Annotated in this window: 57 protein-coding genes (2 of these 57 cut by a window edge); 26 read left to right on the plus strand and 31 right to left on the minus strand. The window is 62.9% G+C overall.

Annotation, left to right across the window (positions count from 1 at the left end; genetic code table 11):
- Both FJ957_RS16965 and FJ957_RS16970 read right to left on the minus strand, forming a co-directional pair.
- A protein-coding gene (locus FJ957_RS16965) for a hypothetical protein (protein WP_140833220.1) crosses the window boundary here: on the minus strand, positions 1-70 show its 5' end (the start). Its footprint begins 257 nt before the window's first position; the window shows 70 of its 327 coding nt (coding positions 1-70); it begins with the start codon at positions 68-70; its stop codon lies beyond the left edge, outside the window.
- A gap of 49 nt (positions 71-119) precedes the next feature.
- Positions 120-998, minus strand: a complete 879-nt coding sequence (locus FJ957_RS16970) for an alpha/beta hydrolase (protein WP_181180597.1) — start codon at positions 996-998, stop codon at positions 120-122.
- A gap of 407 nt (positions 999-1,405) precedes the next feature.
- On the opposite strand from FJ957_RS16970, the gene FJ957_RS16975 reads away from it, so the two are divergent.
- From FJ957_RS16975 to FJ957_RS32455, 5 genes are all read left to right on the plus strand, one after another.
- Complete coding sequence (locus tag FJ957_RS16975) at positions 1,406-2,182, plus strand: hypothetical protein (RefSeq protein WP_181180598.1); 777 nt, start codon at positions 1,406-1,408, stop codon at positions 2,180-2,182.
- An 80-nt stretch (positions 2,183-2,262) separates the two neighbouring features.
- Positions 2,263-2,904 (plus strand): TIGR00730 family Rossman fold protein, encoded by a 642-nt coding sequence (locus FJ957_RS16980; protein WP_181180599.1) that lies wholly within the window; start codon positions 2,263-2,265, stop codon positions 2,902-2,904.
- Between the two features lie 36 nt (positions 2,905-2,940).
- Complete coding sequence (locus tag FJ957_RS16985; protein WP_140833224.1) at positions 2,941-3,450, plus strand: gamma-glutamylcyclotransferase; 510 nt, start codon at positions 2,941-2,943, stop codon at positions 3,448-3,450.
- 64 nt (positions 3,451-3,514) lie between these two features.
- Positions 3,515-5,044: a winged helix-turn-helix domain-containing protein gene (locus tag FJ957_RS16990; protein WP_181180600.1), complete on the plus strand. Its 1,530-nt coding sequence runs from the start codon at positions 3,515-3,517 to the stop codon at positions 5,042-5,044.
- A gap of 567 nt (positions 5,045-5,611) precedes the next feature.
- A complete protein-coding gene (locus FJ957_RS32455; RefSeq protein ID WP_281407683.1) occupies positions 5,612-5,686 on the plus strand; it encodes a hypothetical protein in 75 nt (24 codons plus the stop codon).
- 33 nt (positions 5,687-5,719) lie between these two features.
- Here the strand turns inward: FJ957_RS32455 and FJ957_RS17005 are convergent, their stop codons facing one another.
- The 16 genes from FJ957_RS17005 to FJ957_RS17080 form a co-directional block, all read right to left on the minus strand.
- Positions 5,720-5,926, minus strand: a complete 207-nt coding sequence (locus tag FJ957_RS17005; protein ID WP_140833230.1) for a hypothetical protein — start codon at positions 5,924-5,926, stop codon at positions 5,720-5,722.
- A gap of 467 nt (positions 5,927-6,393) precedes the next feature.
- On the minus strand, positions 6,394-7,281 hold the full coding sequence (locus FJ957_RS17010; protein WP_140833232.1) for an AraC family transcriptional regulator: 888 nt from the start codon (positions 7,279-7,281) through the stop codon (positions 6,394-6,396).
- A 218-nt stretch (positions 7,282-7,499) separates the two neighbouring features.
- Positions 7,500-8,360 carry a patatin-like phospholipase family protein gene (locus FJ957_RS17015; RefSeq protein ID WP_181180601.1) on the minus strand — a complete coding sequence of 287 codons (861 nt, stop codon included), beginning with the start codon at positions 8,358-8,360 and terminating at the stop codon, positions 7,500-7,502.
- A 199-nt stretch (positions 8,361-8,559) separates the two neighbouring features.
- Entirely contained in the window at positions 8,560-9,309 is a 750-nt protein-coding gene (locus tag FJ957_RS17020; RefSeq protein WP_140833235.1) for an SDR family oxidoreductase, read from the minus strand.
- Positions 9,310-9,351: 42 nt separating this feature from the next.
- Complete coding sequence (locus tag FJ957_RS17025; RefSeq protein ID WP_140833237.1) at positions 9,352-9,804, minus strand: SRPBCC domain-containing protein; 453 nt, start codon at positions 9,802-9,804, stop codon at positions 9,352-9,354.
- Positions 9,804-10,772 carry a sigma-70 family RNA polymerase sigma factor gene (locus tag FJ957_RS17030; RefSeq protein ID WP_140833239.1) on the minus strand — a complete coding sequence of 323 codons (969 nt, stop codon included), beginning with the start codon at positions 10,770-10,772 and terminating at the stop codon, positions 9,804-9,806. The genes FJ957_RS17025 and FJ957_RS17030 overlap by 1 nt, the downstream gene beginning before the upstream one ends.
- Before the next feature lie 197 nt (positions 10,773-10,969).
- On the minus strand, positions 10,970-11,746 hold the full coding sequence (locus FJ957_RS17035) for an SDR family oxidoreductase (protein ID WP_140833686.1): 777 nt from the start codon (positions 11,744-11,746) through the stop codon (positions 10,970-10,972).
- Between the two features lie 13 nt (positions 11,747-11,759).
- Positions 11,760-12,080 (minus strand): antibiotic biosynthesis monooxygenase, encoded by a 321-nt coding sequence (locus FJ957_RS17040; RefSeq protein ID WP_140833241.1) that lies wholly within the window; start codon positions 12,078-12,080, stop codon positions 11,760-11,762.
- Between the two features lie 359 nt (positions 12,081-12,439).
- On the minus strand, positions 12,440-13,519 hold the full coding sequence (locus FJ957_RS17045; protein ID WP_140833242.1) for an ABC transporter ATP-binding protein: 1,080 nt from the start codon (positions 13,517-13,519) through the stop codon (positions 12,440-12,442).
- A complete protein-coding gene (locus FJ957_RS17050; protein WP_140833244.1) occupies positions 13,516-14,316 on the minus strand; it encodes an ABC transporter permease in 801 nt (266 codons plus the stop codon). Before FJ957_RS17050 ends, FJ957_RS17045 begins: the two co-directional genes overlap by 4 nt.
- A 1-nt stretch (position 14,317) precedes the next feature.
- On the minus strand, positions 14,318-15,154 hold the full coding sequence (locus tag FJ957_RS17055; protein ID WP_246685863.1) for an ABC transporter permease: 837 nt from the start codon (positions 15,152-15,154) through the stop codon (positions 14,318-14,320).
- A 92-nt stretch (positions 15,155-15,246) separates the two neighbouring features.
- Positions 15,247-16,251, minus strand: coding sequence for an ABC transporter substrate-binding protein (locus tag FJ957_RS17060; protein WP_140833248.1), 1,005 nt, complete (start codon positions 16,249-16,251; stop codon positions 15,247-15,249).
- Positions 16,252-16,313: 62 nt separating this feature from the next.
- The gene (locus tag FJ957_RS17065) at positions 16,314-17,789 is read right to left on the minus strand and encodes an aldehyde dehydrogenase (RefSeq protein ID WP_140833250.1); all 1,476 of its coding nucleotides are present in this window, start codon (positions 17,787-17,789) and stop codon (positions 16,314-16,316) included.
- The gene (locus FJ957_RS17070) at positions 17,786-18,838 is read right to left on the minus strand and encodes an LLM class flavin-dependent oxidoreductase (protein WP_140833252.1); all 1,053 of its coding nucleotides are present in this window, start codon (positions 18,836-18,838) and stop codon (positions 17,786-17,788) included. Before FJ957_RS17070 ends, FJ957_RS17065 begins: the two co-directional genes overlap by 4 nt.
- 5 nt (positions 18,839-18,843) lie before the next feature.
- A complete protein-coding gene (locus FJ957_RS17075) occupies positions 18,844-20,658 on the minus strand; it encodes an alpha/beta fold hydrolase (protein WP_140833254.1) in 1,815 nt (604 codons plus the stop codon).
- Positions 20,651-21,238 (minus strand): amino acid synthesis family protein, encoded by a 588-nt coding sequence (locus FJ957_RS17080; protein WP_140833256.1) that lies wholly within the window; start codon positions 21,236-21,238, stop codon positions 20,651-20,653. Before FJ957_RS17080 ends, FJ957_RS17075 begins: the two co-directional genes overlap by 8 nt.
- Positions 21,239-21,377: 139 nt before the next feature.
- On the opposite strand from FJ957_RS17080, the gene FJ957_RS17085 reads away from it, so the two are divergent.
- The 6 genes from FJ957_RS17085 (at position 21,378) to FJ957_RS17110 (ending at position 28,972) form a co-directional block, all read left to right on the plus strand.
- A complete protein-coding gene (locus FJ957_RS17085; RefSeq protein WP_140833258.1) occupies positions 21,378-22,079 on the plus strand; it encodes a GntR family transcriptional regulator in 702 nt (233 codons plus the stop codon).
- Between the two features lie 712 nt (positions 22,080-22,791).
- Positions 22,792-24,279 (plus strand): aldehyde dehydrogenase, encoded by a 1,488-nt coding sequence (locus tag FJ957_RS17090; RefSeq protein WP_140833260.1) that lies wholly within the window; start codon positions 22,792-22,794, stop codon positions 24,277-24,279.
- A 48-nt stretch (positions 24,280-24,327) separates the two neighbouring features.
- Entirely contained in the window at positions 24,328-26,016 is a 1,689-nt protein-coding gene (locus FJ957_RS17095; protein ID WP_140833688.1) for a thiamine pyrophosphate-binding protein, read from the plus strand.
- 134 nt (positions 26,017-26,150) lie between these two features.
- Positions 26,151-27,062 carry an ABC transporter substrate-binding protein gene (locus FJ957_RS17100; RefSeq protein WP_140833262.1) on the plus strand — a complete coding sequence of 304 codons (912 nt, stop codon included), beginning with the start codon at positions 26,151-26,153 and terminating at the stop codon, positions 27,060-27,062.
- Between the two features lie 177 nt (positions 27,063-27,239).
- Positions 27,240-28,211 carry an amino acid ABC transporter permease gene (locus FJ957_RS17105; protein ID WP_140833689.1) on the plus strand — a complete coding sequence of 324 codons (972 nt, stop codon included), beginning with the start codon at positions 27,240-27,242 and terminating at the stop codon, positions 28,209-28,211.
- Positions 28,208-28,972 carry an amino acid ABC transporter ATP-binding protein gene (locus tag FJ957_RS17110; protein WP_140833264.1) on the plus strand — a complete coding sequence of 255 codons (765 nt, stop codon included), beginning with the start codon at positions 28,208-28,210 and terminating at the stop codon, positions 28,970-28,972. The genes FJ957_RS17105 and FJ957_RS17110 overlap by 4 nt, the downstream gene beginning before the upstream one ends.
- Before the next feature lie 299 nt (positions 28,973-29,271).
- Here FJ957_RS17110 and FJ957_RS17115 read toward each other — a convergent pair whose 3' ends face one another.
- Both FJ957_RS17115 and FJ957_RS17120 read right to left on the minus strand, forming a co-directional pair.
- Positions 29,272-30,888: an FAD-dependent oxidoreductase gene (locus tag FJ957_RS17115; protein ID WP_140833265.1), complete on the minus strand. Its 1,617-nt coding sequence runs from the start codon at positions 30,886-30,888 to the stop codon at positions 29,272-29,274.
- Positions 30,889-31,038: 150 nt separating this feature from the next.
- Positions 31,039-31,410, minus strand: coding sequence for a DoxX family membrane protein (locus tag FJ957_RS17120; RefSeq protein ID WP_181177585.1), 372 nt, complete (start codon positions 31,408-31,410; stop codon positions 31,039-31,041).
- Between the two features lie 319 nt (positions 31,411-31,729).
- Between FJ957_RS17120 and FJ957_RS17125 the strand changes: the two genes are divergently transcribed.
- Positions 31,730-32,167 carry a VOC family protein gene (locus FJ957_RS17125; protein ID WP_140833269.1) on the plus strand — a complete coding sequence of 146 codons (438 nt, stop codon included), beginning with the start codon at positions 31,730-31,732 and terminating at the stop codon, positions 32,165-32,167.
- A gap of 92 nt (positions 32,168-32,259) precedes the next feature.
- A complete protein-coding gene (locus FJ957_RS17130) occupies positions 32,260-32,691 on the plus strand; it encodes a Rid family hydrolase (RefSeq protein WP_246685864.1) in 432 nt (143 codons plus the stop codon).
- Positions 32,692-32,916: 225 nt separating this feature from the next.
- Here FJ957_RS17130 and FJ957_RS17135 read toward each other — a convergent pair whose 3' ends face one another.
- Entirely contained in the window at positions 32,917-34,209 is a 1,293-nt protein-coding gene (locus tag FJ957_RS17135) for an FAD-binding oxidoreductase (protein ID WP_140833271.1), read from the minus strand.
- Positions 34,210-34,329: 120 nt separating this feature from the next.
- Positions 34,330-34,686 carry a RidA family protein gene (locus FJ957_RS17140; protein WP_246685865.1) on the minus strand — a complete coding sequence of 119 codons (357 nt, stop codon included), beginning with the start codon at positions 34,684-34,686 and terminating at the stop codon, positions 34,330-34,332.
- A 285-nt stretch (positions 34,687-34,971) separates the two neighbouring features.
- Between FJ957_RS17140 and hutC the strand changes: the two genes are divergently transcribed.
- From hutC to FJ957_RS17185, 9 genes are all read left to right on the plus strand, one after another.
- Complete coding sequence (gene hutC / locus FJ957_RS17145) at positions 34,972-35,748, plus strand: histidine utilization repressor (RefSeq protein ID WP_140833273.1); 777 nt, start codon at positions 34,972-34,974, stop codon at positions 35,746-35,748.
- Positions 35,745-37,067 (plus strand): UbiD family decarboxylase, encoded by a 1,323-nt coding sequence (locus tag FJ957_RS17150; protein WP_140833275.1) that lies wholly within the window; start codon positions 35,745-35,747, stop codon positions 37,065-37,067. The genes hutC and FJ957_RS17150 overlap by 4 nt, the downstream gene beginning before the upstream one ends.
- Positions 37,064-37,717, plus strand: a complete 654-nt coding sequence (locus tag FJ957_RS17155; RefSeq protein WP_140833277.1) for a UbiX family flavin prenyltransferase — start codon at positions 37,064-37,066, stop codon at positions 37,715-37,717. The genes FJ957_RS17150 and FJ957_RS17155 overlap by 4 nt, the downstream gene beginning before the upstream one ends.
- Positions 37,707-38,489 (plus strand): aspartate/glutamate racemase family protein, encoded by a 783-nt coding sequence (locus FJ957_RS17160; RefSeq protein ID WP_246674308.1) that lies wholly within the window; start codon positions 37,707-37,709, stop codon positions 38,487-38,489. Before FJ957_RS17155 ends, FJ957_RS17160 begins: the two co-directional genes overlap by 11 nt.
- Before the next feature lie 11 nt (positions 38,490-38,500).
- Complete coding sequence (locus tag FJ957_RS17165; protein WP_140833696.1) at positions 38,501-39,607, plus strand: FAD-dependent oxidoreductase; 1,107 nt, start codon at positions 38,501-38,503, stop codon at positions 39,605-39,607.
- A complete protein-coding gene (locus FJ957_RS17170) occupies positions 39,591-39,893 on the plus strand; it encodes a (2Fe-2S)-binding protein (protein WP_140833279.1) in 303 nt (100 codons plus the stop codon). Before FJ957_RS17165 ends, FJ957_RS17170 begins: the two co-directional genes overlap by 17 nt.
- Positions 39,890-41,287, plus strand: a complete 1,398-nt coding sequence (locus FJ957_RS17175; protein WP_140833281.1) for an FAD/NAD(P)-binding oxidoreductase — start codon at positions 39,890-39,892, stop codon at positions 41,285-41,287. Before FJ957_RS17170 ends, FJ957_RS17175 begins: the two co-directional genes overlap by 4 nt.
- 1 nt (position 41,288) lies before the next feature.
- Positions 41,289-41,819 (plus strand): TIGR02444 family protein, encoded by a 531-nt coding sequence (locus tag FJ957_RS17180; protein ID WP_140833283.1) that lies wholly within the window; start codon positions 41,289-41,291, stop codon positions 41,817-41,819.
- A 108-nt stretch (positions 41,820-41,927) separates the two neighbouring features.
- Positions 41,928-43,322, plus strand: a complete 1,395-nt coding sequence (locus FJ957_RS17185; protein ID WP_140833285.1) for an amidase — start codon at positions 41,928-41,930, stop codon at positions 43,320-43,322.
- A gap of 139 nt (positions 43,323-43,461) precedes the next feature.
- On the opposite strand, the gene FJ957_RS17190 is transcribed toward FJ957_RS17185, so the two are convergent.
- Genes FJ957_RS17190 through FJ957_RS17230 form a run of 9 tightly spaced genes read right to left on the minus strand, consistent with a single transcriptional unit; the run spans position 43,462 to position 53,545 of the window.
- Positions 43,462-44,487 (minus strand): 2-dehydropantoate 2-reductase, encoded by a 1,026-nt coding sequence (locus FJ957_RS17190; protein ID WP_140833287.1) that lies wholly within the window; start codon positions 44,485-44,487, stop codon positions 43,462-43,464.
- 3 nt (positions 44,488-44,490) lie between these two features.
- On the minus strand, positions 44,491-46,014 hold the full coding sequence (locus tag FJ957_RS17195) for an acyl--CoA ligase (protein ID WP_140833289.1): 1,524 nt from the start codon (positions 46,012-46,014) through the stop codon (positions 44,491-44,493).
- A 35-nt stretch (positions 46,015-46,049) separates the two neighbouring features.
- On the minus strand, positions 46,050-47,828 hold the full coding sequence (locus tag FJ957_RS17200) for a gamma-glutamyltransferase (RefSeq protein WP_181180602.1): 1,779 nt from the start codon (positions 47,826-47,828) through the stop codon (positions 46,050-46,052).
- 10 nt (positions 47,829-47,838) lie between these two features.
- Positions 47,839-48,618: an SDR family oxidoreductase gene (locus FJ957_RS17205; RefSeq protein ID WP_181177583.1), complete on the minus strand. Its 780-nt coding sequence runs from the start codon at positions 48,616-48,618 to the stop codon at positions 47,839-47,841.
- A 13-nt stretch (positions 48,619-48,631) separates the two neighbouring features.
- Positions 48,632-49,642: a transketolase C-terminal domain-containing protein gene (locus FJ957_RS17210; RefSeq protein WP_140833295.1), complete on the minus strand. Its 1,011-nt coding sequence runs from the start codon at positions 49,640-49,642 to the stop codon at positions 48,632-48,634.
- Complete coding sequence (locus tag FJ957_RS17215) at positions 49,642-50,601, minus strand: thiamine pyrophosphate-dependent dehydrogenase E1 component subunit alpha (protein ID WP_181177582.1); 960 nt, start codon at positions 50,599-50,601, stop codon at positions 49,642-49,644. The genes FJ957_RS17210 and FJ957_RS17215 overlap by 1 nt, the downstream gene beginning before the upstream one ends.
- A gap of 32 nt (positions 50,602-50,633) precedes the next feature.
- Positions 50,634-51,068, minus strand: a complete 435-nt coding sequence (locus FJ957_RS17220; RefSeq protein WP_140833299.1) for a VOC family protein — start codon at positions 51,066-51,068, stop codon at positions 50,634-50,636.
- 9 nt (positions 51,069-51,077) lie between these two features.
- The gene (locus tag FJ957_RS17225) at positions 51,078-52,097 is read right to left on the minus strand and encodes a CobW family GTP-binding protein (protein ID WP_140833301.1); all 1,020 of its coding nucleotides are present in this window, start codon (positions 52,095-52,097) and stop codon (positions 51,078-51,080) included.
- A complete protein-coding gene (locus tag FJ957_RS17230) occupies positions 52,094-53,545 on the minus strand; it encodes an amidohydrolase (protein WP_140833303.1) in 1,452 nt (483 codons plus the stop codon). The genes FJ957_RS17225 and FJ957_RS17230 overlap by 4 nt, the downstream gene beginning before the upstream one ends.
- Positions 53,546-53,574: 29 nt before the next feature.
- Here FJ957_RS17230 and FJ957_RS17235 point away from each other — a divergent pair, with 29 nt between their 5' ends.
- The 4 genes from FJ957_RS17235 to FJ957_RS17250 all read left to right on the plus strand — a co-directional run.
- Positions 53,575-54,255 carry a GntR family transcriptional regulator gene (locus tag FJ957_RS17235; protein WP_181180603.1) on the plus strand — a complete coding sequence of 227 codons (681 nt, stop codon included), beginning with the start codon at positions 53,575-53,577 and terminating at the stop codon, positions 54,253-54,255.
- Positions 54,256-54,334: 79 nt separating this feature from the next.
- Complete coding sequence (locus FJ957_RS17240; protein WP_181177579.1) at positions 54,335-55,165, plus strand: ABC transporter substrate-binding protein; 831 nt, start codon at positions 54,335-54,337, stop codon at positions 55,163-55,165.
- 62 nt (positions 55,166-55,227) lie between these two features.
- Complete coding sequence (locus FJ957_RS17245; RefSeq protein ID WP_140833309.1) at positions 55,228-56,004, plus strand: amino acid ABC transporter permease; 777 nt, start codon at positions 55,228-55,230, stop codon at positions 56,002-56,004.
- 3 nt (positions 56,005-56,007) lie between these two features.
- On the plus strand, positions 56,008-56,291 hold the 5' portion of the coding sequence (locus tag FJ957_RS17250) for an amino acid ABC transporter ATP-binding protein (RefSeq protein WP_140833311.1). Its footprint extends 490 nt past the window's final position; the window shows 284 of its 774 coding nt (coding positions 1-284); the start codon lies at positions 56,008-56,010; its stop codon lies off the right edge, out of view.

A 56,291-nucleotide genomic window follows, 5' to 3' on the forward strand; every position in this document is an offset into this window, starting at 1 on the left:
CGTAGATATCCGCGATGTCTCGACGGGTGCGGCCGCGCCAGATGCGCGCGATGGTCGGCTTCGTAGCCATGGCAGTCTCCCTGCAATGAAAGCGTCGGTCGGCTCGACGCGGTTGGCGATCAGCGAAGCGTGCGCTGGAGAAAATCGCGGATCAGTGGCAGTACCTGCTCGAAATGCGTTTCCAGCAGCCAATGTCCGGCATCCTCGATGAGGTGCAGTTCCGCATTCGGCAGGTCGCGTTGGTAGGCGCGAGCCGACTCCTCGGGCATGTAGCCGTCCTGCGGCCCCCATACGACCAGAGCCGACGGTTGGCGCTCGCGCAGGAAAGATTGGTAGCGCGGGAACCATTCAAGGTTCTGTTCGAGCTTTTCCATCAACCCGACCGACACAGCCCGACGCACTGGCGTGTCCATCAACGGCCAATGCAGCTTCCAGAGATCAGGCGGCACCCGGCTGGCTACCTCGTCCGAAACTTCGCCGATGAACTCCTTGCGGAATCCCTGTTCGCTCACGGCCTCTTCGAGCGGACGATGTTTCTCATCCGACTTGTCAGCCCACCATGCCTTGATTGCCTTGTATTTCGGACCGAGTACATCCTCGTAGATGTCGCCATTCTGGATGATGAGTGCCATGGTCTTCTCGGGCCGCGCGATAGCGTGTCTGAGTCCGATCTGAGAGCCGTAGTCATGGAGCCAAAGCCCATAGCGTTCCACACCGAACGCATCGGCGATATCGGCGAGCACTTCGGCATAGGCGTCGAAGTCGTAGCCGAACTCAGTAGGGTCCGGCGTGTCACTGTAGCCGAAGCCCGGCCAGTCGAAGGCGATCGTATGCCAGCGATCAGCCAAAGCCGGCATCAGCCGCCGAAACTGGAAGGACGAGCACGGATAGCCGTGCGGCAGGAGCAAAACCGGAGCATCCTCCGGACCCGCCTCGCGCAAGAACAAGTTGCGTCCGCCGATCTCGGCGTATCGATGAACTGTGGAATGCTGCTGCACGACACCGTCCTCTCGAACTGGAATGGTCTAAACGCATATAGGCGGTTCCAGTTCCGATCTTTGGTGACGTTCTCGAGGCGGACGTCGCTTCTCAGATCGCGCGTGACACGAACCTCCGCGTCGTCGGGAATGGCGTGTCCCTCAGGGATTGTTTGAGGGTAGTTTGGCGGTCGCCCTTAGGACCGGGTCCTCGATGGCCGCCGCAACCACCTTGCAGGACTGCGAGCCGGCGCCCTCAAAGGCATCGCCGGCCTAGACAGCACGGACCGAGCGGGCGGTAGTCCGAGGTCAGCCACGCCAGTGCAATTTCAGGAATCTTTCAGCCGCTGTTCAGGACTGGAAACTCCGTGCTCGGCTAGGTTGCGGACAAGACATCCGCGGAATCGCGAAATGATAAGGAGGGTGGCATGCGCGTGCTTGAAGGCAAACCGCAAGTCCGGCCGCATGCAACGGCAATGGCCGCAACCGCCATTTCGCGCCGCGACTTGATCATTTCTCTTCGGGCGCGCATGGCCGGCCCCGGCGGCTACTACAATTTTGGAAATGCGCTCGGGCTGACGACGGGCATCACAGTACAATTCGCCGCTCTGGCGCAAGCTGGCGGCTCGCATGGGCAAAACACTATAACGGCGGCAGTGGCGGACTACTTCGCCGGCAGCCCCGGGGCCATCGCGTTGACATTGGCAACGCTGGTCTTCTTCTGCAGTGGTGAAATCTATCATCGCGCCTGGGCGGAACGACGAACCCCGGACCAGGCACTGAACCGCCTGGGGGACCTATTGTCGGGGCTCGGCGCGATCGGGCTCGGCGTGGCTCTGTACCTGCTTGGCGATCCACTGCTGGCTGCAACATCCGGCCTGCTGCACGCCTTGGGCAAATTCGGCAGCGCCTATCACCAGCCCGGCACGCCTGCCTTTATCGGCTGGCCCGGCACGTGGCCGGACCCATTCCGCAGCGCCGTCCTTGCAAGCCGACTGCCCGCCATCGCGGCGGCGGCCGCGCAGTCATGGCTGGCACTTCCCGCCACCGAAGCCGGCGGACCACTGTCTGCTATCGCCGGTTCGACCACGCTGCTCGTCTGTTACCTGCTCTGGGCGAAAGCGGATCTGATGCTTTTCCGCAGCAGCGCGTGCAACGCGGTCGAGAAAAAGACCGACGATACCGCGTCCCTGCCCTTCATCTGATGTAAGTGGAGATAAAAGCCATGTTCGGTAGCTCTCAAGACCAGGAACCTACCCTCTCACTCGACGACGCTCTTTACCCGATGCAGACCCGGATCCGCACCATCTGCGTGTTCGGCGGCGCCAAGAAGGGCAACGACCCGCGGCTAGCCGAGGCAGCCACGGCACTTGGCGACGCAATCGGATCGGCAGGTATCCGCCTGGTCTATGGCGGCGGCGGAGAAGGCTTGATGGGCGCGGTCGCGGCCGCCGCGGCGACTGCGGGTAGCGAGGTCATCGCCATCGCACCACGCTTCCTTGTCGAGCGGATGAGCATGCCGCGCGGTGTTGTCCAGACCATCACCGTTCCCGACATGCATATGCGCAAGCGGCTGATGTTCGACTACGCGGACGCTTTCGTCGCGCTGCCGGGCGGCATCGGAACGATCGAGGAACTGGCCGAGGTCATGACCTGGCGCAAACTGGAACGGCACAGCAAGCCGATCCTGGTCGCCAATTTTTGCGACTTCTGGTCGCCTTGGCTCGAACTGCTCGACCATTTGGAGGATGCAGGATTTCTCTGCGGCCAGGTTTCAGCAGCGTGTCTTGTTGCCGATGCACCGACCGCCATCGTGCCCATGCTTCAGCGCGGCGTCTGCTTCTCGCAGGACAGGTTGTCGCTTGCCGAACATTTTCGCTCGGCCTCGCGCCCCGGGACCCAACTCTTTTCGGCACCGCCACTTTGATCGACAGGCCCGTGGCAGCGACGTGTGGACCAAAAGATGACAATCGCCCTCACCGAAGACCTTCTTGCCAAGTTCGACCGCAGGATCGAGGACACCGGCTCGGCGCCCGGGATTAAGATCCTCGATGATCGCGACTATCTCGCCATCCGCGCGCGGCTGCTTGCCGAACGTCCGCCGGGCGCAGTCTGGGTGTTCGCTTATGGTTCGCTGCTATGGAACCCGTGCTTCGATTTCGAGGAGCAGCGAAGAGCAACGCTGCATGGCTGGCATCGCTCGATGCCGACGCGGCGTTGCCGCCACCAATCGTGGAGATCGACCATGCATGTGAAGGCTGACGGGATTTCACCCTCGGTGCTGGCGCGAGAGGAAGCGCTTAACATCCTCTCGAAGGTTGGCACCGGGTTCTGCTGCGGCGACGCCAACGAGATGCTGGCCTATCTCGACCGGCTGGCACCACTCGACGCGGCCATCGCTCCTGCCAGCGAGCGGCCTGGAACATGGGGTTGGCTTCGCAGCACCATTCTGGGCGGCCTCTTTCGCACTTGACCTTGCTTGCGTCTACCGCTCCGATACCAGACGCGCAACGAAGCGCGGCTATAGGGGCAAGGGCTTGGCGCAACAGATCGGCAGCGCGGTTCTCGATCTCGACTTGGGTACGCTCAGGCGGGACGGCGAGATCGTGCCGGTGCGACCGAAGACCTTTGAGCTGCTTGCCTTCCTGGCGCGCAATCCAGGCCGTGTCCTGAGCAAGGACGAATTGCTGCAGGCGGTTTGGCCGGGCATCACGGTAAGCGAGGATTCGCTCACCCAGTGCATTCGCGACGTACGCAAATCGATCGGCGACGAGGCGCAAGCGTTGATCCGCACGGTCCCCCGGCGCGGCTATCTGTTCCTGGCCGCCGACGACCAGCCGGCCGCGACGCCGGCCATCGTTGCGCTCACCGCCACGCGCGCGGCCGAGCCGATGGTTGCCATTCTGCCTTTTCGTGTCGATACGGCGGACGCTACCGCCAAGACGCTGTTCGACGGCGCGGTCGAGGAGATCATCAACGCGCTGTCCTATTTCAAGACCATCACCGTTTTGGCCCGGCATTCGGCCTTCGCGCTGTCCGGGCATCCTTCCGAAGATATCGGCGCGACCGCCGAGCGCCTCGGCGCCGACTACATCGCGGAAGGCAGCGTCGAACCCGCCGGCGACGACTACAACGCCCGGATCGTGCTCACCGAGACCGCGTCTGGCCGGCGCATCTGGGCGCAGGGCTTCACCTTCGCCAGGGAGGGCATCTTCGCGTTTCAGAAGACAGTGGCGCAACGCATGGCGACAGCGCTGGTCGCCAATGTGGAAAGCGCGGCCATGCGAGGCGGCCAGCCTGCGCCCGCCGCCAATGTCGAGGCCTACCTCCATCTGTTGCGTGGCATAGCGCTGCTGCGCAGCTATGGCGAAGGCGTCAACCAAGGCGCGCGCCAGCATTTTCTCAGGGCCCTGGAACTCGACTCGGCCTCAGGGCTGACGCATGCATATCTGGCGCTGGCCGATGTGATCATCGGCGGTTATTCCGTCGCGTCGCGCGCCGTGCTCGATGAGGCGCGCGACCGGGCGCTGCACGCCATCGCGCTCAGTCCCGACGAGGCGCGCTGCCACAGGATTCTTGCCCTTACGTTGCTCTATCGGAGCCGTGAGGATTACGATGCGGCCGAAAAGCACCTCACCCGCGCACTTCAACTCAACCCATACGATGCGGATACGCTCGCCCAGAACGGTTTCTTCCGAGCAATACGCGGCGATGGCGAAGCCGGCCTTGCCATGCTCGACCATGCCATCCAGCTCAACCCGATGCATCCGTCCTGGTATTATTTCGACCGCGGTGAAACCCTGTTCGTCGTCGGCCGGTACCAAGAAGCGGCGGCGTCCTTTTCATGCCTGCCGCGCAAGGATGCCTGGCATTGGTCGCGGCTGGCAGCCTGCCATGCACTGGCCGGCGACACCGCGAAGGCCAAGGCTTGCGCCAGGGAGGGTCGCCATCTGAAGCCCGGCCTGACCGTGGCGAACATCCTGGCGGACCTGCGCATGGAGCGCGCGGAGGACCGGGACCGATTGCGCCTCGGTCTCGAGCGCGCGGGTTGGGACCATGTGGGCTAGCAGCGCCTCGTAAAACATAGCCGCAGCCCATCCTTCACGAAGGAAATTGCGGGCGCTGGTCATATCGATTCCGCTCAAAAGAGCTGCAGTGCTTGAGAAGACCTCCCACCTAACATCCGGAGCCCAGACGTTCCCACTCAGCGGGGAGATGCGCTTGAGCAGGCCATCTGGAATGAAGCGGCGCCGTTGCGTAAATGGGTCACTGCTCGCTCGATATAGACCGTATTCCAGCTTCCTGATTAGCACGACGACGGTGATGACGCCCCGCCGATCCGTTTCCGTGCCGTTGGAGGAAACGCCATGAGCCTTGCTGACGGGCTCCTGGCCGGGCTGGCGCTCGGCAGGCCTGTTGCGCGGCCGTGTGATGTTCGCGGCGAGCTTGGTCTGGGGACCTACGTCGGCCTGATTGTCGCCTTCTACGACCGCGTCAGAGCGCCGCGCTCAAATACGGCACACGCGGAATCCACATCAACGCGATTTGCCCCGGCCTGATCTGGACGCCGATGGCCGATCGGATTGTTGGCGACGGTCAGGCGATGCGCTTGCGGCGATGGAAAGAGCATTCCGATGGGGCGGGTCGGCCGTCCGGAGGAAATCGCAAATGCGGTGCTCTGGCTTTGCAGTGATGCTGCCGCTATGTGACGGGACAATCCATCTCCGTGGATGGCGGCTTCGTCATGCGCCGACGGAGGTATTGAGATCGGCGATCTTCGCGGCTGCGGGCGCCAAGCTCAAAAAGTAGATTATTGGATGACGAGCATCTTCGTTCGAAATTTGCCCTGCAGCCAATCCAAAAAGCGCGAATGCGAGAGTTGCGGGGACGAAAATGGGCCGTTTGAGGTGCATCATGTTCGTCATCTGAAGGACATGCAGGACAGCCATTGGCCTCCAGCGCAGAGTAGCACGGCAGCGCAAGACGGCAGTCTTGTGTCGGCCATGCCATCTGGCGCGACACCAGGTCGAGAGCGCTCGTGGGCGGAGAGCCGTGTGCGATGAAAGTCGCACGCACGGTTCGGAGGGGGCGCAGGAATATCCTCATTGAGGTGTCCCGCGCCTACCCTATCCGAGCCAGGGTCTCATCCGGCTCCTCTGCGGGGGAATGTTTACCGAAGATCATACTTGAGATCTGCATTGTCATGCCCCGCGCAACCGTTCGGCAGCTGGTCTGCCTCCGGACCAGACGATTTGATCATCCGGACAGGCGATGTACTTTCAACGCGCCGTCCTATGGTGTTGAGATACTCGCAGACCAATCGCCGGCGGAATACGGTATTGCGAATCGGGTTTGCCTGCAGACAGTCGAAGCGGCGGCTTTGCAGTAGAATTAAACGAAAACCGCCGGTGCGCAGTTATTTGAGCGGAAGATAAAGGTCCACGACGACTTCATGCGCCCGTATATCTGCGATGGGGACAAGTTGTCGCCGCGCGTAGATCGGGAAGTCACGCAACTCTTCTCCGCTTTCCGGGAGCCAGTCACGATAGAGGTATAAGGCCGCTGGTTCGAGGTTGTTGGTATTTCCAGGGTAGCGCAAGACGGCACAACGTCCCCCGGGTATTGTGCCAGCCTTCATCCATTCATCCTCCCTGGAGATCGAGCGATCGGTACTGACACAGAGGTCCACGCTGTAGTCTTCCGGCACGGCAGGCTCCCTTTCGGATCGGAAGACCATAAAGCTTGATCGCCCGGATCCAACCGACAGGCCAGATGCCTCACACCAGGCCCTGAAGCGCTCGGACGTTTCCTTGATTTTCGCGCGGCTACCGCGATGCTCCATGATTGCCACTGGCATATCGGGCACGTCGAGGATGGTGACGTCGTCGCGTTCGAAAATGATCTGCATGGCTTTGCCTCTCGCATTGTCCAAAGGCCCGAAGGCCGAGAGCCACGAAGGCCAATCGGGTGACTTCCGAAAGGACGACGGCGATTGCGCTAACCGTTGCCGGAAGGCACGGGCGAACGCATCAGGGGTGTCATATCCGGCATCCATCGCTATGGCAGTGATCGTTTGAGTATCATCCCATGCAAGTGTTTGAGACGCACGCTTTAAACGCGCGAGTTGAACATAGCGATGCACGGACAACCCAAAGGTTGCCGAGAACTGCCGGTGGAAGTGAAATTTGGAAAAAACTGCAACATGACTGAGCACCGCAAGGTCCAGTTCATCATCGAGATGAGCATCGACATAAGCCAAGACCCTTCGCATTCGAGTCCAATAATTTTCCTGTGCTGCGGTCATCCAACTCCCTTCGTGGCGCACTCCTTATGTACCCCAGGGCCCACCTCCGCTCGTCCGATCTTGCTATAGCGATAAAGCGAGCACCGTCGATTGAAGCTGTCTAGAACCGTCCAAAGAGGCGAGATCTATCGTTGTTCCGGTGATATTGTTTCGGAAGGCTTGTCGATGCGATGGCTCGAACAGCTGAACCTCGGGCCTCAGCTGTTGAACTCATTCTCCTATCCCCAGAATGACAGAAGATGCTCATTCGCGCGGCGTTGCCCCTGTAGGCGTCCGGCAATCGCTGCGGGCTTTCCGGGTGCCGGGTTCATTTGACCACCGGTCGGCGCCAGCGCAGCCATCGTTTCTTCGTCGGGGTGGATCACCTCGACCTGTGCGCCAGCAGCCCTCAGAATGTCGACGCCGGCTTCGACAGGCACAACGCGCATGGCTTGGGGAGGCGAACGAAACGCGAGTATCAGTATGCGCTCGTAGCCAATTGCGAGATCGGCGTTGTCCGACGAGTAGTAGCCACCATCAATATAATGGTGGCCGTCAAAGAACATCGCGGGCGAACCGAAGGAAGCTGTGGTCGCAATGATGGCGTCAACCAGATCAATACCGGACTCCCGATCAAATGCGCGGCGTTCTCCCGTTTCCGCGTTCACGGCGGGGATCAACACTCTCTGCTTTGGCCAAGTCCGCGAGGAAAGCTGGCGGGAAACGGTCGCCCGCCGATCCGATGCGGTCCCGGCACCGACAACCAACGCAAGCTGACCGTATCGCCGGAGTATTTCGGTGGGACTACCGCCCGACTGCTTCGCATCGTCCACACCCGCCCTGATCCGAGCCCAATCGATCTGGGGCGGTTGTTCCAACGAAGGGCCGTCGGGTCCGACGCGCTGCTGATAGAACTCCTTGAGCGATCTGCCGCTTGTCAGATCGACCGCAACCCTTGCCCCCGCCGAGGTTCCCACGAGCAGGTCCGTATCCCGCACATCGAGCCCACTATCGGCCATGCCTGTGACGAGGCCAATTTCCCATGAGCTTGCGACGTATCCGCCGCCTGCCAAAATCAAAGCCCGTCGTGTCTTACTCAATTTGTCGTTTCCGTCAGCACGAATTTTCCGGCCCGCGACTGCAAGGCTAACCGGTGCCCTGGCGAAAGGAGAGGACCCGGGTCACGGTTTGCAGCCTCAGATCGCCACCGAGATACCTATCGATGCCGTCCTTTCGAACGCAATCGGAGCGTATGGCTGTGAGCCATGTTTGCGTCTTCCGTTTCAGGGAAGCTGCGAACTAGAACACGCCTCCGCCTGCGCCGATCTCCTGCCCGGTAATCCACCGCGCTTCATTGCTCGCCAAGAAAAGGGCGACGTCCGCCACATCCTCAGGTTCGCCAACTCGCTTGAACGGCGATGCCTCGGCGGCCACGCGGCGATCGCGCTCCGGCAATAGGTCCGTTTTCGTATAGCCTGGAAGTATCGCATTGACGGTGATGTTACGCGGTCCGAGCTCCTGGGCCACGGTGCGGACGAGTTGTTCGATGGTTCCCTTACTCGCCAAATAAAGAGCGTTGCCTGGTATAAGCATTCTGACGCCGCCAGTCGACGTGACAATGATGCGGCCACCGTTCCGCAGGCGCTTTGCCGCCTCCTGGAGGATGAAGAAGACGCCTTTGGCGTTGACGTTGAATACCTGATCGTATTCGTCTTCGGAGAACTCGACGAACGGTTTTATAACTGCCGTGGCCGCGTTCGCGACGACGATGTCGATCTCTCCGAAGGCCGTCTCGGCCTCGTCAAACAGGCGCCGGATGTCCTCGACGCGAGACATGTCAGCTTTCACCGCGAGCGCCTTGCCTTCGCCTTCGGCGATTGCCCGAACCGTGTCGTTCGCGGCCTCATGGTTCGAAACGTAGTTGACGACGATTGCAGCTCCTTCACGACCCAAGCCTTCTGAGACGGCTCGGCCGATGCCGCGGGAGCCACCCGCGACGATCGCGACTTTGTCGCGCAAATTATATTTGCGGTGATGGGGGATCGACATTTCACATCTCCTGGGTTGCGCGCGAGAAGTCATCTCATGAGGCTATGAAACGTCCGCCAGCCGTCTGTTGAGGCCGGTGCGAAGGTTCACACCGAACTGCAGATAGGCCTTCAAAGCACAAAGCGTGTAGGTCCAGCCGGCATTCTGACCGAGGGCGAGGTTCACACCATCCTCGTCAAGTTCAAAACTCGCATCGATGACCGTTACGACCGTTGCGTCAGGACCATCGGCGTCGAACGAAATCGTCGTGCGCAGCAATCGCCCGAGCGCCGACGATTCATAAACGATCTTGCTGTCCTTATTCACTTCGAGGACGTCGATTCCGACCTTTGCGCCGACGTCGGCGAACTCCCAGGTCACATGCGCGCCTTCTTCCAACGGACCGCTTGCACCGCTGATGAAGTAATTGGCCATTTTGACCGGATCGACGAAGGCGTCGAACACCTCGCTAATGGGCTTGAGAATTCGTTCTCGGACTTTCACATCGAAGGTCATCACTTGTCTCCTCTTACTTTACTCCGTGTTTCGTCGCGCACATCGGGCGAGAGCCGAGCTGGCCGTTGGACGTTGCCTCGGATGTTCCCTTGTGGCCGATCATCCAATCGCTGCATCCGCACGCCCTCGATCGCATAACGTGCAAACAGGAAATCGTGGATCGCCACGACCCGCTCTTCGTCGAACGACAAGGCGATGAAATAGGCCGGCTCGTCGAGCGATACCTCGCGATCGTAGACGAGCATGGCTGGCCGTCCCTCGACAACGCCGGCGCCAAATATCCACTGCTCGCATGCCGCATAGCGGCCGTAATATTCGCCGACCATCGATTTCCCCCGCCGGGTCAGCTTCGACACCAGGTCGAGGCGGACGTCCTCGGCAAGCATGGCGCGCACCGCGTCGAAATCGCCGCTCTGGAAGCCATCGACATAGGCGGCGAGGCGATCCCGCATCTCGCGGGTCAGCATTGGCTGCTCGATATTGTCCGGCTCGTTGGCGAAGCTAAGCAATGCGGTACGTCCGCGTTGCAGCGCCGATTTTGCGGCCGCCGCGCTGACGCCATTGACCTCCGCGACTTCGTCCACCGAGTGACCAAGCACATCCTTCATCACCACCGCGCTGCGTTGCAGGGGTGGCAGTCGCATGAACGTGCGGATCGACAGGGACGCTGCCAAGGGATCGAGTTCGGCCGAAGCAGCAATCATTTCCATGGTCTCCAGGTCTTCGATCACCGGCGCGCGGCGGCGCTGGCGCAGGAAATCGAGCGCCGTGTTGTGAGCGATGCGAAACAGCCAGCCTTCGGGATTCGTCAGTCCCGCATTGCACCACGCTGTAGCCCCCTTCAAAAAGGCGTCTTGCACGATGTCCTCGGCATCGATGGTCGAGCCCACCATGCGCGCGCAATAGCGGTGCAACGCTGGGCGCATTGCGGACAACAACCGTTCGAGTTCCTGCTGGTGGGCGCTCATCGATCAGGCTTGATGACTATGGCGGTAGCGCTTTGAGCATCGATACCGCTCAACCCTCTTTGCATACGACCCCGGTACTTTCGTTGTGCTGCGGTCATCGTGTTCTCTTCTGGTCCACTACTTTTGCACACCTCGACCCAGTGCCACTCGTCCGATCTTGCTATTATGACAACGTCTTGCGAGCCGATCGACTAGCCTCAATCGAGCGGGAAAGGCTGCATGCCGGCTCGAATGCCGTAGGCCACGCCTGGTGTGTAAGCAGGGTCGGCGAGCCATTCGGCGACCTGCCGCCCGACTTGTCGGGGTTCGAGATGCGCGCCGTAACGCGCTAGGATATGCTCATCGATCGTGATCCCTTCGGCTTCGGCATAGGCCGCCGCGACGCTGCGTCCAAGGTCGGTCCCGGCCATCAATTGTGCGGGAACGAGAACCTGAAAGCGGATGCCGAGTCCGCGCTCGCGAGAGACCGCATTGGCCTGGTGTGCCATGAACCATACCATGCGCTTAGCGCCGATATAGCCGCCGGACATGCGCAGATCTTCCGGCTTTATGGCGGGCATGCTCATCACCATCGCCGCTCCGCTCGACGTCACGAGTACGCGCGATCCCGGTCGCAAGGGCTTGTCGAGCGCTGCCTGGATGCCGACGAACGTCGCCCTGACATCGGTGTTCCAGATCGCCGAGAAATCCTCCCAATTCTGACGGTCCAACGGTTTTGCGACCAGTCGAGCGCCGGCGTTGAGGATGAGGATGTCGGGATCGATATCATCGATCGCGCTCGCAATCAGATCAGCATCCGTCGCGTCGCCGGCGACTGTTCGAGCACCGCAATCGCGGGCAGCGGCCAGTCTGCTTTCGTCTCTGGCGATCGCGGTAACTTCTGCTCCCTGAGCGGCAAGCGACCGGACCATCTCCAGTCCGATACCTGAGCTCCCGCCGGTGACGATCGCCCGCTTGTGTCCCACTCCAGCCATTGTTGCCTCCCTCTCAAGCCACGCGCACATGCGCGACGGTGGTGAGGATGGAATCGAACCGTGCAAGCGCCGTGATCTTCGGAAAATAGGCTTGCATGCGCTCGTCGCTCTGCATGGCCTTGACGGCATCGCCGTCTCGCCACCGGGACACGATGACGACCTTTGCGCCATCCGCCGCCGCCAGCAGGCTCGTCGATATCCAGCCGTCCAAGGTCGAGATCACCTGATCGACATTCGCCTGCAGCAGCGACAACAGGTTTTCCTGATTGGCGGGTTCGCAGGTCAGGACGTTCACGAGGGTGACGCCGTCGCGCCCAGAAGTAATGTTGCTCATATTGAACTTTCCATGAAACACCGGGGATCGGCGTTCTCTGCAAGGTTAGACGTTGCGGTTGGTCGAAACGGATCGCAGATCGGAAGATTTTTTCTCCTTGGAGCGAGCCAGACTGGGCGGGTCCGAGCAAACTCATTGGCGAGGAATGCCACTGCTTGCATCCTGAGCCGAGGGATCGTTCCGAGAAACCGCGGCCGTTCGGACGTCAGGCGGCAGCAATTACTTGGATTTCGACCAACAAGTACCTCATCGACCTCGCCGCGCCAGAGGGGCTGATCGTCGCGCGAACATCATTTACGGTGAGTTAGCACGAACCATCCCAGTAACCGGACGGTTCCGGCTCGCCGGGTCATGATCCTTCAGGCTGGAAACAAAAACGCCGCCGCGGGATCGAAGAAGATTTGTCGGCCCGCAACGTCACCGACGTTGCTCCGATCGGTCGAATCCGAAATCGGCCTGGCATCGATCTCGTCGCCCCACTCGGTACGGGCCACGACGCGCCGGCGGTCACCAAAGAAGGCCGCATCGACGATCTCGACGGTGAGTGATGCGTTCCCCTCGACAGGCCTCATGCGGAATGCTTCCGGCCGCACCATCAGCCTGGCCTTCTGGCCGCGTTCGAGCTCGTGCGTCGTCTTCACGCCCTTAACGATGGAGCCGTCGGCCAGCCGCACGCTGGCCGTGCCATTCTCGCTTTCTAAATGCTCGGCTGCGAGGAAATTCGAGTTGCCGATGAAGCCGGCAACAAAATCGGTTGCGGGTCTAAGGTAGAGGTCTTCGCCGGTGCCGATTTGTTCGATGCGGCCATCCCTGAAGAGCGCGATGCGGTCCGACAGATGCAGCGCTTCTTCCTGGTCGTGGGTGACGTAAAGGATGGTGACGCCGGTCTCGCGATGGATGCGGCGGATCTCGGCCTGGATCTCCTCGCGCAGCTTCTTGTCGAGCGCCGACAGCGGTTCGTCCATCAGAAGGATCGGCGGATCATAGGCCAGCGCACGGGCGAGGGCGACACGCTGCTGCTGGCCGCCCGAGAGCGCCGTGGGCAGACGCTCGGCGAAGCTGTCCAGCCGCACCAGCGAGAGCATGTCGGCGACCTTGCGCTTGACCTCGGCATCGGGCCGGCGGCGGACGCGGAGAGGGAAGGCGACGTTTTCGGCGACGCTCAGATGTGGGAACAGCGTATAGCGTTGGAAGACCATGCCAATGTTGCGCTTGTGCGAGGGCACCGACAGCAACGACTTGCCTTGCAGCAGCACGTCGCCGGAGGTCGGATCCTGGAAGCCGGCGATGGCATAGAGCGTGGTCGATTTACCGGAACCCGACGGTCCGAGGAAGGTCAGGAACTCGCCCTTCGGAATGTCCAGCGTCACATCGTGAACGGCGGTGAAGGCACCGAATGCCTTGCGCAGTTTGCGGATCGAGAGAAAGGGTTGGGTCATGTCTGCAGCTTTCGGCGTAAGAGTGCCGTCACGATCATCAAGGCCAGCGTGAGCGCGACCAGCATGCTGGAGGCGGCGGCGATGACGGGGGTGAGGTCCGAACGGAGGCTCCCCCAGATTTTGACCGGCAAGGTCTGCAAGGCGGGACTGGCCATGAAGATTGCCACCACCACCTCGTCCCAGGAGGCGAGGAAGGAAAAGATCGCGGCGGAGAAGATGCCGATGCGGATCGACGGCAAGGTGATGCGCAGCTTCGCCTGCAGCGGGCTCGCGCCGCAGACGGTGGCCGCGTCCTCGATCGACTTGTCGAAACCTTCCAGCGCGGTGGCGATCGGGATGACGGCGAAAGGCAGGGCCAGCACGGTGTGGGCGATGACGAAGCCGATCGTGGTGCCGCCGAGGCCAAGCCGCAGGAAGAAGGCATAGATCGCGATGGCGAAAACGACGACCGGCAGGACCATCGGCGTCAGCAGCAGTCCGCGCAGGATCTCGCGGCCGCGGTACTGGCCGCGCACCAGCGCGAAGGAAGCGAGCAGGCCGATGGCGACGGCGAGGGTTGCGGTCATCGTGGCGATGCGGGCGCTTGTGAGCGCGGCCTCGACCCAGGACGGATCGGCAAACAGCTCCTGATACCATTTCAGCGTCCAGCCGGGCGGCGGGAAGGCCAGCCAGCGCGACGAGCCGAAGGAGAGGAGCACGATGAAGACCACGGGCAGCAGCAGGAAGGCCGCGACCAGCGCCGTGAAGGCAAGCAGCGCGACCTTCAGCCAGCCAAGGCGGTCATAGTCGAGCAGCATCTCAGCCGCCTCCCGTCGTGCGTCTTGCGCCGACCAGGCGCAGCTGCAGAGCATAGAGCGCCATGGTGACGACGAGCAGGATGAAGGCGGCGGCGCTCCCCAGGCCCCAGTTGAGCAGCGACTGGATCATCTGCGCGATCATTTCGGCGAGCATCATGTTCGACGTGCCGCCGAGCAGCGCGGGCGTCACGAAATAGCCGAGCGACATCACGAAGACCATCAGCCCGCCTGCGGCGATGCCGGGCAGCGACAGAGGCAGCAGGATGCGGCGGAGGGCGGCAAGCGGGCTCGCGCCGCAAAGGGCGGCGGCGCGCAAAATCATCGGATCGATCGCCCGCAAGGTGCCGACCAGCGGCAGGATCATGAAGGGCAGCATGATGTAGACCATGCCGATGGTGACGCCGGTGAGATTGTTGATGAGCGGCAGCGGCTGGTCGATGATGCCCACACCCATCAGCGCCCGATTGATGACGCCGGTGCGCTGCAAGAGCACCATCCATGCATAGGTGCGGGTCAAGAGGTTCGTCCACATCGACAGGATGATGATGCCGAACAGGATCGAGGCGAGTGCCGGCGGCATGATCGCCAGCATCCAGGCGACCGGGAAGGCGACTAGCACGGTGACAATGGTGACGACGAAAGCGACGAGGAAGGTGTTGAAGAATACACGCGCATATGTACCGTCGCCCAGCAACGCCGCATAATTCTGCAGGCCCGGAGCGGGATCGGTGACGCTGCGCAGCAAAAGCGCCAGCACCGGCACGACGAAAAACATTCCGATCAGGATCAACGCTGGAAGCAGGCCGCCGAGGCCTGCCGGTATTCGAGGGGTTGCCATCCCTTGCTGCTCTTCCACCGACATGGCGGTACCCCCGGATTGCGGATCGGGACGGCCAGTGCCGTCCCGAATTTGTCATGAAAGAACGGGCCTCACTTCGCCTGCCAGGCGTACCAGCGCGTGGCGATCTCGTCGCGATGCTCGGCCCAGTAGTTCATATCGAGGTTGATCTGCCCGTCGACATGGGCGTCGGGCAGGCTCTTGACCACATCGGCGGGCATCTCGGCCTTGGCCTTGGTGTTGACCGGCGCGTAGCCGCTCGCCTCGGCGAATTTCGCCTGGCCGGTCGGGCTGGTCGCGGCAACGAGGAACTTCATGGCGGCGTCCTTGTTCTTGGCACCCTTCGGCACGACGAGAACATCGGCGGCGGTGAGGTTCTGGTTCCAGGAGACGCCGACATCGGCGCCATCCTTCTCCAGCGCGAAGACGCGGCCGTTCCAGAGCTGGCCAAAGGTGGCCTCGCCGGAGGCGATCAGCTGTTGTGACTCCGCGCCGCCGCCCCACCAGACGATGTCCGATTTGATGGTGTCGAGCTTCTTGAAGGCGCGATCGAGGTCGAGCGGATAGAGCTTGTCGGCCGGCACGCCGTCGGCGAGCAGCGCGATCTCGATCACGCCCGGCGCCGACCATTTGTAGAAGGTGCGCTTTCCAGGGAATTTCTTGATGTCGAACATGTCGGCCCAGCTTGCCGGCTCGCCGGAGACGGAGCCCTTGTTCCAGGCGAGCACGAAGGAATAATAGAAGCTGCCGACGGCGTTCTCATTCGAGAAGCGCGGGTCGAGATCAGCCTTCGGCACGACGGCGAAGTCGATCGGCTCGAGCAGGCCGTCCTTGGCCGCCTTGATGGCGAAATCCATCTCGACGTCGACGACGTCCCAGGTGACGTTCTTGGCGTCGATCATGGCCTTCAGCTTGCCGTAGTCGGTCGGTCCGTCCTGCAGCACCTTGATGCTGGACGAAGCGGTGAAGGGTTCGGCCCAGGATTTGGTCTGGGCTTCCTGCGTCGTCCCGCCCCAGCTGGTGAACACCATCTCATCGGCCTTCGCGGCCGTGGTCGCCATGAGTCCGGCAAGGATGCCGGCGAAAATCAGTTTCATCTCGTTCTCCTCTGATTGGTTGTTCCGTTTCTTGTTCTTCAGTGCACCGCCGCCATGCTTCCTCAGCGCATGACGAAGGGATCGGGGATCGGGTCGTCCGAGGTGCGGATCCACACCGATTTCGAGCGCGTGTAATCGCGGATAGCGTCGAGGCCGCCTTCGCGGCCGAGGCCAGAAAGGCCGTAGCCGCCGAAGGGCACCAGTGGCGAGACGGCGCGGTAGGTGTTGACCCAGACGACGCCTGCATGGATACCGCGCGCCATGCGATGCACCTTGGCGAGATTTGATGTGAAGACGCCGGAAGCGAGCCCGAAGGGCGTGTCGTTGGCCAGAGCCAGCGCCTCAGCCTCGCTGTCGAAGGCGAGCACGCTGAGTACCGGTCCGAACAGTTCTTCACGCACGCAGGCAAGCGTCTGATCCTGTGCCTCGATGATGGTCGGCAGGTAGTAGAATCCGTCGGTCTTGTCCTTTGGCCGCGCGCCGCCCGAGATCAGGCGGCCGCCCGCCGCCACGCTCTCCGCGACGATCGCCTCGATCCTTTCACGCTGGCGCGCGGTCGCCAGCGGACCCATCTCGGTCGCCGGATCCTGCGGATCGCCGATGACGATGGCTTCGGCCTTGCGCTTCAGCCGGGCGAGGAAATCGTCCTTGACCGAGCGCTCGACCAGAAGCCGCGAGCCGGCGACGCAGCTTTGGCCGGTCGCCGCGAAGATGCCGGCGACGACGGCATTGGCGGCGCTGTCGAGATCGGCGTCGGCGAAGACGACGACCGGGCTTTTGCCGCCGAGCTCGAGCGTCGTGTAGGCGAGGTTCTCGGCCGTGTTGGCGACGATCCGCCGCGCGGTCGACGGGCCACCGGTGAAGGCGACCCGCGCGGCCAGCGGATGGCTGGTTAGGCGATGCCCGCAATCATGCCCGAAACCGGTGATGATGTTGACAGCGCCGGCTGGAAAGCCGGCTTCGCCAACCAACTCGGCGAAAGCGAGAAGCGGCGCTGGGCCGTCCTCGGAGGCTTTCAGGACAACGGTGCAGCCGGCGGCCAGCGCCGGGCCTAGCTTGACCGCTGACAGGAAGAGCTGCGAGTTCCACGGCACGACGGCGGCGACGACGCCGATCGGTTCGGGCCGCACCGTCACTTCCATGTCGGCCTTGTCGATCGGGATGAAGGCGCCTTCGTGCTTGTCGGCCAGTCCGCCATAATAGCGGTAATAGTCGCCGACATAGGCGATCTGGGCGCGAGTCTCGCGGATGATCTTGCCGGTATCGCGCGTTTCCAGCTCGGCCAGCCGGCCGGCATTGGCGGCGACGAGATCGCCAAGTTTCACCAGCAGTTTTCCGCGCTCCGTCGCGGTCAGTGTCGACCATGGGCCGGAGCGCAGCGCGCGATGCGCGGCCTCGACGGCGCGGTCGACATCGGCAACGGAAGCGGCCGGCATCTTTGCCCACGGCGCGCCCGTCGACGGATCGATGCTGTCGAAAGTGGAGGACGCCTCGGCGAACTGGCCGCCTATGTAGTTCGTGAAGGCCGTGCTGCTCATCGCGCCCCCGCCTCCTGGAAGGCCGGCATCACCTTGTCCACGAACAGCTGCAGCGATTTCTTCTTGCGCTCATGCGAGAGGCCGCTGTCGATCCAGATGGAATATTGGTCGTAGCCCTGCGCCTCGTAAGTCTTCAGCCTGGCGATCACCTCGTCGGCTTCGCCAATGACGAGGTTCTGCCCGATCTTGTCGGGCGCGTATTGCGGCATGGCCGCGATCTCCTCCTCAGTCAGCGGTTCCAGAACGCCCTGGCGAACGGGCTTCTTGTTCTGGAACCAGGCGCCGAACTGGCAGTAGAACCGCGATAGGTCTTGGGTCAGGCGGTCGGCGTCGGCGGCGTCCTCGGCGACGAACGTGTGCATCAACAGCATGATCTCCGGCCGCGGGATGTCCGGATGGGCCTGGCAGGCGGCGTTGAAGCGCTCCATCAAGCTGGCCACCTCGCCATCGCCGGAGGCGAGCGGCGTCACCTGCACCTGGCATCGGTTGGCGACGGCGAAGTCATGCGAATTCGGGTCGCGCGCGGCCACCCAGATCGGCGGGTAGGGTTTTTGCAAAGGCTTCGGCGAGGAGGTCGTCGGGGGAAACTGCCAGAACTCGCCGGAATGCTCGTAGTCGCCATCCCAAAGGCCGCGTATCGCTGGGATCATCTCGCGCATGCGCTGGCCGGCGCCCCAGGCGTCCAGTCCCGGGAAGACGCGCTGATACTCATAGCTGTAGGCGCCGCGCGCGATGCCCAGATCCAGCCTGCCGCCGGTGATGACATCGGCCATCGCCGCTTCGCCGGCGAGTTTGATCGGGTGCCAGAAAGGCGCGATGATGGTGCCGGTGCCGAGTCGGATGGTTTTCGTCTTGGCGGCGAGATAAGCGATGTTGATGAACGGGTTCGGCGAGATGGTGAATTCCATCCCGTGATGCTCGCCGATCCAGGCCGCCTCGAAACCGGCGTGCTCCGCCAGCAGCACGAGTTCTTCCAGCTCCGCCACGAGCTCTGAATGCGGCTTATCGAGATCCGAGCGCTCCATATGGACGAAAAGCGAAAACTTCATCGGTCTCACCGCTGGCCGGAATGGATTGGGCCGGAATGGATTGGCGCCGGCTTGGCGAGCGGCCGGACTTCGCCTTCGACCTCGTTGCCGACATAGACGCCGAACGTGTCCTCCGTGCGCTCGTGCGCATAGCGCGCCAGCATCGAACGCACCGCGGGGTCGGCGACTTTCAATTCAGCGATGCATTCGATCCCGACAAGGCGGATCTGGCCGTCACCGGAGACGGGTGCATCTACCGTTCCGCGATAATAGACATGAGTCCGCGAGGCGTCCGTCGCGTCGTCCCAAACCGCGTAGAGAAAGCCGAGCTCTGCGTCGATCGCCTTGGCGGCAAGTTTTCCCTTGAGGCTGCGAGCATCGTTCGCGGCGCCGAGACCACGACCGGCCGGCAATTGGTATCCTTCGGCGGTCTCGAAGAAGAGCACGCGGCCTTCATTCTCGAGGATGGCGCCGACCTCGGTTCCGGGCGGAGCGGCGGCGGCCAGCGCTTCCTGGCTCAGGCCCGGCGTGACATAGGCGCCGCGGCAGTAGCCAAGAGGCTGTGCGCCATTGTGACTGAAGTCGTGGACGCGGCCGATGAGGATCGAATGGTCGCCGGCATCGACCAGCTGCTCCATGTCGCAATCGAACACCGCGACCGATCCGTCGATCAGCGGATTGCCGGTCTGCCCGGGTTGCCACGCCACCGAGGCGAACTTGTCGGCGGCCTTCGAGGCGAAGATGCCGGACGCGGCTTTCTGGGCTTCCGACAAGATGTTGATGGCAAAGCCTCTCGAAGTCGAGAAGGCCTGATGTCCCAGCGCCTTCTTGGCAATGCAGACCAGCACCAGCGGCGGCTCGAGCGAGACGGAGGTGAAGGAGTTGGCGGTGAAGCCGCGCGCGTCGCCGGCCTCGTCGATCGTGGTGACGATGGTGACGCCGGTCAGAAAGGAGCCGAGCGCGCGCCGGAACTCCATGGCGTCGAACGCGGGGGCATCGAATGAGGGGACGACTTTCGCCGCCTCAGATTGAACAGCCGTGACCTGGTCGAGAAAGGCCGTGATGCGTTGAGTCACTTTTTGCGGCGAAGCGATTGTCATCATGTGCTTTTCGCCGCTCAGCACGACACATCGCCCAGCCGGAGCGAGCCGCGCCATCGCCGCCGACATGGCGGGAGTCGAGTTGCGATCTTCCGAGCCGGTCATGAACAGCGCGGGTGCCGTGAGGTTGGCCAGCCGATCGGCATGCGCGGTATCGGCGCTGGCAAACAGGCGGTAGGTTCGGGCGTAGCCTTCGGCGTCGACGCTTTCGAGCGCCGCGCGCGCCGTCGCGGCCGCGTCTGAAAGACCGGGTGGAATCGGATTGCCGAACCAGCGGGCGATCGTCGCGGCGATAGCCGAGGGATCGCCGGGTCCACCAAGCGCGGCCGCCCGTTCGCGCACCGCCTGAGCGAGATCCGGAGGGCGGCGGAAGACGGCGTTGAGACAGACGAGGGCGCTGACGCGAGGGGGAGCGCGAAGCGCGATTTCCTGCGCGACCAGCGCACCCATCGAGTGACCGACGACGGCGACGCGATCCAGGCCAAGATGATCAAGCAGGCGGATTGCTTGCTCGGCGAAGTCGGACAGGCCGGCGTTTTCGAGGGGCAGCGGCGAAGCGCCATGGCCAAGCATGTCGACGGCGATGACGTCGAACCGACCTTGCATGGCCGCGATCTGCGGCTGCCAGATCGCCGCATCCATGCCGACGCCGTGGATGAGCAGGACAGGCGCGCCCGAACCGGCACGGATGAAGCCGGTGCCGTCGGGAGCCTTGTTGCGCATCGTCGCGGCGTCAGCCATGCAGGTCTCCGATCTCCTTCAGATCCTGGTAGCGGTCGCCGATGCGATGATGCGGGCGGCCGCCGATCGACGCGCCGAGCGCCACCACTAGCTCGTCAGGGGCGGGCGCGTCGCCGATCTGGAAATGCACGGTCAGATAATGCGAGCGGCGGCCTTCGTCGTTCTTGTCCATCAGCGGGATCATGATCGGCGTGTTGGGACCGCCGCGCAGATTGGTGAAGGCGAGATAGGTCTTGGCACCGACGGCGCGGCGATAGTGGTTGCCGAAATGCAGCGTGTGGATCAGCGCCGAGGCATGCTCGACCTCGCCCGACGTGCCGCAGATGGCGGCCTTGCCGTAGCCTTCAATCGCCTCGCCAGAACCGGCGACACGGATGATCTCATTGGTTAGCGTCTCGCCGAGCAAGGGAGCGAGCGTCCGGATTTCAGGGGAAAGATCCTCGGTGAAGCCGCGGCCTGCCCACGGGTTAGTGAGCACCGCTGCGACGCCGATCAGGCGCAACGGTCGCGAGGCTACCTTGCCGCCTTCGATCAGCGTGTTCTCGGTATAGGTCACGATCTTGCGGATGGCCGACTGCATGGAATTCCTCGGGACGGAGCCGCTCGCGGCTGCATCGATTTCTATATCGTATTATGGTATACCATACTATGGAGTGCCGCATGTCTTGTCAATCGGTTATGGAATCTGTTTTTGTGACGAGACTAGGGATTCAGGAAAAATGGCTGACGACACGCTTCGCATCGACCGCTCCGCCAAGACGTTGAGGACGCTGGCGCTGGAGCGAATGCGCGAGGCGATCATGGATTTCCATTTCCAGCCAGGCGAAAGGCTGGTCGAGCGGCCGTTATGCGATCAGCTCGGGGTCAGCCGTTCGGTGGTGCGTGAGGTGCTGCGGCAGTTGGAGACCGAAGGCCTCGTGCAGATGATACCCGGGCACGGGCCGGCGGTGGCGAAGCCCGACCTTGGCCGCACCGACGAGATCTACGAGTTGCGCGCGCTGCTGGAGGGCATTGCCGCGAAGGCCTGCGCCACGTCGGCCACCGACGATCAGATCGCGCTGCTCGATGCGGCGCTGGCGAAGCTGCTCGAAGCGTGGGCGTCGGGCAAGCCGCCGGCGGTGATGCGCGCGACGACGACATTCTACGAGGCGCTGTTCGAGGCGGCCGACAAACGCGTCGCGTGGGAGATCGTGAGCGGGCTCAACGTGCGAATCAATCAACTGCGATCGATGACGATCGCCTCGGCGAACCGGCGCGAGCCGGCCATCGCGGAAATGAACGAGATCATGGATGCGATAAGGGCGCGCAAGCCGGATGAGGCCGAAGCGGCCGCGCGAAGGCATGTCGAATCCGCCTGGAAGATTGCCCGTACTGCGCTGCAGCCCGACGGCGAGTTTGGTTCGTTGCCGAGAAGCCGTTGACCCTTTAGCCTCCGACCTCTCCTCACACATACAGCCTCTCGTGCCAAGGGGGTGGACGCCGCCGCCTTCAACGATGTTCGATAAGGTTTGGTTCGTGATCGTTCACCCTAGGAAGGCTTGAGCGCAATCTTAATCTCCAGCGGTGGCTGACGATTGTCTGACTGCAGGAGAGCAGAGCAGTATCCTCAGCAAAAGTTCAGGCGTTAAGCCGCTATCCGGAATCCGGACCAGTTGAGGTTCGCGCCGGCGCGCCCTGTCAAGAAGGCAATCTGCCAGAAGTCGGCGCGCCAATTATCCAAAAACCGAATCTAGGGTCTCATCTTGTCCATAAGCACCCACAATTCCGACCGGGGCGCGACTCAGAACGTTCGAAAAAGCTTCTAGGAACTTCGGCGCGCCCTACCCGCAGCGGATCGAGCGTTCAATCGTCTCGCCCAACGTTGACTCGACATGAGTATGGCTGGACCGCAGGCCTGATTCGACGCGCTGCGGCGGGAGCGTCGTTGCTCAGACGTTCGGGTCTAAACCACCAATATCACTTTGGTCCCCCAATTGCCCCGCTCGCCAGCGCTTTTCCCTGTTCCTCGCCCTTGACAAGCGGAAAGCAAGAGTATTTTCTCGCTAAAATGATATTACTTCTTCGTAGAAAAGATGATTAAACCACCCTCACCCCCGATGTGTGAGGCACTGGGCTGAAAAGCAGGAGAACGGGATGGCGGGCGAGCTCGGCAAAATGAAGATGTATATCGGCGGCGAGCGGGTAGAGCCCGCATCAGGGGATTACTTCGAGACGGTGGATCCCTTCACGGCCAAGCCATGGGCGCTGGTACCGAGAGGAAATTCCGCCGACGCCGACCGCGCCATCCGCGCCGCGGACCGTGCTTTCAGAGAAGGCCCCTGGAGATCCATGCATCCTTCCGAGCGCGGAAAAATTATTCATCGGCTTGGCAGCCTGATCGAAGAACATGCCGACGCGCTCGCGGAAATAGAGGTGCGCGACAATGGTCGCCTGCTCGCGGAAATGCGGCATCAAATCCGCTATATTCCCAAATGGTACTATTACTATGCCGGCCTGGCCGACAAAATCGAAGGCGTTGTCCATCCCTGCGACAAGCCGGCGCTAAGCTATTCTCGTCCGGAGCCTTTGGGAGTTTGCGTCGGCATCGTTCCATGGAACGCACCGTTGCTGCTTTTCTCGCTCAAGGCAGCGCCCGCTCTAGCAGCGGGCAACACCATCGTCATGAAGCCGGCGGAGCATACGTCCGCCACCGCCCTGAAGCTTATGGAGTTGGTCGAGCTGGCTGGCTTCCCGCCTGGCGTGATCAACGTCGTGACCGGGTTCGGCAAGGAAATTGGCGAGCCGCTCGTTACACATCCATTGACGCGACACGTTGGCTTCACGGGCTCGACGGTAACTGGAGCGCATCTGTATTCGCTTGCCGCTCGCGACGTGAAGCGGGTGAGCCTCGAGCTGGGCGGCAAATCGCCAAACATCGTGTTCGACGATGCCGACCTGGACAACGCGGTGCGCGGCGTCGTCGGCGGCATTTTCGGGGCGACAGGACAGACTTGCATCGCCGGTTCGCGCCTGCTCGTGCAAAGGCGCATTCACGATCAGTTCGTCGAGAAACTTTCCGCCTTTAGCGGCGCGGCACGGGTAGGCGATCCGCGCAAGGTGGAGACCCAGATCGGCCCGATTGCCAACGCCACGCAGTACGACAGGGTGCTGGGTTACATCGATATTGCCAGGCAGGAGGGAGCAAGCCTCGTGTTGGGAGGCAAACGGCCCGAGCTTGCCGAATGCGAAGCAGGCTACTTCATCGAGCCAACCATATTCACCGGCGTCAAAAACGATATGCGGATCGCCCGCGAGGAAGTGTTTGGCCCGGTCCTTTCGACGATCGTGTTCGACGACCAGGAAGAAGCGGTGGCGATCGCCAACGATAGCGAGTTCGGCCTGGCGGCCGGCGTCTGGACCTCAGACATGAAGCGTGCGCTGCGCATGTCCGAACAGCTCGAGGCGGGCAGCGTCTGGATCAACACTTATCGCGACATCTCTTATACAACGCCGTTCGGCGGCTACAAGAAGAGCGGTCTGGGGCGCGAAAACGGCGTGGAGGGCATTCGCGAATACCTCCAGACGAAGGCGGTGTGGCTATCGACGGCCAAGGAAATCGAGAACCCCTTTGTCATCGGTTGAAGGACACCGGACAGATCGGAGTCGGGCTAGGAGGTGAGTGCAAAGATGATGAAGCGGAAGGGCAGCGAGATCCTCGCTGACGAACTCAGGCTCAACGGGGTCGAGCTCGTCTATCACGTCCCCGGCGAGAGCTTTCTTTCGGTGCTGGATGCGCTGGCGTGCCGCCATCCGGAAATCCGCACAATCACCTGCCGCCACGAAAACGGCGCTGCTCAGATGGCCGAGGCCTACGGCAAGCTGACCGGAACGCCCGGTATCGCATTTGTCACACGCAGTCCCGGCGCCACTAACGCCGTGAACGGCGTGCACACGGCCTACCAGGATTCTTCGCCGATGATCCTGGTGGTGGGCCAAGTGAAGCGGGGGTTGATGGAGCGCGAAGCGTTCATGTCCTACGACTTCCGCACGATGTTCGCGCCCATGACGAAATGGGTGGCGCAGATAGATGATCCGAAACGCATCCCGGAATTCATCCAGCGCGCCTATCACACGGCCATGACCGGCCGGATGGGCCCGGTCGTCCTCGTGGTGCCGGAAGACGTGCTCGAGGAGGAATGCGTCGTTGCGACAGGAAAGCCCTACACGTTGACCTCCGTCGGGACACCCGCCCCGGCCGACATGGCGAAGGTCCGCGATATGCTCTCCGATGCGGAGCGGCCAGTCATCATCGTCGGCGGCTCCGGTTGGACCGAGCAGGCGCGCGACGACATCCAGCGGTTTGCCGAAAATTGCCGTGTGCCTGTCGTCACCACCTTCCGCCGCCGGGATATCATCGACCATCGGCTGGAATGCTATGCCGGAGAGATCGGCATCGGCTCCAACCCGGCTCTTCTTTCGCACATCAGGGACACCGACCTCGTCATCATGGTCAACGACGCGCTCAGCGATGTGAACACGATAGGGGCCGGATATATGGAGGGCTTCACACTCTTCGATATTCCCGTGCCCAAGCAGAAATTCGTCCATGTGACGAGCAGCCTCGAAGAATTGAACCGGGTCTTTCAGGTCGATCTCGCGATACTTGCCGACAATGACGCGTTCGCCGCCGCGCTCGCCGGGCTGCCTTCGATCGACCGCGCCGCGAGAGCGGAATGGGTCCGCCGGCTGCGCAAAACCTTCGAGATGGAAACGAAGCCGGGACCGTGTCCGGGTCCGATCGACTTGCCGAACATGATGAAATGGCTTCGGAACCGGTTGCCCGATGATGCGATCGTGACGAACGGCGTGGGCGCTTACGCGACCTGGAGTCAGAGATATTTCGCCCATTATAAGCTGCATACGCAGCTTGGTCCGATTAGCGGCTCGATGGGCTATAGCCTTCCGGCGGCCATCTCGGCGAAGCTGCTTTACCCGGAGCGGATTGTCGTCAATTTCGTCGGCGACGGCTGTTATCAGATGTGCGGAGAAGAGCTTGCGACCGCCGTCCAATACGGCGCCAACGTCATCATCCTGCTTTTCAACAACAACATGTACGGGACCATCCGTATCCACGAGGAAAACAGGCTCGATGGCCGTATCAACGGGACGAGCCTGGTAAATCCCGACTTCTGCATGCTTGCCAAAGCTTACGGCGCCAATGCCGAGCGTGTGCGCAAGACCGAAGATTTCGCCCCGGCGTTCGAACGCGCGATCGGCTCCGGCAAGCCCGCGCTGATCGAGCTCGCCCTCGATCCCGAAGCGATCCACACGCGCTATTCGCTGACAGACCTACGAAAACGACGATCGGCAAGGGCCTGAGCCATCCGGTCCGACGCGAGCAAATTGGCCGGTTCGCTGAACCGGCTGCCGACCGGCAAAGCACCCTCGACAGAAAGGGTGACCAACACAAGGGTGTCAAACCCTCCCAACCTCACCAACAAAGGGGAAGTAAAATGAAGAAAGTAATAAGTGCAGTTTCGATCAGCTTCCTGGCGGTAGCCGTTCTCGTACTCGGCAGGCCGACAATCGCGCTCGCCGACGATGCTATTACCGCTTCGGTCAAGACCGACCCGGCCTTGCACGCAATGCTGCCCAAGAGCATTCAGGATTCCGGAATTATCAAGCTGGCGACCGACGCGCACTATCCTCCGTGCGAGAGCTTTGCGGAGGATAATGTCACGATGGTCGGCTGGGAGCCGGACCTTTGGAATGCCTTGGCAAAGAAGCTCGGGGTGCAGGTCAAGGCGGAATCGATCAACTTCGATGGCCTGATACCAGGCGTCCAGAGCGGTCGCTACGACACCGCGATGGAGTGCATCTCCGACACGGTCGAGCGTGAAAAACAGGTGACGTTCGTTGATCTGTCGATTTCCATCAACGGCATCTTTACGCGTGAGGACAGTCCGATAACCAAGGATCCGCTGAGCCTGTGCGGCCTGAAAAGCGGCGAGCAGAAGGGCACGACATTTGTCCAGAGCGTCACGGAGTTGCTTTCGCCTCTCTGCGTAAAGAACGGCAAGCCGCCGATCACCACGAACGAATTCGCTTCTGCAGATGCCACTATCCTGGCGTTGCTTTCGGGTCGCGTCGATTTCTTGGTCAACGATGCTTCCGCCGCCGCCTATATCAAGAAACAGTCGTCTAAGCCGGTGAAGCTTATCGTGCTAGATGTGATGCCGAAGCAGATCGACGGCTTCATAGTGAAGAAGGACAACACGGAACTGGCCGATGCGCTGTTGGCCGGAACGAAGGCGCTGATGGACGAGGGCGTCTATGACCGCATCTTTGATAAGTGGGATATCGCGGCTCTGAAGCTGAAGACGCCCGGCATCAATCTGGTCTCCAAGGGCGCGACCGCCAACTGATATCCGAAATAGCCAAGGCATAAGCTTCCATCATTGCCTTGGCATCACAGCTTTCCGGCTCCGATCGCCCAATCGGGAATCGAGCCGGAAAGAACCGCTGGGCCAGCCGTCTGGACTTCGAGACAGCGCCGAATCTTCTTGCGAGACAACGGCGCATGGGAGGAAATGTTGGAAGCCATGCAAGCACGAAAGCTCGACGGTCCCGTACCTGAGACGCCGCTCGACCAGGCGGAGCCGAAGCGGCTGCAACGCAATCTTGCCTCCGACCACAAGCTGACGGTCGTTCCCGTCCGCAATCCGGGCAGATGGATCGCCGCGGCGGCGATGGCGGCGGCGGCGATATGGCTGGTTCATGGAATCGCCACCAACCCCAACTTTGAATGGGAGGTGGTGTTCGCGAACCTGTTTGCACCGGTCGTCCTGCAGGGACTGGGACTAACACTCTGGCTGACCGTTGCCGCAATGTGCATCGGATCCGTTTTGAGCGTCATCCTCGCGGTTATGCGGATCTCGGAGAACCCCTTTCTAAGCGTTCCGGCAGGACTTTATCTCTGGTTCTTCCGCGGAACGCCGATCCTTGTGCAGCTCATTTTCTGGTACAATCTCGCATTTCTGATACCAGAGATTGTCATCGGAATACCCTTCGGCCCGACTTTCTTCAGGGGTTCGGCCAACGATCTGATTACACCCTATTCCGCCGCTTTGCTCGGCCTCGGGCTCAATGAGGGCGCGTATATGGCGGAGATCGTCCGCGCTGGCATCATGTCTGTGGATCAGGGGCAGCAGGAGGCTGCTCGAGCACTGGGAATGAGGCCGGGACAAATTCTGAGGCGGATCGTTCTCCCGCAGGCACTACGAGTGATCGTGCCGCCGACCGGCAATGAGACGATCGGGATGCTGAAGATGACATCGCTGGTGAGCGTCATCGCGCTGTCCGATCTCCTCTATTCGGTCCAGACGATCTCATCCCGTACCTTCCAGACCATCCCGCTGCTGCTCGTCGCCTGTGTTTGGTACCTTGCTATAACCTCTGTGATGACCGCGTTGCAGGGACGGCTAGAGAAACGATTTGCCCGGGGAGAACGCGCGGCGACGGTGTCGTGGTCGAGACGGATGTTCGGCGGCTCAGCCATAAGGAATTCGAAATGACAATGCCCATGGTTTCCGCCGTTCAGGTGGGCAAGAGCTTTGGCGCCCTTCAAGTTCTCAAGGGGATTGATTTCGATGTCGAACTCGGAGAGGTCGTATGCCTGATCGGCCCTTCCGGTTCAGGCAAGTCGACCTTGCTCAGGTGTATCAATCATTTGGAGAAGATCGATTCCGGCGCACTCTATGTCGATGGCGACCTGGTGGGATACTGCCGTAGGGGAGATCGACTTTACGAACTTAAAGAAAGGGAAATCTCCGTCAGACGATCCAACATCGGAATGGTCTTCCAGCGCTTCAATCTGTTTGCCCATATGACCGCGCTGCAAAATGTGATCGAGGCTCCCATCCTGGTTCAAAAGCGTGCCAGGAAAGAGGTCATCGACGAGGCGATCGCACTCCTCGAGCGGGTCGGGCTGCGCGACAGGCTCGACGCGCATCCGGATCAGCTTTCAGGCGGGCAGCAGCAGCGGGTGGCAATCGCGCGTGCCTTGGCGATGAAGCCCAAGCTCATGCTTTTCGATGAACCGACGAGCGCGCTGGATCCCGAACTCGTCGGCGAGGTCCTCGACGTCATGCGTTCGCTTGCCGCCGACGGCATGACGATGATCGTTGTCACCCACGAGATGCGCTTTGCGGAAGAGGTGGCGGACAAGGTCGTGTTCATGGACGGCGGCATGGTCGTTGAAGAAGGGCCGCCGAAGCTGATTTTCGGCGATCCCAGTCATGAGCGGACGCGCGCATTTCTTTCGCGCATCATTTGAGCTGCCATACGTCAATCCAAGGACGCGGACGCCGCTTTTGACGCGCCCTTCCCGCTTCCCGTTGAGACCCGGGACGAGGCCCGGAACAGGCGCAGCCGGCCAAGGCGGCGTCTGCCACCCGGGCAGATGGCCTTGCCGAAGCGGCCCAGCCTGTGCCGAACCTCCATCCCTCGAGGATGGGCGTCGCCATCACGCGGCAGTATGAGCCGTCCAGGATCGTCGCCGCGCTGGCCGGCTCACCCTTCAAGCAGCGCCGGGTTTAATGGACTGCGCGCGCTTTCAGGCACCCTTCGAACGGCTCAGTCGTTCGCGAAGATGATGGAGTTCGCGCAGATATAGCCCCACGTCATGTTGGGTCCCAGCGTGGTGCCGGCTCCTACCGCCCATGTGCCGAATGGGTTGGCCATCGCTGCGCCGGCGCAATAGAGCCCCTCCACCAAGCTTCCGGCCGGTCTGAGCACGCGGCCGCCTGCGTCGGTTCGAGGTCCACCCTTGGTCGAGACGATGGTTCGGTTGAACGGAATTGCGATGAAGGGAGCCTTTTGGATAGGTGACAGTCGGCTTTTCCCGGGCCTCGCCTTCGTCGCGCCCGATGCCACATTCTCGCGATGAAATTGTTCATCCACGCCGGACGCACAAGACGCGTTGAAACGCTCGATCGTCCGTGCGAGTTCATCGGCTGGCAGTCTAGTCGCTTCGGCTAGCGCCGCGATCGTTTGCGCCTTCCTCGTCCAACCCGGATTTCGCGCTGCAAAGTGCCGCACGACGGGCAAGTTCTCAAGGAACGCCTGATCGCTGACCAGCCATGCCGGCAGATGAGCCGGCTGTCCGGTGGAGGGTTCGCGTTCATCTATGACTTCCCCGAGGTTGAAGCGGTATTCGTTGACGAAACGCCGGCCGTGGCGGTTCACAACAATCGCGTTGGGCTCCTGATGAAAGAAGGAGCTGATGCCGAATGGGCGACGTGACGCATCCAGCGGCAGACCTCCCGTGATGTTCGCCTGATCCATGTGTGCGAGTTCCGCGCCAGCCTCGACAGCGATGCGATGGGTGTCGCCGTCATTTCTCGACGGGCTTCCCAGGAAATCGCAATGTCCGGGAAAATGCTTTTCCCGCCATTCAGCGTCCCATTCAAATCCACCGGTGGCCAGGACCACCCCCTTGCGGGCCAGAATATTCCGTTTCCGCCCCTCCGCCTCGACCACCAGTCCCCTCACACGTCCGGTCTCGACGATCGGGGCGATCGCGCGGGTTTCCAGCGCGACACGGCAGCCATGATCAAGGCAGCCTCTGAGCAGGCCTGTGACGAGGGCGGTTCCCATCCCCCTGCCGCCGGTTAGCCAGCGCCAGAACAGTTGCGGCAACCTCTTGAAGGCGGCTTCGACCGGATGGTGGAATGGGTCGAGTTCAAGCATCTCCTGGAAAGTGAATACATGCGGAAGGCTGGGGGGCTGCAGGATTCGGGCATATGGCCCGGCCAGCTTCCTTCGCAGTATCCGTGGCGAAAGCATCCGCCCCATCCGCACAGCCCCTGTCTTTTCGAGATAGGGATCGGCTTCCTTGATCAACGAGAAGCGCAGGGGGGTCTCTTTTTCCAGGAAAGCCAGCATGTTCGGGGCCTCATCCACAAAGCTCCGCCAGAGCGCGTCTTCGGTCTCTCTCCAGCCCTCGGGAGCCACGGCCCGAATGTAAGTGAGGGCACGCTCCCGGTCGTCCGCTAGACCGGCGACGGCGGCGTGGTGGTTCGCCGGAATCCAGATGGCGGCTCCGGAAACCGCCGTCGTTCCACCGATGAGACCGGCACGTTCGACAATGATGGTGGATAGACCCGCAGCGGACGTGCGAAGCGCCGCCGCCAAGCCGGCCGAGCCGGATCCCGCAACCAGAACGTCGCACGCTTCGTCGGCCTCTGCCATCGGCCTGTCTCCTACGTTTTCCCGTTCGAGGCGGGCAGACTGCCGCGTCAGCCGACGCGCCTGCAGCCGGATGATTTCGGGTCGGAGCGATCTCGAACTCCAAATCGAAGAGATAGGTAATGAAGTCTGAAACCGCTTCGCGCCCTCAGGTCATGCTCGGACAGCGTCCGCCGCTATGAGCAGCAGTGCCGCCGCGAGCGAGAAATTGATCAGGATCATGTAAAAATGTCGGTCCCGTTCCGGCCCGCTATACATGAACATATTGTGGTAGAGCGGGGTCGCCACCACGAGGAAGGCGATCAGCACAGCGACTGCCGGCACTATCCAGTATCCGCCGATCAGCGCCAGGCCCGCCGCGGCCTGAGCCGCAAACCCGGCAGCCATGATCGGTGCCGGCAAAAGCCAGCCATAGCTGGTTTTCACCACCGTGATCCGCTGTTTGAAATGCAGGAAGTGCCGCGCGCCGGCAATCAGGAAAAACCCGCCAATGATGACCCGGCCAATCACCTCAAGTGTCGACACCCGCTCCTCCCTGAAAATAATATTTTTTCTACTACCTTAATATATCTCTTTAATCAAGATAGCACCCGAATTTGTCGATGGAGAACGCCTCTCTTGCCACTTGCCGGGATCCCGTTCCCGGGCCAGGGACACCAAGACGCTCCCTGCATCGCCGCTCAAGCACTGGGTAAATGGCAGTGAAATCAATAGCATGACGACCATCAAGGCCGCTCATTGAGCAATCGCCCGTCAAAAATATTATTAACGATGATTTTTAATATGGAAATTGACTGCCTGTACGTATAGCAATGTCCCAGGCCGATCAATCGCGGAGGATACGATGAAGTTCAACCACAGCATGGTGCGCGTGCGCGATCTGGATGCTGCCCTGGACTTTTACGTGCACAAGCTCGGGCTTGTCGAAGTGAAGCGCATGGAGAACGAAAAAGGCCGCTACACTTTGGTCTTCCTCTGCGCCCCCAACGATATCGAGGTCCTCGGAGGCAATGCGCCTCAGATCGAGCTCACCTACAATTGGGATATCGAGGACTATGGATCGGCCCGGAACTTCGGGCACCTGGGCCTGGAAGTGGACGACATCTACGCGGTCTGCGATCGGCTGGTGAAGGGCGGCATTACACTGAGCCGGCCACCGCGAGATGGTCGCATGGCGTTTGTCCGATCGCCCGACCTCATTTCGATCGAACTGATGCAGAAAGGTACGCCGCTACCGCCGGCGGAGCCTTGGGCGTCGATGCCCAATTCCGGTGCTTGGTGAACCTACCGCCTGAGGGCAAATAGGGCGCAACCGGCCGGGCCAATCTGACTTTGGACGCCCTGTCAGGTCGCGCAAGGGTCACGCCCCCTCCCATGGGCAGCATCACTCAACGAGAGGCAGGAATTTTCATGCGCAATCGAATCTTTTCCGGGGCCGCGTCCGAAGCCATCGCCGGTTACGCAAAAGCCGTCATCGACGGCAGGACCATCCACGTCTCGGGCACGACTGGACGCGATCCAGTCACAAACGAGTTTCCCGAGGACCCGGCCCAGCAGGCACGCAATGCCCTGTCGTCGATCAACGATACTCTTCGCCAGGCGGGATCGAGCCTGGCCGATGCCGTCGTCAGCCGCGTCTTCGTTGCGGACGCCGAGGCGGCATCGGCCGTCGTACCGGTACTTGGTGAGGTCTTTGGCGACATCAGACCTACAAGCACCTTTCTCATCTGTCAGATTCCTGCGTCCGGCGCGCGGGTCGAGATCGAGATCACCGCGTCCAGATCTGGCTCCGTAGTCCCTGGCTGAACGGATAGTTCAGGAAGCGGAGCGCTCCGCTTCCTGGCTGCGTGGCTACTGCTCCTGGCGACCACCCTTCAGGTCTGCCCGGCTGAGCTGTCGGATTAGCAATCGTCACCATTTGAGGCGGCTGAAGCGCCTATCATCAGATTGAAACCAAGACCCGGTTAGGCGCGAGCCCGCAACAAGTTGCGGCGAGAGGATCCCACCGCCAAACACCCTGTTCCACAGTGCTTATATTGCCTTCGACGATACCCAGTTTTTTACGAAGCGCATTGGCGACAAGGCCGAAATGTCGACGGGCGAGCGCCGGTCCGCGACGATATCCGAGAGGACCTTTCCGGCCATCGGCCCCGGCCCGAAGCCGTGACCGCTGAACCCTGTTCCAACGAGCATGCCTGAAACGCCTTCGACGGGACCCAGGACCGGAATGACATCCGGCATTGTGTCGATGATCCCCGCCCAGCAGGTCTCGATCCGCAGATCGGCCAAAGTCTTGAAGAGCCGGGAGAACTCTCGGCTTGCCTGCTCCACGCGCAAGAATTCCGGACGCGGGTTGTCGCGGCTGGGCGGAAAGTCGGCGACAGGCAAGTGGGTCCGCGAGGGAAAGAGCCGCTTGATCGGCGCGAGATAATCTATCCGTGCCGCATCGGGATTGGACCTTCGTGTGGCCTCGTACCATCGCATATGACGCCAGGAGTCGGGCCGCAGGTCGTATTCACCTCCCGCGACAGATATAACATAGGCTCCGTTCAGATCCTGCCGGATGCCGGTATGTTGACCCGAGACGCAGGCCGTTATGCGCGGTTCGGACCTCGCCACCGTTCTTGCGACCGTCGCCCGGATGAACTCCTGAGGCAGATCCAGTCCCGCCTTCCTCAACAGGGCGGCACTCCCGGCTCCCGCGGCGATGATCACCGTGCCCGCGCGGTAAAGCCGATCGCGGATCTGAACACCGGAGACTTTTGCAGCGCTGGTTTCTATGCGCGTGACCGGCTCACCGAAAGCGAATGCCGCTCCGGCTCTGAGCGCCGCTTCAAAAAATGCGCGGGTCGCTCGAGCAGGCTCGGCCTTCCCGTCACTGGGTGTGTACATCGCTCCGACCACGCCGCAATCGGTCGCCAGCTGAGGCACCAGCGCGTAGGTTTCCGTTGCCGACAGCATCCGCGTGTCGAGGCCAAATTCTTCGGCCGCGCGCTTCTGCCAGGCACGCCTGGAAACAAGATCCGCCTCGCTGAACGCCAGCGACACGTTCCCGCCCTGCCGCCACCCTACCCGGCACCCCAGTTCCGCTTCGAGCCCTTCCCATATCGACAGGGCGCCGATCATCAATGCAAGCTCTCGAAAGTCGCGGTTCTGCTGACGGACAAAGCCGAGGTTGCGGCCGGATTGCGCCGACCCAGGTGCGTCTCGCTCCACAAGCAGGACACGCATTCCATTCCTGGCGGCATAATATGCCGCGGAGCATCCGACGATGCCCCCGCCGACAACAATCACGTCCCAGTCGCGTGTGGATATCGCTTCCATCAGGCCGCCGCGTCACTGTCTTCTGCAGAGAAAGTCACTTCGTTCGACCGCTGGATCATCGAGGACCTTTGCAGGCATGCCGCGCGAAAGACATCTCATCCATCAATAATGGCTGACAGCTCACCGCAAGGCCGTGACCATGATTTCCACGGTAAGAGCAGGGTCCGCCAGGCGTGACTCCACGCAGGCGCGAACAGGCTTGCCGACATCGGCGACCCACGCTTCCCATACTGTATTGAGCTCGTTGAACGTAGCGGTGTCGGCCAGCCAGATCTGCGCACTGACAAGTTTCGCTTTGCTTGTGCCTGCTTGGGCGAGGTGATGATCGATCCTTTGAAGTATCTCTTTTGTCTGTGCGGTGACGGTGCCGCCGCGCGTCTCGACCGCGGTTAGGCCAGCCAGAAAGACGAAGCCACCCGCCTCCACGGCAAGGCTCATGCGATTGTTCTCGTCATGTCGAACGATACCGCTGCTCATTCCCCCACCTTCCCAGACCAGAGGCATTTCAAATTCATAATATTACATTTCTAGTTATATGATAGGGTAAGTGATTGGTTGCCGTTGTCAAGCCGGGCAGGATTTGCAACTTGGCGTAGCGACATGGTTTCCCCGATGGCCTCAGATTTCGCAAATTTCCGGTAAATTTGCCGCTGATTCCAGCCTCGGCCATGATCAACGCGAATTAAATGACGCTGGACAATCCGCCCAAACTCGTCGTATCAATCCGCCCAACATATGATATTACAATGGGAGCGAGAGAGGATGGCGAACGAACTTCAAAACTCGCAGCCCCTTTACGAGCAGATCAAGACGGCCATCGAAAAGCGCATACGCGGAGACGAATGGCCCGCCGATTTCCGGGTGCCTTCCGAAGAATCTCTGGCCGAGGAATTCGGCGCCTCCTCCCTGACCGTGCGCCGGGCCCTGCGGGAGCTTCAGTCAGAAGGCATGCTCGTTCGCATCCAGGGTCGCGGCACTTTCGTCGTCGGGCCCCGGATGCAGTGCGCCATATTTGATCTGCCCGACGTCTCGGAGGAAATCGCTCTCAGTGGCGGCGTGCATACCAGCGAAGTGCTCTTTCTCGGCTTTGTGCCCCCCGAAAGTCCGTTCGCCGGCATGCTGCCCCTGCCCTACGACGGTCCGGTCTGCCATTCACGCCTGCTTCACAAGGAGGACGGAACGCCCATCCAGATCGAGGATCGCTTCGTCAACCCGGCGGAAGCTCCCGACTATCTGAAGCAGGACTTCACCCGCATCACGCCTCACGCCTATCTCCTGCGGGAAACCGAAGTGACCTATGTCGACAACACGATCCGGGCGATCCGCGCCGACGAAGAAAGCAGGCGTGCCCTCGAGATCGACGGCAACCAGCCCTGCCTTCTGCTCGATCGCCGTACGTGGCGCGAAGGCGTGCCCGTGACCCGCAGCCGCTTCCTCTATCCGGGCGATCGTTACCGGTTGCGCAGTTCGCATGAAGCCACCCCGAACCGCGGCACCACGCAGCAGCGCAATGCCGCGGCATCCAGGAGAATCCGATGAGAGACTACGTTGCCCGCTTGCGTGAACGCGGCGACCTGCTTGTTGTGGACAAGGAGATCGACCCGTTCCATCAACTGGCTGCCGTCACCCATGTGGCCCAGAAGCGCTGGGGCAAGCCGATCCTTTTCACCAACGTCAAGGGCACACGCTTTCCCGTCGTTACCAACGTTTATGGCTCGCGCGAGCGCCTGGCAGAGGTGATCGGTATCGATTCCACCGATTTCTGCCGCCAATGGAGCAATCTTGCCAATCTCGGCTCGGCAAGCGTCGGCGAACCCTTCGTCAAGGTCGATGACCCGGAACTGACCGAATGCAAGCTGTCTGATCTGCCGCTCATCACATACTCCGATCGCGACGCCGCGCCCTATTTCACCTCGGCCATGTTCATTGCCAAGGATCCCGAGACGGGGATCGGCAACCTGTCCTATCACCGCTCGATGTATGTGAGCGACAGCGAACTGCGCTGCCGCCTGGCGCCGCGCCATCACCTCACCATCTATCATGAGAAGGCCGAGAAAATGGGCAAGCCGCTGGAGGCGGCGATGTTGATCGGCGCGCCGGCGACATCCTTCCTCACCGCCGCGGCTCCGCTGCCCTATGACGTGGACGAACTCCAGGTCGCGGCGCGGCTGAAGGGCAGCCCCATCGCCATGCGCAAGTGCAAATATATCGACCTTGAGGTTCCGGCCGACACCGAAATCGTCATCGAGGGCCGCTTCCTGCCAAACGAGCGCCGGCCCGAGGGCCCGTTCGGCGAATTCATGGGTTACTACGTCCCTGAAGGCCCGAATGCGGTGTTCGAGGTTTTGGGGGTGACGGTGCGGCGCGACGCCATGTTCCACAGCATCCTGTGCGGCTCGGCCGAAGAGGTGCTGACGCTGGAACTGTCGGTGTCCGCCAACATCTTCCAACGGTTGAGCGCGGCACTGCCCGGCATTCTCGATGTCACCTGCCAGCCCTTTGTCAATCATGCCGTGATCAAGGTCGACCAGCAGTTCGAGGGCCACGCCCGCCAGGTAATGCTCGCCACCATCGGCGCCGAGCCGATCTGGGCCAAGGTGGTCACCGTCGTCGACGAGGATGTGGACATCTACAGCATGGATGACGTGATGTGGGCGACCTTGACCCGGTGCCGCCCAGACAAGGACATGATCATCATTCCCGACACGCCTTCCTTCTATCGCGACGAAGCCAAGGATCATTGGGGGCGCCTGCTTGTCGACGCCACCAAGCCGTTCCACCGCAGGGCCGAATTCGAACGCAAGAAAATCAGGCTTGCCGACAAGGTCGATCTCGCGAACTGGTTCGAAAACGCGTGAGCGGACCTGCTTCATACTGGCATGGCGGCACGGGCGAGCCACAGCCTCCCCGCATCATCGTCGGCATCAGCGGCGCCTCCGGCGCCGTCTATGGCATCAGAGCGCTGGACCAGCTCAGGGCCGCCGGCGTCGAAACCCATCTGATAGTGACGCGGTCGGCGCATCTGACGCTTTCCCAGGAACTCGGCATGCGTCCTGCGGAGATCGCCGAACGGGCCAGCGTCTACCACAATGTTCAAAACATCGGCGCCTCGATTTCCAGCGGATCCTTCCGGACGCTCGGCATGCTGATCGCGCCCTGTTCCATCAGGACGATGTCCGAGATCGCCACCGGCGTCACCTCCAGCCTGATGAGCCGCGCGGCGGACGTGGTGTTGAAGGAACGCCGTAAGCTTGTTCTGATGCTGCGCGAGACTCCGCTGCATCTCGGCCACCTTCGGACAATGACCGCGCTCGCCGAGATGGGTGCGATTATCATGCCGCCCGTTCCCGCGTTCTACGCCAGGCCACGCTCGCTTGAAGAGATGGTGGACCATAGCGTCGGCCGCGCGCTCGACCTGTTCGGCATCGACAGCGGCAAGGTGGCGCGGTGGGATGGAATGAGCGTCGACCGCGAAGCCTGCCCGAAACCCGGCGGCGATGCCTCCTGAAGCAGAGTCCTTACCGATGCAACCTGTCATAAATATCGAGCAAACCGCTGATCGCCCGCGCCGCCGTCCGGTCCACGGCGCGCATATCGGCATTATCGTGCTCGACACCGGGTTCGAGCGCCTTCCGGGTGATGTCGCCAATGCCCTGACTTGGCGTTTCCCGGTACAGTATCATGTTGTCACCGGAGTGCGCCCACAGGATGTGATCGAGGGCGCGCCCGAAAAGGCCTTGCCGGCTTTTTACGACGCTATCGACCGGCTGACCGAATTGGGCGTGGACGGCATCGCCACCAGTTGCGGGTTCCTGGCGATGGTACATCCGCAATTGCGCGCCTACAGCGGAGTGCCGATTGCCTCATCGAGTCTGATGCAGATTCCACTCGTGCTGCAGACATTGCCGGCGGATAAGACTGTCGGCGTCATCGTTTCGGATCGCAAGTCCATCACGGACGAGCATTTCATAAATATCGGTGCTCCTGTCGGCCTTCCACTCGGCGAGCTCGCCTTTGACGGGCCGATCCGCGCCAACATGCGCAACAACGCCTCCCGGGTCTCCTATGCGGCACAGGAGCGCGACGCTCTGGAGACTGTGGAGCGCATGCTCGCCGAAACGCCGTCGATAGGCGCCCTGGTCAGCGAATGCGCCAATCTTCCTCCCTATTCGCGGGCAATCGAGAAGACCTTCGGCGTGCCTGTCTACGATGTCGTGTCGCTCGTCGAGTGGCTTCACGCAGGCTTGAGGCCTCGCGGTTTCCACCCGGAAACCTCCTGAAGCACACCGCGATGGAGGCGTACGACCTGATCGTCGTGGGTGGCGGCCTCGTCGGGGCAGCCCTTGCATGGGGCGCGCAGACTGCAGGAGCCAACGTCGTCCTGCTCGATGAAGGCGACCAGGCCCATCGCGCCGCTCGCGGCAATTTTGGCCTTGTCTGGCTGCAGGGAAAAGGCGTCGGCACCCCGCCCTATATGCAGTGGTCGCTGCACGCAGGGCGCATGTGGCCGGGATTTGCCGCAAGGTTGAGCAATGCCGTTTCTTTCGACATCGGATGGCGGCAACCTGGCGGGCTGCAATTCTGCTTTAGCGAGGCGGAGCTGAACAAGCGCCGCGACGTCATCGCGCGCACAAAGGCCGATGGCGGCGACATCGACATGTCCATCCTCGACCGCGCCGACTTGCAGGCCCTGCTGCCCGGGATCGGCGACGACGTGGTTGGCGCTTCGTTTTCCTCGCTCGATGGCCACGTCAATCCGCTGTATCTGCTACGCGCGCTGCAACAAGGGTTGCAGGACGCCGGCGGCCGCTATCACCCGGGGTTCCGGGTCGAGCACATCGCCATCGAAAGAGATGGGTTCAAGGCAGTCAGCCGCACTGGCAGGGTCGCCGGCAGGCGGATCGCCCTGGCCGCTGGTCTGGGCGCGGCCAACCTCGCCAAGCATGTGGGGCTTTCAATGCCGGTGAGGCCCGAGCGGGGACAGATTGTCGTCACCGAACGAATTAAGCCATTCCTGCCCTATGCCACCAACTGCATCCGGCAATCGGTCGAAGGCACGGTCCTGCTGGGCAGCAGCCATGAAGATCGCGGTTTCGACGAAGGAACAGATGTACCCATCGCAGCCGCGCTGTGCAGGACGGCAGCCCGCGTCTTTCCGGCGCTTGCCGAGGCCACGGTGGTGCGCAGTTGGGGTTCGTTGCGCGTCATGACGCCTGACGGCCTCCCCATCTACGAGGAATCCGAGCGTTTTCCAGGCGCCTTTGCCGTCACCTGCCACAGCGGCGTCACCCTCGCCAGCGTCCATGCGCTGGAGATCGGTCCGGCGCTGGCGAAAGGTCGGCTGCCCGAACATCTTTCGAGCTTCACAAGCGGCAGGTTCGATGTTCACCAGGGTTGAACGAAGCTCCGCATTGCCCCCGGGCGGTAGTGTCCTCGATTTCGAGGGCTCCCAGGTTCCTTTCCGGTCCGGCGATAGTGTCGCCGCTGCGCTGCTGGCAGCCGGGATTTCGCCCTTCAGGGAAAGCCCTGTCGATGAAAGTCCGCGCGCGCCCTATTGCATGATGGGCGCGTGCTTCGAGTGCCTGGTCGAGATCGACGGCAAACAGAACCAGCAATCCTGCCTGACAAGGGCCCGCCCCGGCATGGCCGTCAAGCGCCAGCACGGTGCGAGGTCGCTCGTATGAATGACCCGTGGGACGCCATCGTGATCGGAGCCGGACCTGCCGGAATGACGGCGGCCGCAACGCTGTCCGAAGGCGGCGCCCGCACGCTCGTTATCGACGAACAGTCCGCGCCCGGCGGCCAGGTCTACCGCGCCGTCGAACGCAACGCGGACAATGCGGCCCTTTTGGCTGTGCTCGGCGCGGACTATGCAGGCGGCGCCGCGCTGACGGTCAGGCTGCGCGCCAGCGCGGCTGAGTTGCACTTCGACACGAGCGCCTGGCGAATCGATGCCGACGGCACAGTCTGGATCAAAGCTGACGGTAAGGTCGAGCAGTTGCAGGCAAGGACCCTCGTCATCGCCTCGGGCGCGATGGAGCGGCCGGTTCCGGTGCCCGGCTGGACACTGCCGGGAGTCATGACGATCGGCGCCTTGCAGATCATGCTGAAGGATGCGGGCCTTCGCCCCTCCGGACGCCTTGTGCTGGCCGGCTGCGGTCCGCTCTTCTACCTGTTCGCGGTCCAGTGCCTCGAAGCCGGCATTTCCGACCTGGTCCTTCTCGACACTGCGGAGCGCGCCAATCTCATCCCCGCGCTGCGGCATCTGCCGAAAGCCGTTTTCGGCCACGGTCCGGGTTACCTTCGGAAGGGCCTGGGACTGATGGCTGCGTTGCGCCGGCGCGGCGTGCAGATCCACCGCCGGGTTTCCAACCTCCGTATCGATGGCGCCGAGCGCGCAAGCGCCGTCAGCTTCCATGCCGGCACTCGCCCCTTCCGCATCGAGCTCGACCTGATTGCCTTGCATGAGGGCGTGATACCAAGCCAGCAGATAGCCAGGTCCATCGGCTGCGCCCATAAATGGGATGAAGGGCAACAGTGTTTCCTCCCCGTCCTCGACCCGATGGGGGAAAGCTCCATTCCCGGTATCTTCGTCGCCGGCGACGGCGGCGGCATCATAGGCGCGACGGCCAGCGCCGATGCCGGCGCGCTGTGCGCGCTGGCGATCCTCAAACGTCTCGGCAAGATTACCGAAACTGAATTTGCAAGACGAAAGGCCGTCGCGCAGCAGGCCCTCGACGCCCACCTGACGATCAGGCCTTTCCTCGACCGGCTCTATCGTCCGCGCGACGAAGTGCTCGCTCCGCCCGACGAGGTGGTCGTCTGTCGTTGCGAGATGGTTCGCGCCGGCGCCATTCGCGATGTCGTGCGGCAGGGCTGCGTCGGCCCGAACCAGACCAAGGCCTTCGTGCGATCAGGCATGGGCCCTTGCCAGGGCCGCATGTGCGGTCCCACTGTCAGCACCATCGTGGCCCGCGAAACCGGCCAGACCCTCGACGCGACAGGATATTATCGTGTCCGCGCGCCGCTCAAGCCTGTCACGATCGGCGAACTGGCCAGCCAATACGGAGAGGAATGACGTGAGCGACCGGCCCTCCTCCGCACAAGCCGCATGGGCGTTCATGCTCGATTTCTATCGGCGCCAGGGCGTGCCGGAAGCTTGCCTTGTCCTCCAGGACGAGGCGGGCGTCGACGTGGTGGAGATGCTGATGCTCGTTCATGCCGACATAACTTTGGGCAAGCGCCTTTCGGGCGGAGAGATCAAGGCGCTGCGAGCCGGAACCGCGGGTTGGCGTAAAGACGCGGTGCTGCCTTTGCGCGCCATAAGGCGCAAACTGAAGGCCGCGCGCCAGGACACCGCTGAAAGTGCGAAGGAACAGCTTCGTACCGAGATTAAGAAGGCGGAGTTGCAGGCGGAACGGCTGCAAGTCGATTTCATCGCACGCTGGCTGGAGAACGCGGCCGGCGCCGGTCCGGCACTGGAAGCGACCCTGTCGGACCTTGTTCCGGCACGCAGCCGAAACAGCGCGATCGAAAGCGCGCTGGCGCGCATTCTCGCGGCGGCAGAAGCTGCCCGTGTCGCCTCCCCGCACCCACCGGCCGATCGCTAGACGTCGTGTCACGCCTAGAGGATCGCGCGGTGCCGGACGAAAACCGATTGAATCACCCACGGCTTTGACGATTTCGCAGGCCGTATGATTGCAGGAGACTGACTTCCGATGACCATTCCGGCCGATCCGCTCGATCGCGGTGGCATAAGCCACTTCGGGCGCCGGCTGCGCGCCGGCGAGACGACAGCCGTCGCCGCGACCGAAGCCTATCTGGCGCGGATCGCCACCCTCGATCGCCAGTTGCAGACCTATGAACACGTGGCGGCATCAGCCGCGTTGCAAGCCGCCAAGGCCGTCGACGAGGCATTCGCCCGTGGTGCCGATTTCGGCCCCCTGATGGGCGTGCCCGTCGCGGTCAAGGACATCATCGCCGTCGACGGAATGCCGACGACGGCCGGCTCGGATATCGATGTCTCTGACCTGATCGGCGGCCCGGGCGGCTTCATGCGCGGCCTTGCCGCCGCCGGCTGCGTCGTCATCGGAAAGACCAAGGCCGTCGAGTTCGCAATGAGCGGCACGGGCGCCAATTACCGGCGGGGCACGCCGCGCAACCCCTGGGACGCCGCCGTGTTTCGACTGACTGCCGGCTCTTCAAGCGGGTCGGCGGCCGCCGTCGCGGCGGGCCTTTGCGGATTTGCCATCGGCACCGACACCGGTGGCTCGATCCGCGGTCCGGCTGCGTTCTGTAGCGTGTTCGGCCTGAAGCCAACGGCGGACATCTGGCCGATGGATGGCTGCTTTCCGGTTTCTGCGACGCTCGACACCATCGGTCCGCTGACCCGTTCCGCCGAGGATGCCGCTATCGTCTTCGCCGCTCTTTGCGGCACTCCCGTACCATCAGCCGCAGCGATCGAAGGAGTAAAGCTCGGCCGGCCCCGGATCCTTTTCGGCGACCGTCTGGACGGCCGTGTGGCGGCGAGGCTCGAAGACGCCTTGTCGGCACTTGCGGCCGCCGGCGTCACCATTGTGGAAATGGATATCCCGGAACTCGCGGAGATCGATCCGCTCTTCCGCACCATCAGCCTAGCCGAGATGGTCGCTTCGTTCGGCCGCGAGCGGTTCCACCGCACGAGTGAATTCATGAACCCGGACATCGCCGCCAGCATCGCCGCTGGGTTCGAGATCACGCCGGACTCATATGCCGCCGCGCGCCGGCGCCAGCAGGAACTCGTCCGGCTCAGCACCACCTGGTTCGACGGAATCGATGCCTGGGTCGGACCGGTCAAATGGAAGTTGCCGCCGGCATTTCCGGGAGATTTCACGTCCCTTTCTGCATCCGCTGCTCTTCTGGAGGCCTGTACCGGCCCGACCCGATCGGCGAATGTCCTCAGCCTCTGCGCGGCGAGCCTGCCGCTCCCGCACGTTCCGTCGGCATTGCCCACAGGTTTGCAGGTGATCTGTCCCGGCAGGGCAGACGAACGGCTTCTCTCCCTCGCTCGTGGGTTCGAGACGGTTCTGGGACGTTCGCCCTCCCCCGATCTTTCGGATTTCGCGAGTCCGTGACTGCCGCCGCTTCAATGAGCTATCACCAGAACCGCTGAGGAAAAGGAGAAACCCACACGAAGGCAGAGTTCATGAGACGAGGGCAGCGAACTGACCCACGCCAAAGTTGGGCGCCTTCGTATATTGGCTTCAGCCGGTTTCAGCCCGCGGCGCGGATAGAGTCTTCGATAGCAGGCTTTCGATCGTAGAGGCCCAGAACCTGGCCTTGCAGGCGAAGCAGCGCGGCAACGATATCGAGAGTAGGCGTCGGGATGGAGAGCCTGCGCGCCAATTCCTGCACCGACGACACCAGAGGATCGATCTCCATTGGCCTCCCCAATTCCACGTCGTGACGGGTCGAGGGCTTATGGCCGACAATATCGGTACCACCCTTGATGCGTTGTTCGATAGCGACGCCGAAACGCGCGCCAATCGCCTCGCCGATGGCCTTGCATTCCACCATGATGTCATGGATCAGGCCTCGGCACGCCGGATCGGCGCCAATCACATCCAGGCTGGCCCCGGTCAGCGCCGACACCGGGTTGAACGAGGAATTGCCCCACAGCTTGATCCAAATCTCGTCGCGCAGCCTGGCCTTGCGCGGCGCCCTCAGCCCGCCCGCTATCAACAGCTCCGACAACAACCTCAGACGCTCTGTGTCCGATCCGTTCGGCTCGCCCAGCGTGAAGCGGTCGCCTTTGGAATGGTGGATGACACCGGGCTCGGGAACGTCGCAGGCCGGATAGACCACGCAGCCGATGGCGCGCTCCGGCCCCAACCCCTTCCACTGCGCCCCGCCCGGATCGATGCTCTCCAGCCAGGTCTCGTCGAGCGCCGTGCCGGTGTTGGCGCCATGAAAGTACCACCACGGCAGGCCGTTGACCGCCGGCACCACGGCGGTGTCCTTGCCCAGCAGCGGCGCGAACTGGCCGACAACCGGCGGCACCGCATGCGCCTTCATGCCGACGATGACAAAGTCCTGCTCGCCGAGATCGCGCGGATCGCTGCTCGCTCGGACGCGCCACACCGTCTCCTCGCCATCCTTGATCAGCTTCAACCCGTTGGCCTGGATGGCCGCCAGGTGCGACCCGCGCGCCACGATCGACACGTCGGCGCCCGCTCTGGCCAGCGAGGCCGCCAGATAGCCGCCGATAGCGCCAGCCCCAAAAACGCAAACCCTGGTCATCTTTCAGGCCTCGCCCAAGTTGAGCAGCTTGGCCAGCCCGATGCGCTGCACCTTGCCCGTCGCTCCCTTGGGCACCTCGTCCAGGATGACAATCCTGCGCGGCACCTTGTAGGCGGCGAGCGTGCGGCCGGCGAAGTCCTGCAACTCGCTCGCCAACAGGCTCGCCCCCTCGATCAGCACCACCGCAGCCGCCACCTCCTCGCCGAGCGCCTTATGCGGCATGGCGAAGGTCACCGCCTGGCGCACCGCCGGATGCTCCAGCAGCACATCGTCCACCTCCAGCGGCGACACCTTCTCGCCGCCACGGTTGATGATCTCCTTGATGCGGCCGGTGATCTTCAGGTAGCCGTCCTGGTCGAGAAAACCCTGGTCGCCGGTGCGGAACCAGCCATTGGTGAAGCTGGCCGCGTTGGCGGCCGCATTGTTCTCGTAGCCGGCGGTGACGTTGGCGCCCTTGATGCACACCTCGCCCTCGACGCCAACGCCGAGCTCAGTGCCTTCGCCATCCAGGATGCGGATCTCCGGACCGGCCGCCTTGCCGACATGGCCGGGCTTCTGCTCGCCCGGCGGCAGCGGGTTCGACGCCATCTGGTGCGCCGCTTCCGTCATGCCGTAGGCCTCGATCACCGGGCAGCGGAAGGTCTCCTGCAACTGCTTGAACACGGCCGGCGGTAGCGAGGCCGAGGACGAGCGCACGAAGCGCAGCGCCATGGCCTCCACCGCTTCCGGGTTGCGCTCAGCGCGCTGCAGGATCGCCTGGTGCATGGTCGGCACCGCCGAATACCAGCTCGGCTTCTCCTCGCCCGCCCAGCCGAAGAAACGCAGCGCGTTGAAGCCGGGCGTGCAGCACACCGAGGCACTGGCCGTCATCGAGGCCAGCACCACCGCCATCAGCCCGTGGATGTGGAATAGCGGCATGATGTTGAGGCAATGATCATCCTGCGTCAGCCTCAGCGTGCCGGCGATGTTGTTGGCCGAGGCATGGACGTTGGCCTGCGACAGCGGCACCACCTTCGGTCGCGAGGTGGTGCCGGAGGTGTGCAGCACCAGCGCCTCGTGCTGCGGTCCGGGCGGCACACAACCGGCCTCCTCGTCCCACAGACTGAAGGCGCCGGCGGGCGCGCCCTCGGCGATCCTGATCTCGGCGACCGGGATGCCCAGACGGGCGGCGGCGGCGCGCACCGGATTGTCCGACCCCGGCTCGACCAGCACTAGCCTGGGCCTGAGGTCGGACAGGTAGAACTCGTATTCGGCCTCCTTGTAGGCCGGGTTGAGCGGGGCGGCAGACAGGCCCGACGCCACCGCCAGGAACGACGAGGCCATCTCCGGCCCGTTCGGCAGCACGATCGCCACGCGGTCGCCCGCGCCGATGTCGCGCGCCGCGAGCTGCCGGTGAATGCTTCCCACGAACGCCCGGAGTTCCCCATAGCTCAGCCCGGGACGGCCGGGCGCACTCAGCGCAAGAGATGCATCCGGCGCACTGCGTAGGAGAGTGAGGACTGTGTTCTTCACGTCGGTGTTTCCCATTGGCTTGGCGGTCTCGCTGGCTATTGCCGGCGCGGCTACCGGCTGATGGCGTAGTGGCTGCGCCGTAGGTCGGCGCCGGAGCCCAGCACGCGTCCGTCGGACGAAGGCGGCGTCAGATCGAGTGACACGGCGACGCCGCTGGCGTCGAATTCATAGTCCGGCCATGGATGAATCCGGTGGCCGAGCGCGGCCAGCTTCGCCCGCGTGTTTTCACGGATGCGGGCTTCGACGCTGAGCCGTCCGACGTCATGGAAATGCGGAAAGAAGGAATCCGGAAAGGCAAGGCAGGTGATGCGTGGCGCCTCCACCGCCTGCTGCGGTGACATGTCACGATCTACGATGTTGAGGAACGTCTGCAATATTCCTTGTGGAATGACGTCGCCGCCGCTCGACGACAGTGCCATGACCCGCCGCTCGGCTCCGCCGAGGCTGAGCGCGAGCGCCGGCGACGGAGTCAGCCGCGGCCGCCGGCCCGGCCCCAATGCCGCCGGATGCGCGGCGTCCAGCCTCGACTGCACGCCGCGCGGAGACACCATGATGCCAAGGCCCGGCACGATCGGATTGCCGTCGATCGTGTCGCTGGCCGAGCAGCTGAAGGCATTGCCCTTGGCGTCGACAATGGTGAAGTTGGTAGTGTCGCGGCGCTTGTTCTGCCTGAGGCTACTTGGCGCAGGCAGGGCAAGCGTCGGCAGGTCGGGCAGCGCCTTGGCGGGGTTGACCAGCGCGCGCAGCCGCTGGACATGCTCGTCCGACAAAAGCTCCTCGATCGTCGTCGTGGCGAAATTCGGGTCGCAGTAGAACTTCTCGCGATCCGAGAAGGCGAGTTTCATCGCCTCGGTTAGCAAATGAAGGTATTCGTCCTCACGACCGGCGAGAACGGCCGCGTCGAAGCCGGCGAGCACCGACAGCGTCTGTAGGATGACGGGTGCCTGGCTATAGGCGCCGCCCGTGAACATGCGCCAGCCGCGATAATCGTAGCTCTTTGCAGGCGCGACCTCGTTGCGAAAACCGGCCAGGTCTTGCAGCGTCATCCAGCCGCCATTGCCATTCACCCAAGCCACGATGCGTTCGGCGACCTCGCCCTCGTAGAAAGCCTTGCGCACGGCTTCCAGCGCCTGCTCGCGGTTTCCACTCTGCTCGGCGGCGGCGAGCCGCTCCAGAAGCAGCGCGAGGTCCGTTTGTTTCAGCCGGTCGCCCTCGCGCGGCGCCCTGCCCTGCGGCCAGTAGATGGCGCGTGAGCTCTCCCAGTTCCGGAACGTCGCGCCCATGAGCTCGTAAGCCAGCGCCGTGCGCCGGTCGAGCACGAAGCCCTCCCTGGCGTATCGGATGGCGGGTGCAGCGACATCGGTAAACGACCAGGTGCCGAAACGCGACAAGGCCGACAGCCAGGCATCGACGGCCGCCGGCACGATGGAGCATGGCGCGCCGAGCGGCATGTCGCCCTTGTGCCGCTCCAGATACGCTTCGAGCGTGACGCTCTCGCTCCATGTGCCGACGCCGCTGATCGACCAGACCTGGTCGGACCCGGCCTGCCGCACCAGGATCGGCGCCACGCCGCCGAGATTGCACATGTCGGCCTGGATGACGTTGCTGGCGAGGCCCGCCGCGACGCCGGCATCGATTGCCGTGCCGCCACGCTCCAGCACGTCGGCCGCGATCATCGCCACCAGGGGGTGGCCGGCGACCACCGAATAGTGCTCGCCGACGAGCGTCGGCCGCATGGATTCCGGCGGCGGGAAGATGTTGGGCACCGGCGAGGTGTTGTTGCGCATGCCGCCGGCGGCGTCGTCGACGGCCTTGTCCATGATCGCCATGCTTTCTCTCCTAGGCGCTGAGCATGGCGCCGGCATCGACGCGCACCGTGGTTCCAGTGATCGCCGCGCTAGCGGGCGAGGCGAGATGCACGCAGAGCGCCGCCACCTCGGCCGGCGTCACCAGCCGCCGCGCCGCGCCGCTATGGGCCATGTCCAGCCAGATTGCGTCGGCATCGGCGCCGGTGCGTTCGGCGATGCGGCGCGCGACGTCCCTGAGCATCGGGCTGTCTACATTGCCCGGGCACACCGCATTGACCCTGATGCGTTCGCCGGCGAATTCCGCCGCCATGCTTTCGACGAAGCCGATCAGGCCGAACTTGCTGGCGCAGTAAATGGAGGCACCGGCCTCGCCGCGCAGGCCAGCGGTGGAAGACACGAACACGAAGGCTCCGCCGTCGCCGCGCGCGCTCATGCGCCGGGCGAACGCGGCGCCGATGTGGAAGGCGCCGTCGAGATTGACCGCCATCACCTTGCGATAGACGTTCCAGTCTATGTCGACGACATTGCCGTCCGCATTGAGGCCGGCGGCGTAGACGACGCTGTCGGCCTTGCCGACAAGCTCGGCCAACCTTTCGCAGGATGCGGGATGGGTAACGTCGCAGGCGACGGCGCGATGCGCTCCGGCAAGATCCGTCAAGGCGCCAGCCGCGGCCTGCTCCTGAAGATCGACTGACCAGACCGTGGTGCCCTGCTCGGCAAAGGCGCGCACGCAGGCCGCGCCGATGGCGCCGGCGCCGCCGAGGACCACCACGACATGCCCCGGAGGCAGGATGTTTGCTGCAGTGTTCATGCCGACCTCACAATCACGATACCGCCGCCATTTCGCGCAGCACGCGCGCGATCGAGGCCGGCCCCGGCACCAGCGCCTCCTCGAGCGAAAGCGCGGCGGGAATCGGAACGTCGGGCACGGCATGGCGGCGGATCTGGCGCAGCGCCGTCGGCCCGAGCTTTTCCAGCACGCGCACGACCACCTCGGCCGAAAGGCCGAAGGACAGATAATCCTCGTCCACCACGAGCAACCGGCCCGTCCTGGCGGCCGACGCCGCGACCGTTTCCGTGTCGAGCGGAACGATGGAACGCAGGTCGATCACCTCCGCGTCGATGCCGTCTGCAGCCACCTCGGCCGCCGCCTCCATGGCATATTCGACGCCGGCGCTGAGCGTGACGAGGGTGATATCGCCGCCCTTACGTGCCACCTCGGCTTTGCCGATCGGCGTCACGAACGCATCTTCCGGCACCTCGGAGCCTGTCAGGAAATCCTTGGCCTTCTTCAGGAGCAGCCCCTTGTGCTCGATGAAGACCACCGGATTGTCGGAACGTATGGCGGCCGCCATCAGACCTTTGTGGTCGCGCACCGAGGCCGGCGCCACGACATGCATGCCGGGCAGATGCGCGAAGGTTCCCCACAGGCACTGCGAGTGCTGCGCGGCGGAGCCGATGTTGCCGCCGGCGGTCTTGATCACCATGGGCATCTTCACCCGCCCGCCGGACATGTAGGGGATCTTGGCCATAGCGTTGTAGATCTGCTCCAGGCAGACCCCCATGAAGTCCACGAACATGATCTCGACCACCGGCCGCAATCCAGCCATCGCCATGCCGACGCCCATGCCGGTGAACGACATCTCGGAGATCGGCGTGTCGCGCACGCGCATCGGGCCGAAACGTTCGAGGAGATCGCGGCTTGAGCCGAACACGCCGCCCGAGCGGCCGACGTCTTCGCCCAGCAGCACGACGCTTTCGTCGCGCGCCATTTCCTGCATCAGGCTTTCGGCGACGGCCTGCGAGGCGTTGATCTTGCGTATGCTGGCCGTCATCACATCACCTCGGCAAAGACATAATCCATCGCGCCGGCCGGATCGGGCATGGCGTCGGCGCGTACATCGGCCAGCATCGCCGCCATCTCCTCTTTGGCCTTGGCGCGGATGGCGTCAAGTTCGGCTTCGGTCGCCGCGCCGCGCTGCAGCAAATCCGCGCGGTAGCGCAGGATCGGATCCATCTCGACGCGCATGCGCTGCTTTTCGGCGCGCTCGCGGTAATTGTCATGATCGCCCTCGTAATGGCCTCTGAAGCGATAGCAGGTCGCTTCCAGAAGCGACGGCCCGCCGCCCTTGCGGGTGTGCTTGGCGATCTCCGCGAAAGCCTGCGTCACTGCGTCGACATCCGTCCCGTCGACGCGCCGGCCGGTGATGCCGTAGGCGCTGGCGCGCTCGGCGATGGTCGGCGTGGCCGTCACGTCGCGGAAACGCACGGAGATCGCATATTCATTGTTCTCGACAAGGCACACCAGCGGCAGGCCCCAGGCGGCGGCCATGTTCAGGCATTCGTGGAAGGTGCCGTGGTTGGTGGCACCGTCGCCGCAAATGCCAACGGCGATGTGGGGCAGCTCCATCATCTTGAACTTGTAGGCATAGCCGAGCGCCACCGGCAGCGACGCGCCGACGATGCCCGTGGCCGAGAAGTGATGCTCGGGGTCGAAGGGATGCATATGACCGCCCCGCCCCCGGCACAGCCCCGTTTCCTTCTCGAAGATCTCCGCCATAAGCGCGCGCGGCGGCACGCCCTTGGCGAGCGCGTGAAAATGATTGCGGTGCGTGCTGACCACCGCGTCATTCGGCGTCAGCGATTGCGCCAGCGCCACCCCGATCGCCTCCTGGCCGATGCCCGTGTGCAGTTCGCCATGAATCTCGAGGGTCTGCACGCCTTCGAGGCAGGCCTCGTCGAAGGCGCGCATCCGCGCCATGGTCCGAAAGAGTGAGATCGGGTTCAGCTTCATGGGTCTTGTTCCGATGTCCTGGCCGGCCATGCTCAGCCGCCGTCTTGGGTGAATTCGAGCAGTTCGAGGAAGGAGCCGCCGGGTTCGCGGCAATAGGCGGACCGCCCTTCGGGAAAGATGGTGACGTCGCCGATCGCGACAGCGCCCAGCACCGCGACTTCGAACAGCGCTTCGTCGACATTCTCGACCGTCAGGCCGACATGGCCGGAGCCGGCCGACAGCGGCCTCGCCTGCGCCGGCGTGTCGCAATGCAGGAACTGGATCAGCTCGAGGCGCGGGCCGTCGGCGAGCGTGAGCTGCGCGAGATGGCAGGACAGGCGCTCCACGCCCATCATGCTCTGGATTTCGCGCGCCATGTCGCGCTCCTCGAAGACGAGCTGGTAGCCGAACGCGCGGCGATAGAAATCGACCGAAAGATCGAAATCCGCGACGGCCAGCGAAATATGATCGAGCCCTTTAAGTTTCATTGGAAGCTCCTAGCCGCGCGCGCTGCACGGCGTCCCGGCATCCGCGACAAGATCGCGAAGATCCTCGCGGATCGCATCGCCCGCCTCAGCCGGAAAGATGGCGACTATGGCGCGCGGAGCCGTCGGCGCTACAGCCTCCAGGAAGCGCGGCAGCGCCACCATATGGCGCACGGCATGGATGGCGACTGGCCTCGCATCACCGCTAACGTCGACGATGCCCTTCAGCCGCGCCAGGTTTTCACCATGCCGGCTGGCCATCGCCTCCAGCGCCGCGAGCAGGCGCGAAAGGTCGAGCCTGGCCGGCACATCCATTGCAAGCGAAGCGAAGGCGCAGGAATGCCCGGCCGCCGCCATGGACATGGCGCAGCGGGCACGGAAAGCCGGCGCCGGCGCGAAAAGCTGGGCGATCAGTGCATCGTTGGAGGCGGCCGGCTCGACGCTGGTCACCCCGAGCGCATCCAGGGCGCGACGGGCACCTGCCTCGCCAGCCTCGCCGGCAATGTCCAGCTTGGTCATCAGGACCCGGTCTGCCAGCGCCAGTTGTGCCTGCGCAACGGCGTGCCCGAACGACCCGTCCGGACCCAGCACGCCATCCGCGGTGGCCACGAGCGCCGCCAGCCGGTAGCGCGACAGACGTAGCGGATCGGCAAGAAAGGCCTGCAGCAGCGGCGCCGGATCGGCAAGGCCGCTGGTTTCGATGATGACGCGCCGGAATGGCGGCAACCCGCCGGCCGCCACGGCCTCGTCCAGCGAACGCAGCGCGCGCGCCATGTCGCCCTGCGCCTGGCAGCACAGGCAACCGCCCGGCAGCACGACGATGTTCTCATCGACGGTCTCGACCAACAGGTGATCGAGACCGATCTCGCCGAACTCGTTGACGATGACGGCCGTGTCGGCAGCCTGCGGCAGCGCGAGCAACCGGCGTACCAGCGTGGTCTTGCCGCTGCCCAGGAACCCGGTCAGCACCGCGACCGGCGCCGTCTCCTCGCGCGCAAGACGCAGGCTCTTCGGATCTGGCAGCGCGTTCATTCCACCCAGCTCGCGTTCCAGAAGCTTTCGGGGCGATGGCGCATCGTCTCCAGCGCGCCGAAGGCCGGCTCGCCAAGCGCCTTGCCGTCGACACGTCCGGCAAGTTCCGCCTTCGCCGCCTCGACGACGGCAGGATCGGCAAGCAACCGCACGGTGGCGATGGCCAGCGCCTCCGACGCCATCAGCGGGCCGGGATGGCTGGCCTCGTGGCCCGACAACGCCGTGAGCGCCCAGTTGTGCAACGGCACTTCCTCGGGAAAGGCCCAGTTGACGCGACCGAGCGGAATGCGCCAGCTCGCCTCGCCGTCGTCCTGCCCGTAAGGATCGAGACCTTCGGTGTGGAGCCTGATCCCGTCATCGAGCGTGAAGCCACCATTCGGACGGCACGCCTTCGCCAAGGCCTGCATGAAGTCGCGCCCCTCGCCCGTCCAGCGCGGCGGACCGACCAGCTCCAACGCTGATTGGAGGGCGTGTGCGAGCGTGTCGTTGGGCAGATAGCCGCGCGTGCCGGCGATGAACTGATGGCGAAAGGCGACGCCCGTCATCTCGGCCGCCTGCCCGGCCACGCCGATTGCGAAATCGAACACCGCCCTGGCGCGCTCGAAATCGGCGTGGCGCGCGGTGAGCCACAGCCGCGCCTCGTCTGGCGTCACATTGGGGATATGGCCGGCAACGCGCAGCACGTGCTCGAGCGAGGCATCTGGAAAATGATGGGCGCGCAGCCTTTCGAGCGACTGCACCGCGAGTTCGGCCGCGTCGAGCGCGTTGCGGCGCCGCGTGCCTCCGCCGTGGCCGGATTCGCCGAGGAAGACGATCTCACCGTTCATCACCGACTGGCAGGGGCGTGAGATCGCGCCGTTCTGGTAGTCGCCATGTGAGGTCAGGATCGCGTCGATGCCGTCAAAGGCGCCGAGGCCAAACATCGCGATCTTGCCCCAGACGATCTCCTCGGAGGGCGTGCCAAGCACGACGACACGCCCTACAAGACCGGCTTCCCGCACAGCCAGCGCGGCGGCGATGGCCGCACCGCAATTGGCCGGCCCGATCAGATTGTGACCGCAGGCATGTCCCGCCGCCCTGCCGGTGCCGCTGCGATAGGCGACCGCCGCGTTGTCGGTGGCCGGCAACGCGTCATATTCGGCCAGCAGCGCGATCGCCGGCCCGCCCTCACCCGCCTCCGCGCGAAACGCCGTCGGCAGGCCGCAGACGCCGCGCTCGACCCTGAAATCGTGCTTCTCCAGCCAGTCGCATAGCGCGCCGCTGGCGGCGAACTCCATGTTCCCGAGCTCTGGGTTTAACCATAAGTTATTGAATTTGCTGATGATATTCGCTTGCAAGAGCTTCCATTGCCGCCGCGTGTTTTCGATCAGATTCATTTCTGTTTTCTGTAAACTGTTGACAGTCTTCAGGAGATTGTGGTTGATTTCTCCAACGCTGTCAAACGCCATTCACCGGCCCCGTGACACGGAGAAACAACTTGGAGCAGGGTTTTCACGCGGTCCCGACGCTCACCCTGGTTACCCAGGTGAAGGAGCAGATTCAGCGCGCCATCACCAATGGCGAACTGCTGCCGAACCAGCGTCTTGTCGAGGGTGAAATTGCCCAGAAGCTCGGGGTAAGTCGTGGTCCCGTGCGCGAGGCCGCCCGGCAGCTGGAGCAGAGCGGGCTGCTCATCTCGCTGCCCCGGCGCGGCTTCTTCGTGCGCCAGTTCGAGGCGCGAGAGATCGAGGACCTCTACGAGTTGCGTGAGTGGATCGAGGCCGCTGCGGTGGAATCAGCCGTCCAGCGCGCGACGGCCGATCAGCATCAATTGCTGCGCGCCACGCACAAGAACCTGATCGCACGCGCCAAGTCGGGTCAGCAGTCCGAATTGATAGAGGCCATCATCGAGTTCCACCGGTCGATCTGCGCGCTTTCCGGTAACGCAAGGCTGCTGCGTCTGTTCGACGAGATGACGGTCGAGGTGCGGCAAATCCTATCTGTCCTGGGCGTCAACCTGGACGAGACCGGCTACCCCGTCGAAGCGCAGGAATCGCTTCTCGACGCGATCGAGGCGCGCGACGGACGCCGTGCCGGCAAGGAGATCAGGAACCTCGTCGCCCAGGCGGGCAAAGAGGTCATGCACAATTACAGGCGCCGCCAGGCGGCCGCCGATTAAGCAGGCCGAGTCTGGCGCCTGGCACCACGAAACCAGCAATACCGACCGCCAAAAGGCGACGGCCATGGGAGGATGGAAAATGTGGACTATCGGAAGAATCGACAGGTTATGCGGCACCGGCCTCGCCGGACTGGCACTGGGCGTCATGATGGCGTCTGGCGCGCAAGCCGCGCCCAAGGCGCCGGAGAACATCGCCAAGGCCGGCAAGATCGTGTTCTGCACCGAACTCGCCTACGCGCCCTGGGAGATGGTCAACCCCGATACCCAGGCGCCGGAGGGCTTCGACATCGATATCGCGGCAGCGCTCGCCAAGACGATGGGCGTCAAATCGGAACACAAGAACATCGCCTTTGACGGCCTGATCCCTGCCCTGCAGGCAGGCCAGTGCGACGCCATCATCTCGGGCCTTGCCGACAAGCCCGAGCGGCGCGAAGTGGTGGATTTCGTCGACTACGCCATCTCCGGCAATGCGCTGATCGTGCGTGCCAAGGATGACGCCGCCTTCAAGACCCTGGAGGATCTCTCCGGCCACAAGGTGTCGGTCGCCGTCGGCTCCGCGCTCGAGGGCGAACTGAAGAAGGCCAACGAGGCGCTCAAGACGGCCGGAAAGCCTGAGATCAACATTCTCTCGCTGCAAAGCGGCACCGACGCCTTCCAGCAGCTCACCGCCGGACTGGCCGACGTTTATCTCGGCTCGACCGACCAGGCTGGCTACTTCAACAAACAGAAGCCGGGTCTGCTGAAGCTCGCCAGCCCGCAGCTCTTCTCGCTGACCATCGGCGTCGCCACCCTCAAGAAGGACAAGGAACTGCACGATGCCTTTGAGGCCGGCCTCAAGGAGATGAGAGACACTGGCGAATACAAGAAGATCCTCGACGCCTGGGGCTTCGAAGCAATGGGCATTCAATAACATCCTTTTCGGCCGGCGACCCGTGGCTCGCCGGCTGTTTTTTTGAATTCGAGTGCCAGCCCATGACCGGCGATATAAATATCGATAGCACCTTCTTCCTGAAGTATCTTTTCAATCCGCCGGCGATCGTGTGGCGCGGCCTGTGGCTGACGATCTGGATTTCTATCATCGCCCAGGCGCTTGGCGTAGCGGTCGGCCTGATGATTGCGCTCTGCATGCGTTCGAAACACGCATGGCTGCGCTGGTTTGGGAAATTCTACGTCTGGATCTGGCGCGGCACGCCGATGCTGGTGCAACTGGTGTTGATTTACACCGGCGTCGCCGCAGCCGGATTCTATAAATATCCCGACATCCAGATAGGGCCTTTCACCTTTACCGGTCCCCTGCAGGCCGCGTTGATCGCGCTGTCGCTCAACGAGGCCGCCTATATGGCCGAAATCTTCCGCGCCGCGCTCGCCTCCATCGACAAGGGGCAGTTCGACGCCGTTCGAGCTCTCGGCATGCGGCCTTACACAGCCATGCGCTGGATCATCCTGCCCCAGGCCGCGCGTATCGTCATTCCGCCGTTGGGTAATGAATTCACGCTGATGATCAAGGGCACTTCGCTGCTCGCCGTCATCGGAATTCGAGAGCTCTTCGGGACCATCCAGCAATTGAACGCTGCCACTTTCCGCACCTTCGAGCTCTTCGTCATCGCGGCGATCTGGTATCTGGCGCTGACGACGATCATGGGCTTCGTGCAGAAGCGGTTGGAGGCCCATTACGGCCGCCATGACCTGCCCGCGAACGGCGAGGGGAGACCGTCCGGCTTCCGCAGCCTGTTGTCAGGGCAGCGCTGAGCCATGGCGAAGGATGCGACCCCCCTCGTCTCGCTCCGGGACGTGCGAAAATTCTACGGCAATTGGGAAGTGCTGTGCGGCGTTTCGTTCGATGTAAATCGCGGCGAGGTCGTGTGCCTGATCGGTCCTTCCGGTTCCGGCAAGACGACGCTGGTGCGCTGCATCAACCACCTGGAGAAGATTCACTCCGGCCGCATCGTCGTCGACGGTCAACTGATCGGCTACCGCGAACAGAAAGGCCGCCTTGTCGAGGACTCGGAAAAGCGGATTGCCGCGCAACGGCAGAA

It is taken from the genome of Mesorhizobium sp. B2-4-6 (assembly GCF_006442775.1).
In the GTDB taxonomy this organism is placed as follows: Bacteria; Pseudomonadota; Alphaproteobacteria; order Rhizobiales; family Rhizobiaceae; genus Mesorhizobium.

Coding starts and splice junctions, on each gene's coding strand:
- FJ957_RS16975 (WP_181180598.1), top strand. CDS start 1,406: ATGCGCGTGCTTGAAGGCAAACCGCAAGTCCGGCCGCATGCAACGGCA.
- FJ957_RS16980 (WP_181180599.1), top strand. CDS start 2,263: ATGCAGACCCGGATCCGCACCATCTGCGTGTTCGGCGGCGCCAAGAAG.
- FJ957_RS16985 (WP_140833224.1), top strand. CDS start 2,941: ATGACAATCGCCCTCACCGAAGACCTTCTTGCCAAGTTCGACCGCAGG.
- FJ957_RS17005 (WP_140833230.1), bottom strand. CDS start 5,926: ATGGCTGTCCTGCATGTCCTTCAGATGACGAACATGATGCACCTCAAA.
- FJ957_RS17010 (WP_140833232.1), bottom strand. CDS start 7,281: ATGACCGCAGCACAGGAAAATTATTGGACTCGAATGCGAAGGGTCTTG.
- FJ957_RS17020 (WP_140833235.1), bottom strand. CDS start 9,309: ATGTCGATCCCCCATCACCGCAAATATAATTTGCGCGACAAAGTCGCG.
- FJ957_RS17025 (WP_140833237.1), bottom strand. CDS start 9,804: ATGACCTTCGATGTGAAAGTCCGAGAACGAATTCTCAAGCCCATTAGC.
- FJ957_RS17030 (WP_140833239.1), bottom strand. CDS start 10,772: ATGAGCGCCCACCAGCAGGAACTCGAACGGTTGTTGTCCGCAATGCGC.
- FJ957_RS17035 (WP_140833686.1), bottom strand. CDS start 11,746: ATGGCTGGAGTGGGACACAAGCGGGCGATCGTCACCGGCGGGAGCTCA.
- FJ957_RS17040 (WP_140833241.1), bottom strand. CDS start 12,080: ATGAGCAACATTACTTCTGGGCGCGACGGCGTCACCCTCGTGAACGTC.
- FJ957_RS17045 (WP_140833242.1), bottom strand. CDS start 13,519: ATGACCCAACCCTTTCTCTCGATCCGCAAACTGCGCAAGGCATTCGGT.
- FJ957_RS17050 (WP_140833244.1), bottom strand. CDS start 14,316: ATGCTGCTCGACTATGACCGCCTTGGCTGGCTGAAGGTCGCGCTGCTT.
- FJ957_RS17055 (WP_246685863.1), bottom strand. CDS start 15,154: ATGGCAACCCCTCGAATACCGGCAGGCCTCGGCGGCCTGCTTCCAGCG.
- FJ957_RS17060 (WP_140833248.1), bottom strand. CDS start 16,251: ATGAAACTGATTTTCGCCGGCATCCTTGCCGGACTCATGGCGACCACG.
- FJ957_RS17065 (WP_140833250.1), bottom strand. CDS start 17,789: ATGAGCAGCACGGCCTTCACGAACTACATAGGCGGCCAGTTCGCCGAG.
- FJ957_RS17070 (WP_140833252.1), bottom strand. CDS start 18,838: ATGAAGTTTTCGCTTTTCGTCCATATGGAGCGCTCGGATCTCGATAAG.
- FJ957_RS17075 (WP_140833254.1), bottom strand. CDS start 20,658: ATGGCTGACGCCGCGACGATGCGCAACAAGGCTCCCGACGGCACCGGC.
- FJ957_RS17080 (WP_140833256.1), bottom strand. CDS start 21,238: ATGCAGTCGGCCATCCGCAAGATCGTGACCTATACCGAGAACACGCTG.
- FJ957_RS17085 (WP_140833258.1), top strand. CDS start 21,378: ATGGCTGACGACACGCTTCGCATCGACCGCTCCGCCAAGACGTTGAGG.
- FJ957_RS17090 (WP_140833260.1), top strand. CDS start 22,792: ATGGCGGGCGAGCTCGGCAAAATGAAGATGTATATCGGCGGCGAGCGG.
- FJ957_RS17095 (WP_140833688.1), top strand. CDS start 24,328: ATGAAGCGGAAGGGCAGCGAGATCCTCGCTGACGAACTCAGGCTCAAC.
- FJ957_RS17100 (WP_140833262.1), top strand. CDS start 26,151: ATGAAGAAAGTAATAAGTGCAGTTTCGATCAGCTTCCTGGCGGTAGCC.
- FJ957_RS17105 (WP_140833689.1), top strand. CDS start 27,240: ATGCAAGCACGAAAGCTCGACGGTCCCGTACCTGAGACGCCGCTCGAC.
- FJ957_RS17110 (WP_140833264.1), top strand. CDS start 28,208: ATGACAATGCCCATGGTTTCCGCCGTTCAGGTGGGCAAGAGCTTTGGC.
- FJ957_RS17115 (WP_140833265.1), bottom strand. CDS start 30,888: ATGGCAGAGGCCGACGAAGCGTGCGACGTTCTGGTTGCGGGATCCGGC.
- FJ957_RS17125 (WP_140833269.1), top strand. CDS start 31,730: ATGAAGTTCAACCACAGCATGGTGCGCGTGCGCGATCTGGATGCTGCC.
- FJ957_RS17130 (WP_246685864.1), top strand. CDS start 32,260: ATGGGCAGCATCACTCAACGAGAGGCAGGAATTTTCATGCGCAATCGA.
- FJ957_RS17135 (WP_140833271.1), bottom strand. CDS start 34,209: ATGGAAGCGATATCCACACGCGACTGGGACGTGATTGTTGTCGGCGGG.
- FJ957_RS17140 (WP_246685865.1), bottom strand. CDS start 34,686: ATGAGCAGCGGTATCGTTCGACATGACGAGAACAATCGCATGAGCCTT.
- hutC (WP_140833273.1), top strand. CDS start 34,972: ATGGCGAACGAACTTCAAAACTCGCAGCCCCTTTACGAGCAGATCAAG.
- FJ957_RS17150 (WP_140833275.1), top strand. CDS start 35,745: ATGAGAGACTACGTTGCCCGCTTGCGTGAACGCGGCGACCTGCTTGTT.
- FJ957_RS17160 (WP_246674308.1), top strand. CDS start 37,707: ATGCCTCCTGAAGCAGAGTCCTTACCGATGCAACCTGTCATAAATATC.
- FJ957_RS17165 (WP_140833696.1), top strand. CDS start 38,501: ATGGAGGCGTACGACCTGATCGTCGTGGGTGGCGGCCTCGTCGGGGCA.
- FJ957_RS17170 (WP_140833279.1), top strand. CDS start 39,591: ATGTTCACCAGGGTTGAACGAAGCTCCGCATTGCCCCCGGGCGGTAGT.
- FJ957_RS17175 (WP_140833281.1), top strand. CDS start 39,890: ATGAATGACCCGTGGGACGCCATCGTGATCGGAGCCGGACCTGCCGGA.
- FJ957_RS17185 (WP_140833285.1), top strand. CDS start 41,928: ATGACCATTCCGGCCGATCCGCTCGATCGCGGTGGCATAAGCCACTTC.
- FJ957_RS17190 (WP_140833287.1), bottom strand. CDS start 44,487: ATGACCAGGGTTTGCGTTTTTGGGGCTGGCGCTATCGGCGGCTATCTG.
- FJ957_RS17195 (WP_140833289.1), bottom strand. CDS start 46,014: ATGGGAAACACCGACGTGAAGAACACAGTCCTCACTCTCCTACGCAGT.
- FJ957_RS17200 (WP_181180602.1), bottom strand. CDS start 47,828: ATGGCGATCATGGACAAGGCCGTCGACGACGCCGCCGGCGGCATGCGC.
- FJ957_RS17205 (WP_181177583.1), bottom strand. CDS start 48,618: ATGAACACTGCAGCAAACATCCTGCCTCCGGGGCATGTCGTGGTGGTC.
- FJ957_RS17210 (WP_140833295.1), bottom strand. CDS start 49,642: ATGACGGCCAGCATACGCAAGATCAACGCCTCGCAGGCCGTCGCCGAA.
- FJ957_RS17215 (WP_181177582.1), bottom strand. CDS start 50,601: ATGAAGCTGAACCCGATCTCACTCTTTCGGACCATGGCGCGGATGCGC.
- FJ957_RS17220 (WP_140833299.1), bottom strand. CDS start 51,068: ATGAAACTTAAAGGGCTCGATCATATTTCGCTGGCCGTCGCGGATTTC.
- FJ957_RS17225 (WP_140833301.1), bottom strand. CDS start 52,097: ATGAACGCGCTGCCAGATCCGAAGAGCCTGCGTCTTGCGCGCGAGGAG.
- FJ957_RS17230 (WP_140833303.1), bottom strand. CDS start 53,545: ATGGCGTTTGACAGCGTTGGAGAAATCAACCACAATCTCCTGAAGACT.
- FJ957_RS17240 (WP_181177579.1), top strand. CDS start 54,335: ATGTGGACTATCGGAAGAATCGACAGGTTATGCGGCACCGGCCTCGCC.
- FJ957_RS17245 (WP_140833309.1), top strand. CDS start 55,228: ATGACCGGCGATATAAATATCGATAGCACCTTCTTCCTGAAGTATCTT.